General features: G+C 64.7%; 42 protein-coding genes. 29 read left to right on the top strand and 13 right to left on the bottom strand.

Annotated elements, in window-relative coordinates; genetic code table 11:
- Both VIQ49_RS13900 and VIQ49_RS13895 read left to right on the top strand, forming a co-directional pair.
- Positions 1-277, top strand: a 277-nt coding sequence (locus tag VIQ49_RS13900) for a M20/M25/M40 family metallo-hydrolase (RefSeq protein ID WP_331885520.1), incomplete at its 5' end; no start/stop codon positions are given.
- A 127-nt stretch (positions 278-404) separates the two neighbouring features.
- Complete coding sequence (locus tag VIQ49_RS13895; RefSeq protein WP_331885518.1) at positions 405-935, top strand: YbhB/YbcL family Raf kinase inhibitor-like protein; 531 nt, start codon at positions 405-407, stop codon at positions 933-935.
- Between the two features lie 87 nt (positions 936-1,022).
- Here VIQ49_RS13895 and VIQ49_RS13890 read toward each other — a convergent pair whose 3' ends face one another.
- The 3 genes from VIQ49_RS13890 to VIQ49_RS13880 are packed head-to-tail and all read right to left on the bottom strand — an operon-like array spanning position 1,023 to position 3,420.
- Positions 1,023-2,105: a quinone-dependent dihydroorotate dehydrogenase gene (locus VIQ49_RS13890; protein WP_331885524.1), complete on the bottom strand. Its 1,083-nt coding sequence runs from the start codon at positions 2,103-2,105 to the stop codon at positions 1,023-1,025.
- Between the two features lie 20 nt (positions 2,106-2,125).
- The gene (locus VIQ49_RS13885; RefSeq protein ID WP_331885516.1) at positions 2,126-2,341 is read right to left on the bottom strand and encodes a DUF5703 family protein; all 216 of its coding nucleotides are present in this window, start codon (positions 2,339-2,341) and stop codon (positions 2,126-2,128) included.
- A 56-nt stretch (positions 2,342-2,397) separates the two neighbouring features.
- Positions 2,398-3,420, bottom strand: coding sequence for a hypothetical protein (locus VIQ49_RS13880; protein WP_331885514.1), 1,023 nt, complete (start codon positions 3,418-3,420; stop codon positions 2,398-2,400).
- Between the two features lie 98 nt (positions 3,421-3,518).
- Here VIQ49_RS13880 and VIQ49_RS13875 point away from each other — a divergent pair, with 98 nt between their 5' ends.
- The 6 genes from VIQ49_RS13875 to VIQ49_RS13850 all read left to right on the top strand — a co-directional run bounded on the left by VIQ49_RS13875 (position 3,519) and on the right by VIQ49_RS13850 (position 8,400).
- Complete coding sequence (locus VIQ49_RS13875; protein ID WP_331885512.1) at positions 3,519-4,361, top strand: undecaprenyl-diphosphate phosphatase; 843 nt, start codon at positions 3,519-3,521, stop codon at positions 4,359-4,361.
- An 80-nt stretch (positions 4,362-4,441) separates the two neighbouring features.
- A complete protein-coding gene (locus VIQ49_RS13870; protein WP_331885510.1) occupies positions 4,442-5,161 on the top strand; it encodes an MSMEG_4193 family putative phosphomutase in 720 nt (239 codons plus the stop codon).
- A 94-nt stretch (positions 5,162-5,255) separates the two neighbouring features.
- The gene (locus VIQ49_RS13865) at positions 5,256-5,939 is read left to right on the top strand and encodes a DUF3090 domain-containing protein (RefSeq protein ID WP_331885508.1); all 684 of its coding nucleotides are present in this window, start codon (positions 5,256-5,258) and stop codon (positions 5,937-5,939) included.
- Complete coding sequence (locus VIQ49_RS13860; RefSeq protein ID WP_331885506.1) at positions 5,936-6,772, top strand: SCO1664 family protein; 837 nt, start codon at positions 5,936-5,938, stop codon at positions 6,770-6,772. Before VIQ49_RS13865 ends, VIQ49_RS13860 begins: the two co-directional genes overlap by 4 nt.
- A gap of 57 nt (positions 6,773-6,829) precedes the next feature.
- Complete coding sequence (mshC, locus tag VIQ49_RS13855; RefSeq protein WP_331885504.1) at positions 6,830-8,080, top strand: cysteine--1-D-myo-inosityl 2-amino-2-deoxy-alpha-D-glucopyranoside ligase; 1,251 nt, start codon at positions 6,830-6,832, stop codon at positions 8,078-8,080.
- An 11-nt stretch (positions 8,081-8,091) separates the two neighbouring features.
- On the top strand, positions 8,092-8,400 hold the full coding sequence (locus VIQ49_RS13850) for a hypothetical protein (RefSeq protein WP_331885502.1): 309 nt from the start codon (positions 8,092-8,094) through the stop codon (positions 8,398-8,400).
- A gap of 146 nt (positions 8,401-8,546) precedes the next feature.
- Here the strand turns inward: VIQ49_RS13850 and VIQ49_RS13845 are convergent, their stop codons facing one another.
- From VIQ49_RS13845 to VIQ49_RS13830, 4 genes are all read right to left on the bottom strand, one after another.
- A complete protein-coding gene (locus VIQ49_RS13845) occupies positions 8,547-8,876 on the bottom strand; it encodes a Rieske (2Fe-2S) protein (RefSeq protein WP_331885500.1) in 330 nt (109 codons plus the stop codon).
- Positions 8,873-11,365, bottom strand: coding sequence for a nitrite reductase large subunit NirB (gene nirB, locus VIQ49_RS13840; RefSeq protein WP_331885498.1), 2,493 nt, complete (start codon positions 11,363-11,365; stop codon positions 8,873-8,875). The genes VIQ49_RS13845 and nirB overlap by 4 nt, the downstream gene beginning before the upstream one ends.
- Positions 11,365-11,712 carry a molybdopterin oxidoreductase gene (locus tag VIQ49_RS13835; protein ID WP_331885496.1) on the bottom strand — a complete coding sequence of 116 codons (348 nt, stop codon included), beginning with the start codon at positions 11,710-11,712 and terminating at the stop codon, positions 11,365-11,367. The genes nirB and VIQ49_RS13835 overlap by 1 nt, the downstream gene beginning before the upstream one ends.
- A 139-nt stretch (positions 11,713-11,851) precedes the next feature.
- Positions 11,852-12,733, bottom strand: coding sequence for a PAC2 family protein (locus VIQ49_RS13830; RefSeq protein ID WP_331885494.1), 882 nt, complete (start codon positions 12,731-12,733; stop codon positions 11,852-11,854).
- Between the two features lie 51 nt (positions 12,734-12,784).
- On the opposite strand from VIQ49_RS13830, the gene metH reads away from it, so the two are divergent.
- The 4 genes from metH (at position 12,785) to VIQ49_RS13810 (ending at position 19,000) form a co-directional block, all read left to right on the top strand.
- Positions 12,785-16,363 carry a methionine synthase gene (gene metH, locus VIQ49_RS13825; RefSeq protein WP_331885492.1) on the top strand — a complete coding sequence of 1,193 codons (3,579 nt, stop codon included), beginning with the start codon at positions 12,785-12,787 and terminating at the stop codon, positions 16,361-16,363.
- Between the two features lie 217 nt (positions 16,364-16,580).
- Entirely contained in the window at positions 16,581-16,796 is a 216-nt protein-coding gene (locus tag VIQ49_RS13820) for a zinc-binding dehydrogenase (protein WP_331885490.1), read from the top strand.
- 110 nt (positions 16,797-16,906) lie between these two features.
- Complete coding sequence (locus VIQ49_RS13815) at positions 16,907-18,115, top strand: acyl-CoA dehydrogenase family protein (RefSeq protein ID WP_331885488.1); 1,209 nt, start codon at positions 16,907-16,909, stop codon at positions 18,113-18,115.
- 60 nt (positions 18,116-18,175) lie between these two features.
- Positions 18,176-19,000: a transglutaminase-like domain-containing protein gene (locus VIQ49_RS13810; protein WP_331885486.1), complete on the top strand. Its 825-nt coding sequence runs from the start codon at positions 18,176-18,178 to the stop codon at positions 18,998-19,000.
- A gap of 24 nt (positions 19,001-19,024) precedes the next feature.
- Here the strand turns inward: VIQ49_RS13810 and helR are convergent, their stop codons facing one another.
- The gene (gene helR / locus VIQ49_RS13805; RefSeq protein ID WP_331885485.1) at positions 19,025-21,298 is read right to left on the bottom strand and encodes an RNA polymerase recycling motor ATPase HelR; all 2,274 of its coding nucleotides are present in this window, start codon (positions 21,296-21,298) and stop codon (positions 19,025-19,027) included.
- A gap of 154 nt (positions 21,299-21,452) precedes the next feature.
- On the opposite strand from helR, the gene VIQ49_RS13800 reads away from it, so the two are divergent.
- The 3 genes from VIQ49_RS13800 (at position 21,453) to hisG (ending at position 23,272) form a co-directional block, all read left to right on the top strand.
- Positions 21,453-22,112 (top strand): HAD family hydrolase, encoded by a 660-nt coding sequence (locus VIQ49_RS13800; RefSeq protein ID WP_414731635.1) that lies wholly within the window; start codon positions 21,453-21,455, stop codon positions 22,110-22,112.
- Complete coding sequence (locus VIQ49_RS13795; protein WP_020108979.1) at positions 22,096-22,359, top strand: phosphoribosyl-ATP diphosphatase; 264 nt, start codon at positions 22,096-22,098, stop codon at positions 22,357-22,359. The genes VIQ49_RS13800 and VIQ49_RS13795 overlap by 17 nt, the downstream gene beginning before the upstream one ends.
- A 67-nt stretch (positions 22,360-22,426) precedes the next feature.
- Positions 22,427-23,272, top strand: a complete 846-nt coding sequence (hisG, locus tag VIQ49_RS13790; protein WP_331885479.1) for an ATP phosphoribosyltransferase — start codon at positions 22,427-22,429, stop codon at positions 23,270-23,272.
- A gap of 28 nt (positions 23,273-23,300) precedes the next feature.
- Here the strand turns inward: hisG and VIQ49_RS13785 are convergent, their stop codons facing one another.
- Both VIQ49_RS13785 and VIQ49_RS13780 read right to left on the bottom strand, forming a co-directional pair.
- The gene (locus VIQ49_RS13785; protein ID WP_331885477.1) at positions 23,301-24,134 is read right to left on the bottom strand and encodes a thioesterase family protein; all 834 of its coding nucleotides are present in this window, start codon (positions 24,132-24,134) and stop codon (positions 23,301-23,303) included.
- Positions 24,135-24,167: 33 nt separating this feature from the next.
- Positions 24,168-25,115, bottom strand: coding sequence for a RecB family exonuclease (locus VIQ49_RS13780; protein ID WP_414731634.1), 948 nt, complete (start codon positions 25,113-25,115; stop codon positions 24,168-24,170).
- A gap of 85 nt (positions 25,116-25,200) precedes the next feature.
- Between VIQ49_RS13780 and VIQ49_RS13775 the strand changes: the two genes are divergently transcribed.
- Together VIQ49_RS13775 and arc are read left to right on the top strand one after the other, a co-directional pair.
- The gene (locus VIQ49_RS13775) at positions 25,201-26,046 is read left to right on the top strand and encodes a tRNA (adenine-N1)-methyltransferase (protein WP_331885473.1); all 846 of its coding nucleotides are present in this window, start codon (positions 25,201-25,203) and stop codon (positions 26,044-26,046) included.
- Between the two features lie 176 nt (positions 26,047-26,222).
- Positions 26,223-28,007 (top strand): proteasome ATPase, encoded by a 1,785-nt coding sequence (gene arc / locus VIQ49_RS13770; protein ID WP_331885471.1) that lies wholly within the window; start codon positions 26,223-26,225, stop codon positions 28,005-28,007.
- Between the two features lie 102 nt (positions 28,008-28,109).
- Here arc and glgP read toward each other — a convergent pair whose 3' ends face one another.
- Entirely contained in the window at positions 28,110-30,692 is a 2,583-nt protein-coding gene (gene glgP, locus VIQ49_RS13765; protein WP_331885469.1) for an alpha-glucan family phosphorylase, read from the bottom strand.
- A gap of 68 nt (positions 30,693-30,760) precedes the next feature.
- Between glgP and dop the strand changes: the two genes are divergently transcribed.
- The 11 genes from dop to VIQ49_RS13710 all read left to right on the top strand — a co-directional run bounded on the left by dop (position 30,761) and on the right by VIQ49_RS13710 (position 42,609).
- Positions 30,761-32,263, top strand: a complete 1,503-nt coding sequence (gene dop / locus VIQ49_RS13760; RefSeq protein WP_331885467.1) for a depupylase/deamidase Dop — start codon at positions 30,761-30,763, stop codon at positions 32,261-32,263.
- A gap of 121 nt (positions 32,264-32,384) precedes the next feature.
- The gene (locus tag VIQ49_RS13755) at positions 32,385-32,576 is read left to right on the top strand and encodes a ubiquitin-like protein Pup (RefSeq protein WP_331885465.1); all 192 of its coding nucleotides are present in this window, start codon (positions 32,385-32,387) and stop codon (positions 32,574-32,576) included.
- The gene (gene prcB / locus VIQ49_RS13750; RefSeq protein WP_331885463.1) at positions 32,573-33,421 is read left to right on the top strand and encodes a proteasome subunit beta; all 849 of its coding nucleotides are present in this window, start codon (positions 32,573-32,575) and stop codon (positions 33,419-33,421) included. The genes VIQ49_RS13755 and prcB overlap by 4 nt, the downstream gene beginning before the upstream one ends.
- Positions 33,418-34,164 carry a proteasome subunit alpha gene (prcA, locus tag VIQ49_RS13745; protein ID WP_331885461.1) on the top strand — a complete coding sequence of 249 codons (747 nt, stop codon included), beginning with the start codon at positions 33,418-33,420 and terminating at the stop codon, positions 34,162-34,164. Before prcB ends, prcA begins: the two co-directional genes overlap by 4 nt.
- 40 nt (positions 34,165-34,204) lie before the next feature.
- Positions 34,205-35,563, top strand: a complete 1,359-nt coding sequence (gene pafA / locus VIQ49_RS13740) for a Pup--protein ligase (protein WP_331885459.1) — start codon at positions 34,205-34,207, stop codon at positions 35,561-35,563.
- 24 nt (positions 35,564-35,587) lie between these two features.
- Positions 35,588-36,583, top strand: coding sequence for a helix-turn-helix transcriptional regulator (locus VIQ49_RS13735; RefSeq protein ID WP_331885457.1), 996 nt, complete (start codon positions 35,588-35,590; stop codon positions 36,581-36,583).
- Positions 36,580-37,572: a YafY family protein gene (locus VIQ49_RS13730; RefSeq protein WP_331885455.1), complete on the top strand. Its 993-nt coding sequence runs from the start codon at positions 36,580-36,582 to the stop codon at positions 37,570-37,572. The genes VIQ49_RS13735 and VIQ49_RS13730 overlap by 4 nt, the downstream gene beginning before the upstream one ends.
- Positions 37,573-37,663: 91 nt before the next feature.
- The gene (gene tatA / locus VIQ49_RS13725; RefSeq protein WP_331885453.1) at positions 37,664-37,924 is read left to right on the top strand and encodes a Sec-independent protein translocase subunit TatA; all 261 of its coding nucleotides are present in this window, start codon (positions 37,664-37,666) and stop codon (positions 37,922-37,924) included.
- A gap of 80 nt (positions 37,925-38,004) precedes the next feature.
- Positions 38,005-38,976, top strand: a complete 972-nt coding sequence (tatC, locus tag VIQ49_RS13720; protein ID WP_331885452.1) for a twin-arginine translocase subunit TatC — start codon at positions 38,005-38,007, stop codon at positions 38,974-38,976.
- On the top strand, positions 38,963-41,755 hold the full coding sequence (locus VIQ49_RS13715) for a DEAD/DEAH box helicase (protein ID WP_331885450.1): 2,793 nt from the start codon (positions 38,963-38,965) through the stop codon (positions 41,753-41,755). Before tatC ends, VIQ49_RS13715 begins: the two co-directional genes overlap by 14 nt.
- A 119-nt stretch (positions 41,756-41,874) precedes the next feature.
- A complete protein-coding gene (locus VIQ49_RS13710) occupies positions 41,875-42,609 on the top strand; it encodes a DUF4333 domain-containing protein (protein ID WP_331885448.1) in 735 nt (244 codons plus the stop codon).
- A gap of 27 nt (positions 42,610-42,636) precedes the next feature.
- On the opposite strand, the gene VIQ49_RS13705 is transcribed toward VIQ49_RS13710, so the two are convergent.
- Both VIQ49_RS13705 and VIQ49_RS13700 read right to left on the bottom strand, forming a co-directional pair.
- Entirely contained in the window at positions 42,637-43,569 is a 933-nt protein-coding gene (locus VIQ49_RS13705; RefSeq protein WP_331885522.1) for a 5'-3' exonuclease, read from the bottom strand.
- A gap of 59 nt (positions 43,570-43,628) precedes the next feature.
- Complete coding sequence (locus VIQ49_RS13700) at positions 43,629-44,654, bottom strand: alpha/beta hydrolase (RefSeq protein WP_331885446.1); 1,026 nt, start codon at positions 44,652-44,654, stop codon at positions 43,629-43,631.
- 190 nt (positions 44,655-44,844) lie between these two features.
- On the opposite strand from VIQ49_RS13700, the gene VIQ49_RS13695 reads away from it, so the two are divergent.
- Positions 44,845-45,963 carry a Xaa-Pro peptidase family protein gene (locus VIQ49_RS13695; protein ID WP_331885444.1) on the top strand — a complete coding sequence of 373 codons (1,119 nt, stop codon included), beginning with the start codon at positions 44,845-44,847 and terminating at the stop codon, positions 45,961-45,963.
- Positions 45,964-46,128 lie beyond the last annotated feature (165 nt).

The following is a 46,128-nucleotide window of genomic DNA, read 5'->3' as shown; positions in this document are numbered from 1 at the left end:
CTACGAGACCACGTTCGACGGTCATCTGGTCGATGCGATGAATGATGCGATCCTCGCGCACGACCCGCAGGGCCGGACCGTACCGTACATGCTGTCCGGTGGCACCGATGCAAAAGCGTTCGCCCGCTTGGGGATTCGCTGCTTCGGCTTCGCGCCGCTGAAGCTGCCCACCGAACTGGATTTCGCCGCACTGTTTCACGGTGTGGACGAACGGGTACCGGTTGATTCGCTGCTGTTCGGTACCGAGGTTCTCGAACACTTCTTGATGCACAGCTGAGCCCGATGCACAGCCGAGCCCGATGCACAGCCGAGCTCGCGGCGGCCGGCGATGCGCCTGTCGGCCACATCACCGACCCGCCTCACGCATGATGGTGGGGAACCCTACGGAAAGGACACGAACAACGATGTCGAGGTACAACCCGTACGACGCTCTGCCGAAACTCCCCGGCTTCACCCTGACCTCCGAGAGCATCACCGACGGCGCCGCCCTGGAGAACCCGCAGGTGTCCGGAATCATGGGAGCCGGTGGTGACGACGTTTCACCACAGCTGACGTGGTCCGGATTCCCGCCGGAGACAAAGAGCTTTGCCGTCACCGTCTACGACCCCGAAGCGCCCACAGCGTCCGGGTTCTGGCATTGGGCGGTCGCAGACATCCCGGTGTCGGTGACGTCGCTGGCCGCCGGTGTCGGAGACGGGGCCGAAGGTTCGTTGCCGTCCGGGGCTGTCGCCCTGAACAACGACGCATCCGTACCGCGGTTCATCGGTGCGGCACCGCCTCCCGGACACGGCACGCATTACTACTACACCGTGGTCCACGCCGTGGATGTGGAGAGCCTGGGTCTTCCCGACGGCGCGACCCCGGCGTATCTGGGGTTCAACCTCTTCTCGCATTCGATCGCCCGCGCGATCATCACCAACACCTACGAGCGGTAGCCGGCCCACCCCACGGCATCAAAACCACCGGTTCCAGTCACAACCACACGTTGCAACATGTGGACATGGCTGGAACCGGTGGTTTTGTCAGTGCTTCGGTGCCGAGGTTCCCACGGCGTCCGCGATCGAGCCATAGCCGGCAGCTCGGACGCGTTGCGCGAGACCCTGGTGAATCAGCTTGACCCACAACGGGCCACCATAGATGAATCCGGTGTAGGCCTGCACCAGAGAGGCCCCGGCGCAGATTCGTTCCCACGCCTGATCGACTGTTTCGATTCCACCGACGCTGATCAGCGTCAGCTGTCCACCGACGCGGCCGTACAGGCGCCGCAACACCTCGAGAGAACGATCGGCGAGCGGTGCACCGGACAGTCCGCCGGTCCCGATCGCCTCGACTTCCGCGGCCGGTGTGGCCAGACCTGCCCGACTGATCGTGGTGTTGGTGCAGACGATGCCCGCCAGCCCCAATTCGACCGCCAGGTCGGCGATCTGGTCGATGTCGTCGTCCGCCAGATCGGGTGCGATCTTCACCAGCACCGGGATGTCGACGGCGTCGGACACCGCGGAGAGCAACGGACGCAGCGCCGACACGGCCTGCAGGTCCCGAAGACCGGGGGTGTTGGGCGAACTGACGTTCACCACGAGGAAGTCGGCGAGGGGACCGAGCAGTCGAGCGCTGATGAGGTAGTCGTCGACGGCCGCCTCCGGTTCGACGATCTTCGTCTTGCCGATGTTGGCGCCGATCGGAACCATTGATGTGGTGGTCTTACGGTGGCGCAACTGATTTGCGGCGGCACCGGCGCCGTGGTTGTTGAAGCCCATCCGGTTGATCAGCGCGCGGTCGGCCGGTAGTCGGAACAGTCGGGGAGCGGGATTGCCGGGTTGTGCCTGTCCGGTGACCGTGCCGATCTCGGCGAAACCGAAGCCCAGAGCGCCCCAGGCGTCGATCGACTCACCGTTCTTGTCGAAGCCGGCCGCCAGACCGAGCGGCGCCGGGAAGTCGAGCCCGAAGACCCGGGACCGCAACACGGGATCGTCGGTGACCAGCACCCGCCGGGTCAGTGAACGCAGCGGCTTGATCCGGCCGGTCAACGAGATCGCCGTGGCCCCGATCTTGTGGATCCGCTCCGGCGGAACAAGGAACATCAGGGCGAGAAGCCATCGGTACAACTGGCGGTAGACGGTGGCGATCACGCGCTCATTCCGGTTTCGGGTTCATCGGTGGACGCCGATCGCGGTCGGCGACGACGTAGCAGCACTTTGCGGCTGCCATCGGTGTAGAGACGGACCCTCGACAGTTCCCAGCCACCGAACTCGGCCTGGATCGACAACCGCATGGACGCGGTCACCCTGGTCACATCAGGGGGCAGACGCAATGGGATGTACTCGTAGTCGTCTGTCGACATGTCCCATTCCCGCGGAAAGCCACGGTTGCGCTTGCCTGCCAAGTTTCTCCCTCACCTCACTGCTGATCGGGGTTGATGATCTGCAGTCCGCCGCCATCGGCAGACAGTAGGTACACCGTCCCCGTCTCGGGGTTGACCACCATCGAGTTGGCCTGCGACACGGTCTGGAACTGTTGCACCTGGACCGGGGTCCCGGTCGCCAGTTCGTATGCCGTGACCTGGTTGTTTCCGGTGGTCGCCACCCACGCCAGGTTGTGGGTGTCGTCGTAGTCTACGGCGTAGGGCCCAAAAGCCACGGGATGCCGGAACTTGTTGACGATCGGGTCGCCGTAGAACGCGAGGAACTCTCCGCCCAGGGTGTCGGTGGTCAGGAACCGGCCGTAGTGATCGACAGTGAGGTTCGTCGCACCGTCGCCGGAGCGCAGGGACACACCGAGATCACTGTCTTCGACGTCGACCTCGGTCACCGACGACTGCGCGCGGTCGAGCACGACGACCTGTCCCTCGTGTTCGGCGATGGCGTCGACTCGGACGAATCCGGTGATGGTGTCGCGGACCGTGCCCGCGGGATCGACCACCATCAGGCTGCCCTTGTCGTTGCCGACGAGGATGTCGCCACCGGACGTCAGCACCGCCGACAGCGGTGTACCGGGCAGGTCCACGCGCACGGTGTCACCGGTTGTCGAATCGATGATCAGCAGTGCACCCGGGATCAGGACCTCGAGCTTGCCCGAGCTGAACGTTCCGACGCCGGTTGCCTTGTCGCTCAACGCAACCGTGCGCACCGGAGCAGCTCCAGGGGCCAGTCCCGCGGTGTCGTAGAAGAGGACCGACCGACCGTCGTCGGACAGCATCGCCAACTGCTTCGTCATGGTGCAGTAGGCGAGTGCGGTGCCGGCGTTCGCGACCGGCACCACCACACCCGCCGGAGGCTTCGCCGGGTCGGCCGCGGGCGCGGCGATCGGCGTCTGCGGAGCGATGGTCGGAACATCCGGCGTATCATCCGAATCCGAGCATCCGGACAACACCAGCGCGGCGGCTGCCATCGCTACCAACAGACTTCTACCGCGCACATTCATGCCACCCATCTTGCTTGCTGCGCCGCGGTGCCATGCCACGGGGTCGGCGGTGTCGCAACTCGAAGGCCGGGGCCGGGTTTCCCGTAGCATCGGCCCCCGTGAGCGACACCATGACGTGGGCCCAGGCGATTGTCTTGGGGGCCGTACAGGGATTGACCGAGTTCCTGCCGATTTCTTCCTCCGGTCACCTGCGAATTGTTTCCGAGGTCTGGTTCGGCGACGACGCCGGTGCATCGTTCACCGCGGTGACGCAGCTGGGGACGGAAGCCGCTGTGCTCGTCTTCTTCGCCAAGGACATCGTCCGCATCATCGCAGCATGGTTCCGCGGTTTGTTGAACAAAGAGGCACGCAATCTCGACTATCGCATGGGCTGGTACGTGATCATCGCCACCATTCCGATCGGTGCGCTCGGATTTCTCTTCAAGGACGAGATCCGTACCGGCGCCCGCAATCTCTGGCTCGTGGCGAGCATGCTCATCTTGTTCTCCGCCGTGATCGCGATCGCTGAAAAGATGGGCCGCAAAGAACGTCCCATCGAGAAGCTCACCACCCGCGACGGTGTCATCATGGGCCTGGCTCAGTGCCTGGCACTGATCCCTGGCGTGTCGCGTTCCGGCGCGACCGCGAGTGCAGGCCTGTTTCTCGGACTCAAACGTGAAGCTGCGGTGCGCTTTTCGTTCCTGCTGGCCATTCCGGCAGTGACCGCGTCGGGATTGTTCAGCCTGCCAGACGCATTCGAGCCCAGTGGCGACGGAATGGAGTCGTCGGGGATGCAGTTGCTGGTGGCCACGATCGTCGCTTTTGTGGTCGGCTATGCCGCCATCGCCTGGCTCCTGAAGTTCGTCGCCAACCATTCGCTGTACTGGTTTGTCGGTTATCGGGTGCTGCTGGGCCTACTCGTCATGGGACTGCTCGCGGGTGGCGTGATCAGCGCGACATGATCCGCTCCCGCAACTCTGTGACATGCGACGACGACGTCGCGACGAGTCCGGTCCCCGGCCCGGCGCATAAGGTGTGACACGTGACGGTCATATTGCTTCGACACGGACGATCCACGGCAAACACGTCGGGTGTGCTCGCCGGCCGCTCGGCGGCCGTAGGTCTCGACGATCACGGGCGAGCCCAGTCCGTCGCCCTCATCGAGCGGCTCGGCGACCTGCAGAAGCCGGTGGCGGTCGTGCGGTCTCCGCTGTTGCGCTGCGAGCAGACGGTGGCACCGCTCGTCGACCACTTCGACTGTCCCGAGATCATCGACGAACGCCTGGTCGAGGTCGACTACGGTCAGTGGACCGGACGCCCGATCAAGGAATTGCTCTCCGAACCGCTCTGGCGGGTGGTGCAGCAGCAGCCTTCGGCGGCGATCTTCCCCGACGGGGAGGGACTGGCCCAGGTCCAGTCCAGGACGGTGGCAGCGGTCCGGGAACTCGACGCCCGGTTCTCCGGCGAGGACGGCTCCGGGATCTGGATCGCCTGTACACACGGCGACGTCATCAAGGCGATTCTCGCCGACGCGATGGGGATGCACCTCGACTCGTTCCAGCGGATCGTCGTGGAACCGGCGTCCGCCAGCGTCGTCCGGTACAGCCTGGCGCGACCGTATGTGCACGCGGTGAACTGCACCTCCACGCTCCCGTCGGTCCCGGCACAGCCCAAACAATCCGAGAAGACCGAGAAGTCGGAGGGCAGCCCCGGCCACGCCCACGCCGATGATGCCGTGGTCGGCGGTTCCGCCGGCACCTGAGACCCGGTCCTCGGTCACCGCGACACCGACCACCAACGCCTTGGGCGAACCCGCCCCGAATGGGGATAATCGAATTCAGAAGAACGGAGGTGCCATGGCCAGAGCGATACACGTCTTCCGCAGCCCGGACCGTTTCGTTGCCGGAACGGTCGGCCAACCCGGTGACCGGACCTTCTATCTGCAAGCCATCCACGAGACGCGCGTCATCAGCGTCATGCTCGAAAAACAGCAGGTCCAGATCCTCGCCGACCGGATCGGCGCCCTGCTCGAAGAGGTCCACCGCAGGTTCGGGACACCTCTGCCCGCCGAACTGTCCCGCGTCGAAGACCTGAGCCCGCTGTTGATGCCCGTCGACGCCGAGTTCCGGGTCGGCACCATGGGCCTGGGATGGGATTCCGAATCCGAAGCGGTTGTCGTCGAGCTGCTCGCCATCACCGAGGGCGAGTTCGACGAGAGTGTGGTCCTCGACGACACCGAAGAAGGGCCCGACGCGGTCCGTGTGTTCCTGAGCACCGGCGCCGCCCGCGAGTTCGCGGCGCGTTCGAGCCGGGTCATCTCCGCCGGTCGCGAGCCCTGCCCGCTGTGCGGGGACCCCCTCGATTCGACGGGCCACATCTGCGTCCGCACCAACGGTTACCGCCGCGAGGCCACCTTCGGTCCATCACTCGAGTTCATCGACCCCGACCTGTTCAACGATCCGAACCTCCTCGACCCGGATGACTCCGACGATCCCGACGAACAGTCTGGTCCGGACGTCGGTGACGAGCCCGGCCGGTGACGGCCACCACGCCCACCGGTGAACCGGTCGACACGGCGCAAGTCCTGGCCACCGGCGAACTCGAACTCATCGGGCAGATCCGCAATGCCAGCAATGCCACGCTCGTCTGCGATGCCGTGCTCGGTGACCATCAGGTTCGTTGCGTCTACAAGCCGGTCCGCGGGGAGCAGCCGCTGTGGGACTTCCCGGACGGCACCCTCGCCGGACGCGAGGTGGCGTCTTATCTGGTGTCCGATGCGCTCGGCTGGTCGGTGGTCCCGATGACCCTGCTGCGTGACGGACCGTTCGGTCCGGGCATGGTGCAGCGCTGGATCGACACACCGGAACCGGCCGACGGATTGCCGACCAGGCTCGATCTGGTCGACCTGTGTTCACCCGACCTGGTGCCCGACGGCTGGAAGCTGATCCTGTCCGCGGTCGACTCGCGCGGCGAAGATGTGGTGCTCGTCCACGCGGACGATCCACGACTACAGCGGATGGCCGTCCTCGACATCCTCATCAACAACGCGGATCGCAAGGGCGGACACGTGCTGGAGGGCCTCGACGGTCAGGTCTACGGCGTCGACCACGGGATCTGCCTGCACACCGAGGACAAACTGCGGACCGTCCTGTGGGGCTGGGCCGCCGAATCCATCCCCGTGCACCTCCTCGACGACGTCGAGGTCCTGCTCGAAGGCTTGCGCAGCGAGGATTCGCCGCTGCGGGACCGGCTCGCCCAGTTGATCACCCCTGCGGAGGTCGCGGCCCTCATCGACCGGACGGCGGCGATCGTCGAAACGCCGGTGATGCCCGTCGCCGACAGGTCGCGGCCCATCCCGTGGCCGGCGTTCTGAGCAGTTCTGGTCGGCCCCGAGAGCGCGGGTCGGTAGTGCGCCCATAAGGTGGTCACCATGCAGTCGTGGTCTGAAACCGTCGTTCCCGTCGTGCCCGGTCAGGGACCGGCATTGAGGCTCTTTGACACATCGGACCGTCAGGTCCGCCCAGTGGTGCCCGGCAAGGTCGCAACCATGTATGTGTGCGGCATCACTCCTTACGACGCAACGCATCTCGGGCACGCCGCGACGTACCTGACGTTCGATCTGGTCAACCGTGTCTTGCGCGATCTCGGACACGAGGTGCACTACGTCCAGAACATCACCGATGTCGACGATCCACTGTTCGAGCGGGCAGACCGCGACGGGATCGACTGGCGCGATCTGGGTACCCGCGAGATCAACCTGTTCCGCGAGGACATGGCTGCGCTGCGCGTGCTGCCGCCCCGCGACTACATCGGTGCCGTCGAGTCGATCGATGAGGTCGTCGAGGTGGTCGGCAAGCTCCTGGCCTCCGGTGCGGCCTACGTGGTCGATGACGAACAGTATCCGGACGTGTACTTCCGCACCGATGCCACCGAGCAGTTCGGATACGAGTCGGGCTACGACCTCGAGACCATGCAGAAGTTCTTCGCCGAACGCGGCGGGGATCCCGACCGCCCCGGTAAGCGCAATCAACTCGACGCGCTCGTCTGGCGGGCCGCGCGTGAGGGCGAACCGTCGTGGGACTCACCTCACGGACCGGGCCGGCCCGGCTGGCACATCGAGTGCGCGGCAATCGCTTTGAACCGGATCGGAACCGGGTTCGATGTGCAGGGTGGGGGCAGCGACCTGATCTTCCCGCACCACGAGTTCTCGGCCGCCCACGGCGAGGCGCTGACCGGTGCCCGCCGGTTCGCGAAGCACTACGTACACACCGGGATGATCGGACTCGACGGCGAGAAGATGTCGAAGTCGAAGGGCAACCTCGTTTTCGTGTCCAAGCTCCGGGCCGCCGATGTCGACCCCGGCGCCATCCGTCTGGGTCTGCTCTCCGGGCACTACCGCACCGATCGGGCCTGGACCGACGAGGTGCTCGCCGACGCCGTCACCCGCCTGGAATTGTGGCGCAAGGCCGCGGCCTGCGAGTCCGGTCCCGATGCCGGCCCGACCATCGAGCGACTGCGCCTGCACCTCAGCGACGATCTCGACACCCCGAAAGCACTTGTCGCGATTGACGCCTGGGCACACGACACACTGGGCGGACTCGGTTCGGATCTCAGCGCGCCCGCGGACGTCGCCAACGCGGTCGATGCGCTCCTCGGCATCAACATCGCCCCGCTTGGGTAAGGTTCGACATCGTGGCCAAAGCTCAAGAGATCGATCCCGATACAGCTGACGGTGTGTGGACGGTGACGACGCGTACGTCGACCTATCTGTTGGACTTTGGCGAGATGACCCTGCTCCGCGCACCCGGCGTCGGCAGCAGCGGCGACGAGGCGTGGGCGGTGAGCCAGCTCCGCCGCGATTCTGAAGACATCCCACTGCTCGGCGTGAAGTCGTGCCGGGTGGGGGAGTCGGCACAGTTCTGGGTGCGTGCCGCCGAGGATCCCGATGTCCGGACCTGGCGGATCACCACCCCCGTCGTGTCGATCGAGCGGATCTCCTGACCGCCGAGCGTGCCCACATCGCCGCCGAGCGTGCCCACAACACCGCCGAGCGTGCTCAAGTTACCGTCGACCGTGCCGACGTTGTCGAACGGCGTGCAGTATCGGCCCGCTCGACGGTTGGGTCGGCCCGGTCGACGGAGGTCGGGTCAGGTCCAGATGTGGATCTGGCCTTCGTGGACTTCTGCCTGATAGACCGGTAGCGCGTCGATGTCGGTCCCGTTGGTGCACCTGCCGTCGTCGAACGAGAAGGTGTATTGGTGCAGCGGACACATCACCTTGGTCGCGTCGGTCTGACCGTCGGCGATCGGACCTCCCTTGTGCGGGCAGCGGGCTCCCAGGGCGCGTACGGATCCGTCGGACAGCAGGAACACCGCAACCTGTTGTCCGTCAACGACATAGGTACGGCCCTCACCGACCGTCAGATCGGTGACCGGGCCGACCAGTGTGCTGCTGTCGCTGCGTGCCGTGACGGTCATCGGACCGGCACCAATGGCAGCTTGATGAGCGGCAGCGACGGCTGGAACTGTGCGGGCGACTTCGGTTCCAGCCGTTCCTTCCAGGGATCGCTGTAGGCGGCCGCCGACGCGGAGATCCGTTCGGACAGTCCGTCGACCAATCCATCCCGGTCGTCGATGAGTATGGCCCGCAGTTCTTCGATACCCACCCGCGGAACCCACGCGTAGGTGCGTTCGAGCCACTTCGCCTGTTCGCGGTAGTACTGGATGAACACACCACAGATCCGGAGCACCTCGTCGGCCCCGACCGCCGTGGTCAGCAGATCGCCCTTGCGGATGTGGGCTCCCGCCGCGCCGCCGACGTAGATCTCCCAGCGGCCGTCGCCGACCGCGACCACCCCGAAGTCCTTACACAGCGCCTCGGCACAGTTACGGGGACACCCGGTGACGGCGAGTTTGAGTTTCGCGGGCGCTTCGAGGCCCTGATAGCGCTCCTCGATGGCGATGCCGAGCGCGGTCGAGTCATCCAGTCCGAAGCGGCAGAACTCCAGGCCCACACATGTTTTGACGGTCCGGAAGCTCTTGCCGTAGGCGTACCCGGAGGGCATGTCGAGATCGGCCCACACCTTGGGCAGATCTTCTTTGCGGATGCCGAGCAGGTCGATCCGCTGACCGCCGGTGACCTTGACCATCGGGATGTCGTACTTGTCGGCGACGTCGGCGATCCGGCGCAGTTGTGCCGGATTGGTCACCCCACCCTTCATCTGCGGGACCACCGAGAAGGTGCCGTCGCGCTGGATGTTGGCGTGGACACGGTCGTTGATGAACAGCGCGCCGCGTTCGTCCTCCCAGTCGGCGCCCCAGATGATCCGGAGCAACGACGCGAGCGGCATCTTGGCGGTCACGTCGTCACCGTTCGGCGACAGGGCGCCGACCACCGCCGACACCGACCGCAGATCGAGTTCCCGGATCCGGCTCATCAGTTCGGGTTTGGTCAGTGGGATCGACGGGACGTACCACTCCGCCGACGGGTCCACGGCCAGTTCGCCGCCGGCTGCACAGGCCACGATGTCGCCGACGAGTCCCTTGCAGGAGCCGCAGCCCTTACCCGCGCGGGTCTTCGCGACGACGTCGGCGACCGTGGTGGCGCCGGCGTGGACACATGCGACGATGTCGCCCTTGGTGACTCCGTTGCAGTTACAGACCTGCACGTCGTCGGAGAGTTCGGCAGCGCCGGTCTGGGCACTCGGGGTACCCATGTCGAAGAGCATGCTGATGCGCTCGTCGGGCAACGCCACCTTGTCGTCGAACGCCTGTGTCAGGAAGCTCACCTTGCTGATGTCGCCCAGCAGCATCGCGCCGATCAGTTTGTTGTCCCGGACGACCACAGACTTGTATGTGCCGCTGCGTGGTTCGTAGAACTGGACGAACTCGTCGGTGTCGCGTTCGGGCCCTTTGACTCCCATCGCCGCGACGTCCACTCCGGCGACCTTGAGTTTCGTGGTGAGTCTCGAGCCGTGATAGGCCGCATCGGGGTTGGTGCCCGTCAGCACATCGGCGAGGACCCCGGCCTGCTCCCAGAGCGGCGCCACGAGCCCGTAGACCTCTCCGCGGTGCTGGCAGCATTCGCCGACCGCGTAGACGGCACCCTCGTCTTCGCAGCGCATCTGGTCGTCGACGACGATCCCGCGTTCGATGACCAGACCGGCGCCGCGGGCGAGTTCGACGTTGGGCCGGATGCCGGCCGTCACCACGATCATGTCCGCGGGCAGGCTCGTGTTGTCGTTGAAGCCGACCCCGGCGACCGCGCCGTTGTCGGCGCGCAGTACCGCGGTGGTCCGTTTGGAGGTGTACACACCCACGCCGAGCTCTTCGATCTTGTTGCGCAGCACCCGACCACCGCGTTCATCGAGTTGCTGGTTCATCAGGTGTCCGGGGGAGTGCACCACGTCCACGTCTATGCCCTGGGTCCGCAGCCCGTATGCGGCCTCGAGTCCGAGCAGGCCGCCGCCGATGACCACAGCGCGGATCCCGTCACCCGACAACGCCATCTGCAACATGCCGTTGGTGTCCTCGATGGTCCGGAAACCGAAGACCCCGCGGGCGAGCCGCCCGTCGGACTCACGCAGGCCGTCCATGTTGGGGAAGAAGGTGTTGCTGCCGGTGGCGATCACCAGCACGTCGTAGCCGATGGTCCGGCCGCTTTCACTGGTGACGATCTTGGCGAAGCGGTCGACGGCGACGGCACGGTCGCCGGCGTAGAGCTGTATGTCGTTCTCGCGGTACCAGGCCATCGGGTTGAGCATGAGGTCGTCGTCGTCGATCGAGCTCTCACCGGCCAGCACGTGGGAGAGCATGATCCGGTTGTAGTTGCCGTAGGGCTCGTCGCCGATCATCGTGATCTCGAACTGCGATCCGCCGCCGCGCTGCAGGATCTCCTCGACGGTGCGGGCGCCGGCCATGCCGTTCCCGACCACGACGAGACGTTGCAGTTCCTGTGCTCCCGGCATCAGAACTCCACGAACCCGAAGTCGACGACCAGTTCGCCGGTGCAGCCCTCGGGCGCCGCGAACACCAACTCCAGCACGCTGTCGGGGTCGACGTCCTCGACCACCCGCAGCGGTACGTTCACCGACGACTTCGCCCCCATCGGAAACCACCGCATCGGCTGCTGATCACGCATCAGGGTCACGTAGACGAGTTCGTCGGTGCTGTTACCGCCGCGGAAGTACAGCGGTTGGACGGTGAGGCCGGCCGGCACCTGGTAGGTCAGTGACGGATCCAAGGGGGCGGCCTTGGTCAGGCCACTACCGGTGAAGGAAAAGACACCCTGCAGGAACTTCGGTGTGCTGGACATGCCCCTACTGAACGTGAGCTCGATGAACCAACACTTTCCGCGGGGTTACGAGTCCATTGTCAGGACCTCACCGCGTTCACAACGGGTCGGTGATCATGCCTTCGCGGAGCGAGAACTCATGCCTTCGTCGAGCGAACCCTCATGCACCGAAGCTTCCACCCGGACCACGTCTGCGCAGGTAACGCTCGAACTCCGCGGCCAGTGCGTCGCCGTCGATCTTCGAGAGTGTTTCGTCGACGCTGACCTCGGCATCACCGCGTTCCTCGAGTCCGCGCACGTAGTCCGAGATCTCGTCGTCGTCCTCCGTCATCTCGGAGACCGCGCGTTCCCACTCCTCGGCCTGCTCCGGCAGTTCACCGAGCGGGACCTCGACGTCGAGGACCTCCTCGAGCTGACTCAGCAGTGCCGCGGAGGCCTTCGGGTTGGGCGGTGTCGACACGTAGTGGGGGACCGCGGCCCAGAAGGAGATGGCCGGGATACCGGCCGCCACGCAGGCATCCTGCAGGATCCCGGTGATGCCGGTGGGCCCCTCGTATCGGCTCTCCTCGAGTTTGAACTGTTTGGCCGATTCGCTGCTGTATGCGGCGCCGGTCACCGGGACCGGACGGGTGTGTGGGGTGTCGGCCAGAAGTGCGGCCAGGATCACCACCGTTTCGACCTCGAGTTCCCGTGCGATATCCAGGATCTCGGCACAGAATCCGCGCCACCGCATGTTGGGTTCGATTCCGCGGAGCAGCACGATATCTCGGTCGGAACCCGGCGGCGTACAGTACGAGATCGAGGTGGTCGGCCAATCGATCCTTCGGGTGACCCCATCGATCTGTTTGATCGAGGGTCGGTTCACCTGAAAGTCGTAGTAGTCGTCCGAATCGATCTCGGCGAGCGGTACTGCGTCCCAGACCAGTTCCAGATGCTCCACGGCTCCACTGGCCGCATCGCCGGCGTCGTTCCAACCCTCGAAGGCAGCAACCAGCGTGGGGCGGCGCAACTGTGGCAGGCTTGCGCTTTGCTCGGCGTTCACTGATCCAGCCTACGACCGAACCCCGATTGAGAGCGAACTACCCTGATAACCATGTCCTCAGCCACATCGCCGTCCTTCGATACGGAATTGCTCACCGCGATGAGCAAACGCGTCTTGATCGGCGACGGTGCCATGGGAACCATGTTGCAGGCCGCGGATCTGACGTTGGACGATTTCCTCGGCCTCGAAGGCTGCAACGAGATCCTCAACGACACCCGGCCCGATGTCCTCCGCGAGATCCACCGCGCCTACTTCGAGGCCGGAGCCGACGCGGTCGAGACCAACACCTTCGGCTGCAACCTGTCGAACCTCGGCGACTACGACATCGGTGACCGGATCCGGGAGCTCGCGTTCAAGGGAACGCAGTTGGCCCGTGAGGTCGCCGACGAGGTCGGTCCCAGTGCCGACGGCACCCCGCGGTTCGTGCTGGGTTCGATCGGGCCCGGAACCAAACTGCCGACCCTGGGTCACACCACGTTCGCCTCGATCCGCGACGCCTATTACGAATGTGCCGCGGGCATGCTCGACGGCGGCGCCGACGCCATCCTCATCGAGACGTCGCAGGACCTGCTCCAGGTGAAGGCCGCGATCCTCGGATCCCAGCAGGCGATGGCCGATCTCGAACGCCGGATCCCGATCATCGCGCACGTGACTGTCGAGACCACCGGCACGATGCTCCTCGGTTCGGAGATCGGTGCTGCGCTGGCCGCACTCGAGCCACTGGGCATCGACATGATCGGGCTCAACTGCGCCACCGGCCCCGCCGAGATGAGCGAGCACCTGCGGTACCTCAGCAAGCACGCACAAGTGCCTGTCTCGGTCATGCCCAACGCGGGCCTGCCGCAGCTCGGTCCCAACGGCGCCGAGTACCCGCTCACACCCGAAGAACTCGCAGAGGCCCTCAGCGGATTCGTCCGCGAGTTCGGACTCGCGTTTGTCGGTGGTTGCTGCGGCACCACACCCGAACACATCCGGCAGGTGGCGGAGGCCGTCGCCGGTGTGACCAAGGCGCAACGGACACCGGAGCACGAAGCCGAGATCTCGTCGCTCTACAGCGCGGTCCCGTTCAACCAGGACGCGTCCATCCTGATGATCGGTGAGCGCACGAACTCGAACGGTTCCAAGGCGTTCCGCGATGCCATGCTCGCCGAGGACTATCAGAAGTGCCTCGACATCGCGAAGGATCAGACCCGCGACGGCGCGCACATGCTCGACCTGAACATCGACTATGTCGGCCGCGACGGTGCCGCCGACATGTCGGCGCTCGCGAGCCGGCTCGCCACGTCGTCGACGCTGCCGATCATGCTCGACTCGACCGAGCCCGAGGTGATCGAAGCCGGACTCGAGCATCTCGGTGGTCGTTGTGCGGTCAACTCGGTGAACTACGAGGACGGCGACGGCCCCGATTCGCGCTTCACCAAGATCATGAAGCTGGTGAAGAAGCACGGCGCCGCAGTCGTGGCGCTGACGATCGACGAGGAGGGCCAGGCCCGGACCGCCGAGTGGAAGGTGCGGGTCGCCGAGCGGCTCATCACCGACATCACCGAGAACTGGGGCCTGAAGGAAGAGGACATCATCATCGATGCCCTCACGTTCCCGATCTCGACCGGTCAGGAAGAGGTCCGCAAGGACGGCATCGAGACGATCGAGGCCATCCGGCAGCTCAAGGCCTCGCACCCCGAGGTGCATTTCACCCTCGGTATCTCGAACGTCTCGTTCGGCCTGAACCCGGCTGCCCGCCAGGTCCTCAACTCGGTGTTCCTGCACGAGTGTGTCCAGGCCGGCCTCGACACCGCGATCGTCCACGCGTCGAAGATTCTTCCGATGACAAAGATCCCGGACGAGCATCGTGAGGTTGCCCTCGACCTGGTCTACGACCGTCGCCGCGAGGGCTACGACCCGCTGCAGAAGCTGATGGCCCTGTTCGAGGGTGTCTCGGCGGCCTCGGCCCGGGAGAGCCGTGCGCAGGAGCTGGGCAGGCTCCCGTTGTTCGAGCGGCTCGAACGTCGCATCGTCGACGGTGAACGTGCCGGCCTCGAAAATGACCTCGATGAGGCCATGAAGGAGAAGCCGCCGCTCGAGATCATCAACGTGACGCTCTTGGCCGGCATGAAAACCGTCGGCGAGTTGTTCGGTTCGGGTCAGATGCAGCTGCCGTTCGTGTTGCAGTCCGCCGAGGTCATGAAAACCGCTGTGGCTCACCTCGAACCGCACATGGAGGCCACCGGGGAAGACGGCAAGGGGCGGATCGTCCTCGCGACGGTCAAGGGCGATGTCCACGACATCGGCAAGAACCTCGTCGACATCATCCTGTCGAACAACGGCTACGAAGTGGTCAACATCGGTATCAAGCAACCGATCTCGACCATCGTCGAGGTCGCGCAGGACAAGAACGCCGATGTCATCGGGATGTCCGGACTGCTGGTGAAATCCACGGTTGTCATGAAAGACAACCTCAAGGAACTCAACAGCCGGGGCCTGGCCGAGAAGTATCCGGTCCTGCTCGGCGGCGCCGCACTGACCCGGTCGTACGTCGAGAACGATCTGAGCGAAACGTACGACGGCCACGTGCACTATGCCCGTGACGCGTTCGAAGGTCTGCGGTTGATGGACGACATCATGCTGGTCAAGCGCGGTGGCGGCCTCGATCCGAACAGTCCGGAGGCGATCGCGGCCGCGGAGAAGACGGCCGAGCGCAAGGCACGCCACGAGCGGTCCAAGCGCATCGCCGAAAAGCGGAAGGCCGAGGCAGCACCCGTGGTGGTGCCGGAACGTTCCGATGTCGCGGCCGGGCTCCCGGTGCCGACGCCGCCGTTCTGGGGCTCACGCATCGTCAAGGGCATTCCCGTCGCCGAGTACCTCACTCTGCTTGACGAACGCGCTTTGTTCTTGGGGCAGTGGGGACTTCGCGGTGCCCGTGCCGGGGAAGGACCGAGCTATGAAGATCTTGTCGAATCCGATGGCAAACCGCGCCTGCGGTATTGGATCGACCGACTGGCCACGGAGAACATCCTGCAGCATGCCGCGGTCGTCTATGGGTATTACCCGGCGGTCAGTGAGGGCGACACGGTGCATGTGCTCACCGAGCCACGTCCCGATGCGCCCATCCGGCACAGCTTCGAGTTCCCGCGCCAGCAGCGCTCGCGCTTCCTGTGCATCGCCGACTTCATCCGTCCGCGATCCGAGGCCCTCGAGACCGGAGAGGTCGACGTCCTGCCGTTCCAGCTGGTGACGATGGGTCAGCCGATCGCGGACTTCGCAAACGAACTGTTCGCCGCGGACGCCTACCGGGATTACCTCGAGGTCCATGGCATCGGTGTGCAGTTGACCGAGGCGCTGGCCGAGTTCTGGCACCAGCGTGTTCGGGAGGAACTGCGCTTCGGTGATGTCAGTGTCGCCGCGGAAGACCCGGACAACACCCAGGACTTCTTCGACCTCAAGTACCGCGGGGCCCGCTTCTCGTTCGGATACGGTGCCTGCCCGTCGCTGGAGGATCGCGCCAAGATGATGGATCTGCTCGAACCGGGCCGCATCGGGGTCGAACTCTCCGAGGAGTTGCAACTCCATCCGGAACAGTCGACCGACGCCTTTGTGCTGCATCATCCGGAAGCGAAGTACTTCAACACGTAGTCTGTCTCAGAAGGCGCCCGGCAGCTGCGATCACGCAGCTGTCGGGCGCCTTCCTGTTGCGGCTCAATCGGATTCGTGCGCCTCCTGGAAATCTGCCACCGCTTCGCCGTGTTCGCGCGGTCATGGGCCCCGGCTTGTCCGACCTGGCGCAGACCGCCAGGCCGGGCGGCCCACTGGTCGCCGTCGGCTGGCTCGATCCACGGCCCCGTCGTTCCCGATGACCGGGCCGCTGACCATTCACCGGTACGTGGGTTTCGAATTGCTGGCGGATCCCGGCGCCGTCCGGCGCATCGCGGCCTTCCTTGCAGCCGGAGTACGAAGCGGCACAATGCAACCGAGGATCGATTCGGTGTTCACACTCGCTGACATCTCAGAAGCACACCGCCACCTCGACAAGGGTGACCAGATCGGCAAGATCGTGGTGACCGTGTAATCCACCAGGGGACCGAGTGGCGCGGATGTGCGCACGGCATCGACCTCTCCGTTTGATTCAGACCGATTTCAACTGGTGTGTGCATCCTCGATGTGTTCGACACTCGTGGCATGACGACTTCCACCGCACCCACCACTGGTGTTTCCGACGCCGAACTCGACGCTCGATTCGGTCCGATCTTCGCCCGGATCGCCGCCGGCGCCACCGAACGCGAAGTCGACCGCCGACTCGCTCACGACGAGGTGCACCTGCTGCGCGAGGCAGGGTTCGGCGCGCTGCGGGTCCCCGTCGAGTTCGGTGGTCTCGGCGCCACCGTGCGCCAGCAGTTCCGGCTGTTGATCGATCTGGCCGCCGCCGAATCGAATCTGCCCCAGGCTCTTCGGGTACATTTCAGTTTTGTCGAGGATCAGTTGCTGGCGCTGCAGAGTACCGAGCGTGACACTTGGTTGCGTGCCGTCGCCGGCGGGATCCTGGTCGGGAACGCCATCACCGAACCCGGTGTCGGAGCCGTCGACCGCTATCAGACCCGGCTGACCCAAAAGAACGGTCAGTGGTTGCTCAACGGGACGAAGTACTACAGCACCGGCTCGCTCTACTCGGACTACATCCTGGTGGCCGCCGACGACCAAGGCGAGAGGGTGTCGGTCCTGGTGGATGCCGATGCCACCGGTGTCACCCGGCACGACGACTGGGACGGTTTCGGGCAGCGCCTGACCGCCAGCGGGACAACCGAGTTCAACAACGTTGTCGTTGCACCCGAGCGAATCCTGGGCCCGGGATACGGCGGCGCCGGTAAGACCTACGGAACGTCCTATCTGCAGCTGGTGCATCTCGCCGGACTCGCCGGTATCGCCCAGCGCGCCACGTCGGACACCGCACAGTGGGTCCGCGACCGCACCCGCTCGTATACCCATGCGGCTGCGGACCTTCCACGTGAGGATCCACTGGTCCAGCAGGTGATCGGCAAGCTGTCCGCGGCGGCATTCGCCGCGCGCACCTCCGCGCTCGCCGTTGCCGACATCCTCGACGAGGTTCTGGCCGCCGGTAGCGACGCCGGCCCGGAACTGCTCGATCGCGCGGAACTCGCGGCGTCGCAGGCGCAGGTCACCTCCATCGACATCGTGCTCCGCGCGACCAACGAACTCTTCGAGGTCGGCGGTGCGTCGATCACCTCGGAGCAGCTACGGCTCGATCGGCATTGGCGTAATGCCCGGACCATCGCGGTCCACAACCCGACGATCTTCAAAACCCGTGCCATCGGCGACCACGTCCTCAACGGCACCGAACTGCCATACGCCTGGAGTGCCGGCAACCGCTGATCACCGACAATCCAAGCGTGATCGACATGAGATCGGATGTCTCTATTAGGCTTTGGCCTCATGGACGCGTCCATCGACTACACCGTGCCCGGACCCTTGACCGGCCTGGACGACGTGAATCCATGTGCGCTCGAGCCGCTCACCGCGGATCCCGCGGAGATCTGTCGGACAATCCCGCCTCTGGTCGTTCAGCCCGGTGACGCCCGCACGCTGAATCTGCCCGCCGGCCGGTTCGACGAGAACCAGATCCGACCGGCCGGCGTTCTGCTCAACCGGCTACTGGCTCTGGATCCGGCGCCGGTGACCACAGCCCGGGATCCGGGGAAGCGGGTGGTCGGGACCTGTCGGCACTTCGCGGTCCTGAGCTGTGCGCTGTTGCGTCATCGGGGAATTGCCGCCCGTGTTCGCTGTGGTTTCGCCACCTACTTTCAAACGGGGTACGGCCTCGACCACTGGATCACCGAATACCGGGTCGGTGCCAACGCGCGGTGGATCCGCATCGATTCCGAAATCCTCGGACAGAACGTCCTACCCCACGCGCACGACTTGCGGCCGGGTGACTTTCTGAGTGGGGGTGAGGCGTGGCTGGCTCATCGTCGAGGCGAGATCGACGCCTCCCGGTTCGGGGTTCACGGAACCCAGAACTGGGGGGCGTCAGAGATCCGCGGAAACGCGGTGAAGGATCTCGCCGCGATGAACAAGGTGGAAATGCTGCCCTGGGATGAGTGGTGTCGCATGACCGACGCGTACGACGGAAAGACCGGCGCCGACTACGACCTCCTGCTCGATGACATCGCGGAGGTGTGCGCCGCCGATGTCCCGGTGGCCGTGCGGTCGCTGTACGGTCACAACGACCTGCGGGTGCCGGATGGTCTCATTCGATGACGTTGCCGCGCAGCAGAGTTCGACTCAGTCCGGATCTGTGAGGATCACCAGTCGCTGGGTTGCCCGAGTCATCGCGACGTAGCGATCGACCGCTCCACTCACCGGATCGCCGTCACCGAAGTTGTCGGGTTCGACCAGGACCACCAGGTCGAACTCGAGGCCCTTGGACAGTTCCGGAGTCAGGGATCGAACCCGCGCAGTGCCCACGAACGTGGGATCGCCGATCACACAGGCGATCCCGTCTTGGTGGTCGGAGAGCCAGCCATCGATGACCGAACCCAGCTCCGCCGGGGATCGATGTTCGACAGGAATGTGGCTGCGCCGCACCGACGTCGGAACGTTCGCATCCGGTAGCACGGCGCGGATCACCGGTTCGGCCTCGGTCATCACCTCTTCGGGGGTCCGATAATTGATACTCAGCGACGCCATGGTGATTCGGCCCAGTCCGACCCGCCGCAGCCGCTGCGCCCACGTCTCGATGCCCTGGTCCGCACCAGGTGCGGTGAACCCCGTCCTGGCCTGGGCCCGGTCACCGACGATGGTGAAACTGCGGGACGGACACCGCGAGATCAGCATCTGCCATTGCGCGTCCGTCAATTCCTGCGCCTCATCCACCACGATGTGGGCGAACGGTCCGGTCAGTAGGTCGGCGGTGACTTCCTCCCGGGCGCCGCCGGGCTCGTCGCCGATCAGGGCGTTCCGCAGATCTTGTCCGCGCAGCATCGACATCACCATCAGATCGGAGTCGTCGGCGGCGATGAGATGGTCGACCACCGCTGACCGCTGCTCTTGCTCCGCAGCGACGACGGCAGCCCGCCGCCGCCGGCGTTCCGACGCACCCGGATCTCCGAGCCGCTGACGGGCGGCGTCGAGCAGGGGCAGGTCAGCCACCGTCCATGCCTGCGCGTTGTCCCGTTGCAGGGCGGCCACCTCGCCCGCATCGAGCCAGGGCGCGCACTTTCGCAGATAGGCCGGCACCGACCACAGATCCGCCACCAGATCGGTGGCGTTGATCATCGGCCACTCGCGGTTCAGGGTTGACCGGAGTTGATCATTCTCCGACAACGCCATCCGGAGTTGCCCGGGTGTGATGTCGCTGTCATGACCGTCGATCAGGATGGCGAGCAGTTCCTCCCAGATGATCTCGCGCGCCTCGTTGTGCGGCGTCCCGGCGTCGGGTGCGTCAAAGGCCGCTGCCCAATCCGCAGCGCTGACATAGAGATCCACCCACGGCGTTTCGACGGTCATTCCCTGTACGGGCGGTTGTTCGTAGAACTTCACCGCCGCCTCGATCGCCTTCACCAGAGCGGCGGATGACTTCAGCCGGGCCACCTCCGGATCGGCTTCGATCCCGGCGGAGGCACCTTCCGTCACCAGGTCGCGCACAGTGCACGTCGCCACCCCCTCCTCACCCAGGCTGGGCAGGACGTCGGCGACATACGCCAGGTAGGGCTCGTGCGGCCCCACGAACAACACCCCGCCGCGATGATGACCGAGCCGCGGATCCGAGTAGAGCAGGTATGCGGAGCGATGTAGGGCCACAACGGTTTTGCCGGTACCCGGACCACCATCGACAACCAGCGCTCCCCGGGACCCGGCGCGGATGATCGCATCTTGGTCAGATGCGATGGTGCCGAGCACATCTCGCATCTTCGCGGACCGGTTCTGTCCCAGGCTGGCGATGAATGCCGACTGGTCGTCGAGGGTGGCCGCGGACGTCGTTCCCGCTGGACCGACCCCATCTGGGCCGAGCACGTCTTCGTCCGGGCTGAACACCTCGTCCCAGTAGTCAGTGATCTGTCCTCGGGTCCAGCGGTATCTCCGACGGCTCACCAGACCCATCGGGTTCGCGTGGGTGGCTCCGAAGAACGGTTCGGCGGCGGGGGAGCGCCAGTCGATCAGCAGGGTCTGACCGGTGCCGTCGGTGAGTCCGAGGCGGCCGATGTAGATGGGCACGGGGTTGCCCGCGACCACCATGCGGCCCAGGCACAGGTCCAATCCGAAGCGGCTCAGCGCCCGCAGTCGCGCACCGAGACGATGAACTTCCATGTCGCGGTCCATCGCGTCCCGGCCAGTACTGCTGTACGCGGCCTGTTCGGCATCCCGGCGGGTGGCGATGTCCGCGATCGTCCGGGACAGGTTCTCGGCGATATCGGCGAGGTGCTGCGCATCGGACGCGATGAGCCCGGCGTCGGCTTTGTGGGAGATGCGCTCAGGAAGGTTGAACACGCTGTTGGCCACGGTATTCGTATCGGCTCCGATCGCAGTTGTGACAGTGGTCCAGCGATTCTGCGGCATCCCCGGGGTCTTGCCGCAAGCCCCCGGGTGCGCTATATCTTGAAAGGGGCGGGGAGTGATTCCCACCATCTGCGCGTTCTGCGATTTCTGATCACCCACCGGGTTCCGCCATGATGTGGCGGTGAGTGATCTTCCGAAAGCAATCCTGTGGGACATGGACGGCACCCTTCTCGACTCCGAAAAGCTGTGGGATATCGCCATCGCCGATCTGGCCGCCGACCTGGGTTTCGTGTTGACCCACGAGCTTCGGGAGGCGACGCTGGGCAATTCGATGACCGACGCGTTGACCAAGGTGTTCGACGCCGCGGGTCTGCCCGACTCCGAGCGCGATCTTCCCGGCCGGGCCGCATGGTTGCGATCTCGCGTGAGCGCACTGTTCAAAGACGGCATCCCATGGATGCCGGGTGCGCGTGAGACGCTCGATCTGATTGCAGCACAAGGCATTGCGATGGCTTTGGTGACAAACACCGAACGCGAACTGGCCGATGAGGCCCTCGCCACACTCGGCCCCGACCGGTTCACGGTCACCGTCTGCGGCGATGAGGTGGAACAGGGTAAGCCGGCACCGGATCCGTATCTGCGCGCAGCCACGCTCCTCGGAATCGACCCCGCAGACTGCTTGGCAGTCGAGGACTCGCCGACCGGCACACAGGCCGCCCGTGCTGCGGGGTGTCCGGTTCTGGTCGTACCCTCGGCGACACCGGTACTCGGCGGTGTGGGCCGGACGCAACGACAGAACCTGGTCGGGGTGACCCTCGACGAGGTGGCCGCGGCATTCAATGGGACAATCGAGCACCGTGAAGACCTTCGATGAGCTGTTTGCTGAACTGACCGACAAGGCCACCACCCGGCCGGAGGGCAGCGGCACCGTCGCAGCGCTCGACAAGGGTGTGCATACGCTCGGAAAAAAGATCATCGAAGAGGCCGGCGAAGTGTGGCTCGCCGCCGAGCACGAGTCGCCGGAAGCGCTGTCCGAGGAAATATCTCAGTTGCTCTACTGGCTGCAGGTGATGATGATCAATCGTGGACTGACGCTCGACGACGTCTACAAGCATCTGTGAACTAGATCCATCCCGCGAGCACCAGCCGAACTCCTGCCCGACCACGTTCCGATAGGACCCCACTCACATGCTGCGCGTTGCCGTTCCCAACAAGGGGGCGCTGTCCGAATCCGCCGCCGAAATCCTCAGCGAGGCGGGCTACCGTCGCCGCTCCGATTCCAAAGACCTCACCGTGCTCGATCCGGCCAATGAGGTGGAGTTCTACTTCCTTCGCCCGACCGACATCGCGATCTATGTGGGATCGGGCGAACTCGACCTCGGACTGACCGGCCGCGACCTCGCGCTGGACTCCGGCGCCGACGTGGAAGAGTGCCTGGGACTCGGCTTCGGCGCCTCCACCTTCCGTTACGCCGCACCGAGTGACTCGAACTGGACGATTGCCGACCTCGCCGGCAAGCGGATCGCCACGTCGTACCCGAATCTCGTGCGCGCCGACCTGGCTGCCCGCGGAATCGAGGCGACAATCATCCGACTCGACGGCGCGGTCGAGATCTCGATCCAGCTCGGTGTCGCAGATGCGATCGCAGATGTCGTGGGTTCCGGCCGCACCCTGCGGCAGCACCAGCTGAGTGCCTTCGGTGAGTCACTCTGTGATTCCGAAGGCGTCTTGCTGCAGCGCAAAGGTGCCGAGCGGAGCAAGGCTGCGGAACGTTTCATCGCCCGCGTGCAGGGTGTGGTGTTCGGCCAGCGCTATGTGATGCTCGACTACGACTGCCCCCGAGGCATCCTCGACCAGGCGATGGCCCTGACACCCGGACTCGAATCTCCGACGATCGCACCGATGGCCGACGAGAACTGGGTTGCCGTCCGGTCACTCGTACCGCGCAAGCAGCACCAGAACCTGATGGACGAGCTGTCGGAAATCGGCGCGAAGGCCATCCTGGCCTCCGATATCCGGTCCTGCCGCTTCTGAGGCCCTGCCGATCAGCCCACGCCGGCCCTCAGCCCAGGGAACGGATGAGGACGGTCTGGGCGGATCGTCCGACCGCACCCGCGCCGTCGTACAGCTCAGCGCCGGTCAGGCCGTACCCCTGCGGTCCCACTGCCATCTCGGCGTGGATGCCGGTCCACTCCCCGACCGGCTGCCGGTAGAGGTGCACAGTTGTGTCGGTGTTCATGAAGGTCCATTCGCAGAACGCGAGTGGTGAACCCACGCCGTTGGCAACGTCGAGGACAGTGAAGAATTTCTCGATATCGGTGGTCGTCTCACCGGCCACCAGCGGCAGTGTCGGGCGCACCCACACCTGACGGCCGCCTTCGGGATCGGCCGACGCGATGCGGCAATCGAGGGTTCCCGCGAACCCTTTGGTCGCCCAGTCGCCGACCAGTGGTCCGATGCCGGTCATGCCGGGCGCCCCTTCGATCTCGTGCGGCGAGGGTGTCATCGGTGGCACCGGAACGAATCCGATCTCTGACGTCTGCGCCGTTGCCATGCGCCACCCCTGGGCCCGCGCGGCCGTTCGGTACGTGCCGTCCTCCTGGCGTACCGAGAGTTCGGATTGCAGCAGGCTGATCTGCTTGCCCGGGCGCAAGACCGTGGTGTGAATTCTGTTCTCCGCCATGCCGATTGCGCCGAGGATGTCGACCGTGACACGGGTGAACTCCTGCGCGGGGTCAGGCAGATGCCGCAGCAGCGATCGGGCCAGCAGGCCGATGGGCGGTCCGCCGTGCTGCAGTTCATCGCCCCACACGCTGACCGTGTGCTCGGTGGGCATGAAGTGTTCGTGGTCGCCGTCTCGACCGAGGGGCAGGTAGTAGGCCGGGAGTTCAGTCACAGACGTCGATCCTGCCATCTGTCGATAGCAACGCTAACCGCCGGTTACCTCAGCGGTGCCCGTGTCCGATGGAACGCTCGGCCATCCGGGGTACGGCAGGACGGTGCCACCGAACTCCGGGCAATGCGCCTTGTGATCGCACCACTGACACATCCGGCTCTTCTTCGGCTGGAAATCCCCGGTCTCCCCGGCCGTCAGGATCGCTTTCCAGATCGCCTTCAAGGTCTTGGCGAAGCGCTCGAGTTCGGCTTCATCGGGTGTGTAGACCAGCGACTGCCCGTCGGCGAGGTAGAGCAGTTGGAGCCTGGCCGGCACGATGCCTCGCAGACGGAGGATGGCCAGGGCATAGAACTTCATCTGGAACAAGGCTCTGGACTCGAAGCTCTCACCGGGGGACCGACCGGTCTTGTAGTCGACCACCCGGACCCGGCCGTCGGGAGCCACGTCGATCCGGTCGACGAAGCCGCGCAGGAGGACACCGTTGTCGTCACCCTCGCCGGCCAGGTCGACCTCGACCCGCAGTTCGCAGGATTCTGGTGTGAACGCCGTCGGATTCTCGAGGGTGTAGTAAGTGGTGATGAGCTTGTGGGCGTCGGACAGGAATTTCTCGACCTGGTCGTCGGGGACGAGATCGTGCAGCTCCGGCGTCTGTTCGCACAGCGCCGCCCACGCTCCGTCGACCAGGAGTTCGGCCGACTCCGGAATCCGCAGACCGGCCGGCATGTCGAACAGATTCTCCAGCGCCGCGTGCACAACCGTCCCGCGCACCTGGGCCTGTGTCGGGGTCTCGGGGAGCCGATCGATGGCGCGATAGCGATAGAGCAGCGGACACTGCTTGAAATCCCCGGCCCGGCTGGGAGACAACGCCGGGACCCTGATGGGGTGACCACCCGGGCCGTTCTCGTCAAAACTGTCAGGGCGGGATTCGGTACTGACACTCACACCTGGCAGGGTAGGCCTGACCAACGACAATCTGATCATTTACGCGAGGTCGGCACGAACAGTGCCGGCGCGACGCGCGGATCCGGGTTGTTTCCGCAGTTCACCAGGAAGGCACGCCCCCGCAATGTCCACCACAGGTCCGTTTGCAGTCGGGGATCGTGTCCAGTTGACCGATGCCAAGGGCCGCAAATTCACGGTGCGCCTCGAGGCCGGCAAGAGTTTCCACACCCACAAGGGTGGCATCGCTCACGACGACCTGATCGGTGCCGACGAGGGCATCGTCGTGACGTCCACGTCCAACACCCCGTATCTCGCCTTGCGGCCACTTCTGATCGACTACGTGCTGTCGATGCCGCGGGGTGCTCAGGTCATCTACCCCAAGGACGCCGCGCAGATCGTCATGGAGGCCGACATCCATCCCGGGTGCACCGTGCTCGAAGCGGGCGCCGGATCCGGAGCACTGACGTGCTCGCTGCTCCGGGCGGTGGGCGAACGCGGCACCGTGCGGTCGTACGAGGTCCGGGAAGACCACGCCGAGCACGCGGTGCGCAACGTCGAAGAGTTCTTCGGCGGTCCGCCGCCCAATTGGGATCTGACCATCGCCGACCTCTCCGACTACCCGGGCACCGCTGACGTCGACCGGGTGGTCCTGGACATGCTCGCCCCGTGGGAAACACTCGAGACCATCAAACGAGCGTTAAAACCTGGTGGAGTTCTAGCTGTTTATGTGGCAACCACCACTCAGTTGTCGCGTGTCGTCGAAGCCATCCGCGAGCAGCAGTGCTGGACCGAACCACGCGCCTGGGAATCACTGGTCCGAGACTGGCACGTCGTCGGTCTTGCGGTCCGCCCGAGCCATAAAATGCAAGGTCACACCGCATTTCTGGTGACCGCCCGCCGCCTTGCGGAGGGTACCGTCGCGCCACGCCCACACCGGCGTCCGAGTAAGAACCAGCCGATCCCGGACTGATCCGGAGTAAAGTTGGAAAACCTTGCGGCGACGCACAATTAACACATCCACAACATCACGGTCCGCGAGGTGCAGGGCATACCGGACGTTTCGCCGGTAGCCTCGGGTAACAGGATCGACCGCACGCTCACCGGGTGATGGTGGCGCCGAGTCGACTCGCCGGAGAGGAGTCAGAAATGACGGAATCAGGCAGCAACGAGCCCCAGTCGGGCGGCGGTCTCAACGCGGACGGCACGCCGGACGGAGAGTGGGGTGCGGCATCGCCGCGGCCTTCGAATGCACCGCGATCGGACCCCAGCCCCTTCGGTCGAGCGGCGGCCGACAGTGATCTGCAGGCCCGTGTCGAAACGCTGACCACGCGCAACGCAAAGCTCCTCGACACCCTCAAAGAAGCCCGCCAGCAGTTGATCGCACTCCGCGAAGAGGTGGATCGTCTCGGTCAGCCGCCGAGCGGCTACGGCGTTCTGCTCGGCATCTTCGAGGACTCGACGGTCGACGTGTTCACCTCCGGTCGCAAGATGCGACTCACCTGCTCGCCGAACATCGACGTCGAGACACTCAAACGGGGGCAGACCGTCCGGCTCAACGAGGCCCTCACCATCGTGGAGGCGGGCGCATTCGACTCCATCGGCGAGATCAGCACGCTGCGTGAGGTTCTCGACGACGGTCAGCGCGCGCTCGTCGTCGGGCACGCCGATGAGGAACGGGTGGTGTGGCTCGCCGAACCTCTCAGCGAAGCCGTGCTGGCCGCGGAGGAAGGCAACCGCAAGCTCCGCCCCGGTGACTCACTGCTGATCGACACGAAGGCGGGGTTCGCCTTCGAGCGCGTTCCCAAGGCCGAGGTCGAGGACCTGGTCCTCGAAGAAGTGCCCGACGTCGGGTATGAGGACATCGGTGGTCTCGGGCGGCAGATCGAGCAGATCCGCGATGCGGTCGAACTGCCGTTCCTGCACAAAGACCTGTTCCGGGAGTACGACCTGCGGCCGCCGAAGGGCGTGCTGCTGTACGGCCCTCCTGGTTGCGGCAAGACGCTCATCGCGAAGGCGGTCGCGAACTCGCTCGCCAAGAAGATCGCCGAGGTCCGCGGCGACGATGCCCGCGAGGCCAAGTCGTTCTTCCTCAACATCAAGGGTCCAGAGCTTCTCAACAAGTTCGTCGGCGAGACAGAACGTCACATCCGGCTGATCTTCCAGCGCGCCCGCGAGAAGGCGTCCGAGGGCACGCCCGTGATCGTGTTCTTCGACGAGATGGACTCGATCTTCCGTACCCGTGGTTCGGGCGTCTCATCGGATGTGGAAACAACCGTCGTGCCTCAGCTGCTCAGCGAGATCGACGGTGTCGAGGGCCTCGAGAACGTGATCGTCATCGGTGCCTCGAACCGTGAGGACATGATCGATCCCGCGATCCTGCGTCCGGGTCGTCTGGACGTCAAGATCAAGATCGAGCGTCCCGATGCCGAATCGGCGATGGACATCTTCTCCAAGTACCTCGTTCCCACACTGCCGGTCCACCCGGACGACATCAACGAGTTCGGTGGTGACCGGACAGCGTGCGTGAAGGCGATGATCGAGCGGGTTGTCGAGCGGATGTACGACGAGAGTGACGACAACCGGTTCCTGGAGGTCACGTACGCCAACGGTGACAAGGAAGTCATGTACTTCAAGGACTTCAACTCCGGCGCGATGATCCAGAACGTGGTGGACCGCTCGAAGAAGTACGCCATCAAGTCTCAGTTGGAGACCGGTCAGTCGGGTCTGCGGATCCAGCATCTCTTCGATTCGATCCTCGACGAGTTCGCCGAGAACGAGGATCTGCCGAACACGACGAACCCGGACGACTGGGCTCGTATCTCGGGCAAGAAGGGCGAGCGGATCGTGTACATCCGCACGTTGGTCACCGGCAAGAGCTCGGGCGCCAGCCGGGCCATCGACACCGAGACCAACACCGGCCAGTACCTGTAGTCGGTACCTCGAGTTCAAGCGAATCAACGCTCCGCGTCTTCGGACGCGGAGCGTTGATCCATTTTCGGACTTCCATCGGGCGCACCGGGCAACCCGGTTGGTTCAGGCTACGACGACAACCCCGAGTTCAGCTGTCCCGGTGAGCAACCGGTGATACGGCATGACCTGCACCGTGTAGCCGACGGGACCGGTCATCGGTAGCGCGACCGACACCTCGAAGATCGCCTCACCGGTTGGACCGCCGTGCTCGGAGACCAGGGTCATCGTCGGCGTTGCGACGTGCGTCAGGTTCTCCGCGTCGTCCACACGTCCGATGACGGCCTGTACCACCACCTGATCAGGATGTAGTCCGGCCAACTCCACGTGCGCGGTCAGTGTCATCGTCGAACCGAGCAACGGTGTGTCGTCCAACCCGGCGCTGTCCACGTCGAGCACCCGCACCAACGGCCACGACCGGTCGACCTGGGCCCGGAAACGGGCCAGATCCTTGGCACCCTCGAAGTCGTTCTCGGTGGTCGCGTGTCCGGAGATCGCGGCCGGCGCGTAGTACTGCTCCGTGTAGTCGCGGACCATCCGGGACGCCAGCACCTGGGGTCCGAGAGTGTGCAGCGTGTGCCGCACCATCTCCACCCATCGTGCCGGGACACCGTTCGAACCGGCGTCGTAGAACTTCGGGACCACCACGTTCTCGAGCAATTCGTACAGCGCTGCCGCCTCGAGGTCGTCGCGCCGTTCGTCATCGCTGACGCCGTCCGCGGTGGGAATCGCCCAACCGTTGGCGTGGTCGGACATCTCGTCCCACCAGCCGTCCATGATCGACAGGTTGAGGCCGCCGTTGAGCGCGGACTTCATTCCCGAGGTGCCACAGGCCTCCATGGGGCGCAGTGGATTGTTCAGCCACACATCGCATCCGCCGTACAGATAGCGTGCCATCGCCATGTCGTAGTCGGGCAGGAACACGATCCGGTGCCGCACATCGTTGGCGTCGGCGAACCGGACGATCTGTTGGATGAGCGCCTTGCCGCCGTCGTCCGCGGGATGCGCCTTGCCGGCCACCACCAGTTGGACCGGACGATCCTTGTCGAGGAGGAGCGACTTGAGTCGGTCGGTGTCGCGCAACATCAATGTCAGACGCTTATAGGTGGCCGCACGCCGCGCGAACCCGATGGTCAGCACCCGCGACGAGAAAACGCCTGCGGTCCAACCCAATTCGGCAGCCGAGAAACCGCGCTCGAGGCCGGACCGGCGCAGGCGGCGCCGAACCTCGGCGATCAATTCGGTACGCAGAGTGCTGCGGGTGTCCCAGAGTTCTTGTGAGGAAACATTTTTCATCGCCGCAAGGGTGGCGGACTCGTCTGGCACATCGTCTGCGCCGTCGGCCGCGAGTTCGGTCCATCGGGGTGAACACCAGGTGGGGGCGTGAACACCGTTGGTGACCGAGCCGATCGGGACCTGCGGGGCATCGAAGCCGGGCCACAGTTCGCCGAACATCTCCCGGCTGACCGCGCCGTGGAGTTTCGACACACCGTTGGTCCGTTGCCCCAGTCGCAGGCCCATGTGAGCCATGTTGAAGACGCCGGGGTCGTTTTCGCTTCCGAGAGAGAGGATTCGGGCCAGCTCGAGACCCGGCAGCAGGGTCGACTCGCCGTGGTCGTTGCCGAAGTATCGCCGCACCATGTCGATGGGGAAGCGGTCGATACCGGCCGGAACCGGGGTGTGGGTGGTAAAGACCGTCGATGCGCGGACCGCGGCGAGTGCCGAATCGAAGTCCAGTCCGGCGCCGTGCGGCGACACCAGTTCGCGGATGCGTTCGGCACCCAGGAATCCGGCGTGACCCTCGTTCATGTGGAAGACGTCCGGATCGCCGAGGCCCTGGATGCGCGTGTACTCGCGCACAGCACGGACGCCGCCCACACCGGCCAGGATCTCCTGCTTGATGCGGTGCTCCTGGTCGCCGCCGTATAGCCGGTCGGTGACGGCACGCAGATCGGTGTCGTTGTCGGGGATGTCGGAGTCCAGCAGCAGCAGCGGGATCCGGCCGACGTCGGCGATCCAGAGCCTGGCCCGCAAGACGCGATTGTCGGGCATCGGTACCCGGATGGTCACCGGGTTGCCGTCCTGATCGTTGACCGTCCGGACGGGCAGCCCTTGTGGATCGAGGTTCGGGTACCGCTCCTTCTGCCAGCCGTCTGCGGTCAGTGACTGCCGGAAGTACCCGCTTCGGTACAGCAGCCCGACACCGATCAGCGGCAGGCCGAGATCCGACGCCGACTTCAGGTGGTCGCCGGCCAGGATCCCCAGACCGCCGGAGTAGATCGGCAGGACTTCGGAGATCCCGAACTCCATCGAGAAGTAGGCGATGCCGTTCGGGAAACGGTTACCGGAGGCGACCTGCTCTTGGAACCACCGCGGCGCGCTCAGATAGTCGTCGAGGTCGTCCGACAGCGCATTGAGCCGCGCGAGGAAGTCATCATCCTCGGACAGCTGCGTCAGTCGATCGGGGCCGATGTCACCGAGCAGTCTCAGTGGATCTCGTAGACCCGACCACAGTGCCGGATCCATCGAGGCGAAGAGTTCCTGGGTGGCCGGATGCCAGGACCAGCGGAGGTTGGTCGACAACTTCGCCAGGCTTTGGAGGGACGTGGGCAGGTGGGCGCGGACGGTGAAGCGGCGCAGTGCTTTCACGGCGCAAACAGTACCCATCTGTGCGCTCGTCCGCGACCGCTGGATCGCGCACAGCTACGCTCGACCCCATGCAGCGCATAATCGGAACCGAAGTCGAATACGGAATCTCGGCTCCGAACGATCCAGGTGCCAATCCGATCATGACTTCGACGCAGGCCGTGCTCGCGTACGCGGCTGCCGCCGGTGTCCCACGCGCGAAGCGCACCCGATGGGACTACGAGCCGGAGTCACCATTGCGCGACGCGCGTGGATTCGATCTCGGGCGTGGGTCGGGGCCTGCCCCGATCATCGACGCCGACGAGGTCGGTGCCGCCAACATGATCCTCACCAACGGCGCCCGCCTCTACGTCGACCACGCCCATCCGGAGTATTCGGCGCCCGAGGTGACCGATCCACTCGACGCGGTGATCTGGGACAAGGCTGGGGAACGGGTCATGGAGGCCGCGGCCCGCCACGTGGCGAGTGTGCCGGGCGCCCCGAGACTCCAGTTGTACAAGAACAACATCGATGGCAAGGGCGCGTCCTACGGCACGCACGAGAACTATTTGATGGCCCGGTCGACACCGTTCAACGCGGTCATCACCGGACTCACCCCGTTCTTCGCGTCGCGTCAGGTCTTCACCGGCTCGGGGCGCGTCGGGATCGGGCAGTCCGGCGACGAATCCGGCTTTCAGCTCAGCCAGCGTGCCGACTACATCGAGGTCGAGGTCGGCCTCGAGACCACCCTCAAGCGCGGGATCATCAACACGCGCGACGAGCCGCATGCCGATCCGGAGCGATACCGGCGGTTGCACGTGATCATTGGCGACGCCAACCTCGCCGAGACCGCGACGTATCTCAAGGTCGGAACGACCTCCCTTGTTCTGGACCTGATCGAGGCCGGCATCGACCTGCGGGATCTGGAACTGGCCCGCCCGGTCCACGCCGTGCACGTCATCAGCCACGACCCGACGCTGCAGGTCACGGTGGCGCTCTCTGATGGTCGCGAGATGACCGCCCTTGCGCTGCAACGGATCTACCACGAGCGCTGCGCGGCGTTCCACGAGGCGAACCACAGCGACGACCTCCGCGCCAAGGATGTCCTGGACACCTGGGCCGACGTTCTCGACAAACTCGAACGCGACCCGATGGAATGCGCCAACCTGCTCGACTGGCCCGCCAAGCTCCGCCTGCTCGAAGGGTTCCGTCAGCGTGAGAACCTCGCCTGGTCGGCACCGCGACTGCAACTCGTCGACCTGCAATATTCGGATGTGCGGTTGGACAAAGGGCTCTACAACCGGCTGGTCGCTCGCGGGTCGATGAAACGACTCACCACGGAGCAGCAGGTCATGGACGCGATCGGCAACCCGCCGGAGAACACCCGCGCCTATTTCCGCGGCGAGTGCCTGCGTCGTTTCGGAGCCGATATCGCGGCGGCGAGTTGGGATTCGGTGATCTTCGATCTCGGCGGCGAGTCACTGGTCAGGATCCCGACGCTCGAACCTCTGCGGGGGAGCCGGGCGCACGTCGGCGAACTGCTCGATTCGGTTGACTCCGCTGCGGAATTGGTCAATCAGCTGACCACCCCTTGATGATTCGCCCGACAGCGAAAACGCCGCCTCCACACATGCATATCCGTCGCCAGATCACGTTCGCCCGGTAGGGTGATAGAACGTACGGTCCCGGCGGGACCGTGGTCTGAAGGAGGCAGCGATGGCGCAGGAACAAACCAAGCGCACGGGCGGTAACGACGACGACGGCGCCGGTGCGGATTCGGGTGCAGGTCAAGAACGCCGCGAGAAGCTGGCCGACGACACCGACGATCTTCTCGACGAGATCGATGACGTGCTCGAGGAGAACGCCGAGGACTTCGTCCGTGCCTATGTTCAGAAGGGCGGCCAGTGACCGATCGGATCCGGTCCCTCGGCCAGGACATTTCCTCGTTTTCCGACTACTTGCGTAAGAACGCACCAGATCTGTTGCCCACGAACAGGGTTACACCCGATATGGCTGCAAACATCCCGCACGGCACCACCATCGTCGCGGTCACGTACCCGGGCGGTGTGGTGCTCGCGGGTGATCGCCGTGCCACGTCCGGCAACCTGATCGCCAGCCGCGACATGCGCAAGGTGTTCATCACCGACGACTACTCGGCTGCCGGCATCGCCGGTACCGCCGGTGTGGCGATCGAGATGATCCGCCTGTTCGCCGTCGAGCTCGAACACTACGAAAAGATCGAAGGGGTGTCGCTGACCCTTGACGGCAAGGTCAATCGCCTGGCGTCGATGGTCCGGTCGAACCTCGAGGCGGCGATGGCCGGACTGGCAGCGATCCCGTTGCTCGTCGGCTACGACCCCGACGGCATCGATCCGCAGCGTCCCGGCCGGATCTTCTCGTTCGACGTCGCCGGTGACCGCCACGAGGAGCACGGCGGTTACCAGGCGATCGGCTCGGGCTCGGTATTCGCGAAGTCTGCCATCAAGAAGCTGTACCGCGATGACCTGACCGCAGACGAGGCATTGTCCGTGGCCATCGAATCGCTGTACGACGCAGCGGACGACGATTCGGCAACCGGTGGTCCCGACATGGTCCGTGGTCTCTATCCCACCGCGGCAACCGTGACGGCCGACGGCGCTGCCGAGGTCCCCGCGACCACGATCGAGCAATCCGCGCGTGCGGTCATCACACGGCGTTCGGCCGCGCACAACGGGCCTGCAGCCGGCGACATCAAGAACGGTGGTGACGCATGACCTTCCCGTATTACGCCAGTGCCGAACAGATCATGCGCGATCGCTCGGAACTGGCCCGAAAGGGTATTGCTCGGGGCCGCAGCGTCGTGGCGCTGACGTACGCCGACGGTGTCTTGTTGGTGGCGGAGAACCCGTCGAACACGTTGCGGAAGGTCAGTGAGATCTACGACCGCATCGGGTTCGCCGCGGTCGGCAAGTACAACGAGTTCGAGAGTCTCCGCAAGGCCGGAATCCAACACGCCGATATGCGGGGATACAACTACGACCGCGCCGACGTCAGCGGGTTGTCGCTGGCCAATGCGTATGCCAGCACCCTCGGGTCCGTCTTCACCGAGCAACCTAAGCCGTACGAAGTCGAACTGTGTGTGGCCGAGGTGAGTCGTCCGGGCAAGCCGGGACCGTCGCAGCTCTACCGCATCACCTACGACGGATCGATCGTCGACGAGACCCGTTTCCTCGTGATGGGCGGCTCCACGGAGTCGATCACCGCTTCGATGAAGGATTCCTACGATTCCGAGGCAGATCTGAAGTCTGCGTTGGGTTCGGCGATCACGGCCCTTCAAACCCCACCGGCCACCAATGGGTCCTCGTCGAGCGGCACCTCGACGCCTGAACCCCGCACATTGCAGCCGAGTGACCTCGAGGTGGCAATCCTCGACCACGGTCGCCCGCGCCGCGCGTTCCGTCGCCTGACGGGCTCGACTCTGGTCGACCTCCTTCCGGTACGCGAAAACGACAACTGAAGAAGTACTTCCAGGGTCCCACGGCAGTAGGGTTGTAATTGTGCAGCGACGAATCATGGGTATCGAAACCGAGTTCGGTGTCACGTGTACTTTCCACGGACATCGGCGGCTCAGTCCTGACGAAGTCGCGCGGTATCTGTTCCGCCGGGTCGTGTCGTGGGGCCGGTCGTCCAATGTGTTCCTGCAGAACGGGGCACGTCTTTACCTCGACGTGGGTTCGCATCCCGAATACGCGACCGCAGAATGCGACAACCTGCAGCAGCTGATCGAACACGACCGCGCCGGCGAGTTGGTGCTCGAAGATCTGCTGATCGACGCCGAACGGCGGCTGGCCGATGAGGGTATCGGCGGCGACATCTATCTGTTCAAGAACAACACCGATTCCGCGGGTAACTCGTACGGATGCCACGAGAACTATCTCGTGGTCCGGGCGGGGGAGTTCTCGCGGATCTCCGACGTGCTGCTGCCGTTCCTCGTCACGCGCCAGTTGATCTGTGGTGCCGGCAAGGTTCTGCAAACCCCCAAGGCGGCGACGTTCTGTCTGTCGCAGCGGGCCGAGCACATCTGGGAAGGTGTCTCGTCGGCGACCACACGTAGCCGCCCGATCATCAACACGCGCGACGAGCCGCATGCCGACGCCGAGAAGTACCGGCGCCTGCACGTGATCGTCGGGGATTCGAACATGGCCGAGACCACCACAATGCTCAAGGTCGGTTCGGCGGCGCTGGTGCTGGAGATGATCGAGGCCGGTGTCGCATTCCGCGACTTCGCCCTCGACAACCCCATCCGGGCCATCCGCGAGGTCTCGCACGACCTCACCGGAAGTCGACCCGTCCGGCTGGCCGGCGGCCGCCAGGCCAGCGCACTCGACATCCAGCGCGAATACCATTCGCGAGCCGTCGAGCACCTGAAGACCCGTAAGCCGGATCAGCAGATGACCCAGGTCGTCGATCTCTGGGGCCGCATGCTCGACGCCGTCGAGCAGCAGGACTTCGCGAAGGTCGACACCGAGGTCGATTGGGTGATCAAGCGCAAGCTCTTCCAGCGCTACCAGGACCGCTACTCCATGGATCTGTCCGATCCGAAGATCTCGCAACTCGATCTGGCGTACCACGACATCAAGCGTGGTCGTGGTGTCTTCGATCTGCTGCAGCGCAAGGGACTTGCCGCGCGGGTCACCACCGACGAGGCCATCCAGGCCGCTGTCGACACTCCGCCACAGACCACCCGGGCCAAGCTCCGCGGCGACTTCATCGCCGCCGCGCAGAAGGCCGGTCGTGACTTCACCGTCGACTGGGTGCACCTGAAGCTGAACGATCAGGCCCAACGCACCGTGCTGTGCAAGGATCCGTTCCGCAATGTCGATGAGCGCGTCGAACGCCTGATCGCATCCATGTGAATCTCCGTGTCCTAGTCTGGTCCGGTGGCGACCAACAAGGTTGAACGGCTGATGAACCTGGTGATCTGCTTGCTGTCCACCAGTCAGTACCTCTCGGCCGATCAAATCCGTAGCAATGTGATCGGATATCAGGATTCGAAGTCCACCGAGGCCTTCAATCGGATGTTCGAGCGCGACAAGAACGAACTCCGCGATCTCGGGATACCGGTCGAGACCGGCCGGACGTCCGGGTTCTCGGCCGTCGACGGCTATCGGATCAACAGGTCCGAGTACGAGCTCCCGGACATCTCGCTCGATCCCGACGAGGCCGCCGCAGTGGCATTGGCCGCGGCGTTGTGGGATTCGCCGGAACTCGCGGCCTCCAGTCACAGCGCGCTGATGAAGCTGCGTGCGGCCGGAGTGCAGATGGATCCGGGGTCGGCGTTCGACGAGAACTCCACCGCCATACATTCCAGTGCCCCGCAGGGGATCGGCTCACCTGCGGTGCTCGGGTCGTTGCTGGCCGCGCTCGACGAGAACCGTCCCGTTCGATTCGAGCATCGCCCCGGCCCGACGTCACCCCATGTGACACGGACTGTCGAACCGTGGGGTGTGGTGACCCACCTGGGCCGCTGGTATCTCGTCGGACACGACCGCGACCGCGGTCAAACGCGCACCTTCCGGCTCACGCGCATCCTGTCGGTGACCCCGTTCGGCAAGGTCGGTGAACTCACCCGACCCAGCAACGTCGATCTGCGTCAGATCGTGGCCGACGCCGTCGACCGATCAGGGCCGGTGGTCACCGCCCGGGTCTGGGTCGCCGAGAAACGCGCCGCCGGTCTGCGCCGTATCGCGACGTCGACCGAACCGGGGGAGCACGCCGGTCGTGCCGGCAGCATCCTCAACATCGCGATGCGGTCCACCGACGGGCTCACCCGCCAGGTCCTCGGCGCCGGTGCCGATGCTCTGGTCCTCGATCCGCCCGAGCTCCGCGACAATGTGATCAGCGAACTCCGGACTCTGAGGGGGGCGGGCCGATGAGCACCGGTACCGATCGGCTCAATCGACTGCTCGTGATGGTCCCGTACTTCCTGGCCAATCCCGGGGTCAATGCCGCGAAGGCGGCAGTCGACCTGGGGACCACACCCAAGCAGGTACTCGAGGATCTACAGCAGCTGTGGATGTGTGGATTGCCGGGATATACGCCGGGCGACCTGATCGATCTGGCGTTCACCCCCGACAGTGTCGAGGACGGCGTCGCGGTGACGTTCTCTGCCGGCATCGACCGACCGTTGAAACTGACCGGCTCCGAGGCCGCGCCGCTGCTGGTGGCGTTGCGTTCGCTGATCGACGCCTCCGGAGTGGTCGACCCGGCCGCGGCACGTCGGGCAATCGCGAAGATCGAGAATGCGATGGGGTCGCGTCTGGGTGAAGCCGTCACCGAGACCCCGGCCGACCTGTCGCAGTCCAGTGACTCCGAAGCGGTGACAGCCGTTCGTGAGGCTGTTCGTGACCATCGGGCGGTACGGCTGCGGTACTACTCGGCCACGCGGGATGTGGTCGGTGAACGCGTGGTCGACCCGATTCGCATCCAGGCCATTCAGAGCCACGGGTACCTCGAAGGCTGGTGCCGCGACAGCGAGGGCATCAGGCTGTTCCGGTTCGACCGGATCGAGGCGGCGACGGTGCTCGATGAGCCGAGTACCCCGCCTCCGTCCACGGGCGGTAGCGCCTTGGCCCTGTTCGAAAGTGATTCCGCACTGCCCGAAGCAGTGGTGGAAATCGATCAGGACGTGGTCTGGGTGCTCGACTACTACCTGATCGAACCCCTGGATCCCGACAATCTCGCCGGTTCTCAGGGGCCGGTGGTGGCGACCATGAGATACGGATCGGCCGACTGGCTCATCCGGTTCCTGCTCGGATTCGGTGGCAAGATCAGGGTCAGGAACGAGGAGTTGTCGCGCGAGGTCCGGTCGAGGGCCGCGGCCACGCTCACGATGTACGGCGCGGATTCGCTGTCCACGGCCTGACAGGTAGCTGTGAGACGGCTGTTCGAAGGGTTACGGTTGCAACTGGTCCGGTAGCATTGCGGACGAACTCAATGGGAGAGGTAGCTGCACAATGAATGCATTACAGCCATGGCACATCATCCTCGTGGTGGTCGTGTTCCTGGTCCTTTTCGGCTCCAAGAAGTTGCCGGACGCCGCACGTGGACTGGGTCGTTCGATGCGCATCTTCAAGAGCGAGGTCAAGGAGATGCAGAACGAGAACAATTCCGACACGCCCGCACCGGCACCGACCCCCCAGTCGCCGCCGCAGATCACCACGGGCGTTGACGGAACACCGACGAATTCGACCGAATCCGAACGTCGTTCTGCCTGATTTCCACCCTCGCCGCTTGGTAGGCGGGTCATTGCTTTCCGGTTGACCCGTCTACAACTGACCCCTGAGTAGTCGACCACGTGCGCATACCTTTTGACCCTCGGCGCCGCAAGCGCAAGGTGAATCCTGACGGCACCATGTCGTTGGTCGATCACCTTCGTGAACTGCGAAACCGGCTGCTGATCTCTGTCCTAGCGATCGCCCTCACGACCATCCTCGGATTCGTCTGGTATTCGTACGGGTTCCTCGGCATACCGTCGCTGGGCGACCTGCTGCGTCAGCCCTACTGTGACCTGCCGGCATCCTCACGCGCCAACCTCACCGGTGACGACACCTGTCGGCTCCTCGCGACCGGGCCCTTCGACCAGTTCATGCTGCGCCTCAAGGTGGCACTGTCCGCCGGAATCGTGATGGCGTGCCCGGTGTGGTTCTACCAACTGTGGCAGTTCATCACGCCCGGCATGGTCCAGAAGGAACGCAAGTACGCGGTCACCTTCGTCGCCTTTGCTGCCGTGCTGTTCCTGGCCGGTACCTTTCTCGCCTACCTGGTGATGGCCAAGGCGTTCGAGGTCTTGCTGACCATCGGCGACAACGTGCAGATCACCGCCCTGGCCGGTGACCAGTACTTCAACTTCCTCATTCACCTGCTGATCATCTTCGGCCTCAGTTTCGAACTTCCGTTGCTGATCGTGGCGCTGAACATGGTTGGTGTCCTGAGCTACGCGAAGTTGAAGTCCTGGCGTCGCGGACTGATCTTCGGCATGTTCGTTTTCGCTGCTTTCTTCACGCCGGGTTCCGATCCGTTCACCATGCTGGCACTCGCCGGCGCCCTGACGATCTTGTTGGAAATTTCCATCCAGGTCGCTCACCTGCACGATTACCGCAAAGCGAAGCGTGAGGCCCAGGAATGGGGCAACGTGAGCGACGACGAAGCCGCTCCGATCGGTGAGGCGAGCTCGGTCGGGCATGTACCCGGCCCGGTATCGCCACCAGAACCGGTATCGGCTTCGTCCAGAAGCAGTGGAGCCGATCTCTACGATGACACTCTCTGATACGCGAACCGAACTCGAGAAGTTCGCCGGGCGCCAATCATTTGCCCTCGATCCCTTTCAGCGCGACGCATGCATCGCCCTGGAAGACGGTCACGGGGTTCTGGTCTGTGCACCGACGGGCGCAGGCAAGACCATCGTCGGCGAGTTCGCCGTGCACCTGGCGCTCGCCGGCGGGTCGAAGTGCTTCTACACCACCCCCATCAAGGCGCTGAGCAACCAGAAATACTCGGATCTGGTTCGAGCACACGGGGCCGAATCGATCGGTCTGCTGACCGGCGATTCGTCGATCAACTCCCATGCGCCCGTCGTTGTCATGACAACCGAAGTCCTCCGCAACATGATCTATGCGAATTCACCTGCCCTGCAGTCCTTGTCGCATGTGGTGATGGACGAGGTCCATTTTCTCGCCGACCGGTTCCGCGGCGCCGTCTGGGAAGAGGTCATCTTGCACCTCGAACCATCGGTGCGGGTGGTGAGCCTGTCGGCGACGGTCAGTAACGCCGAGGAGTTCGGATCCTGGATCCAGACGGTGCGGGGTGACACCACCGTCATCGTCGACGAGCATCGCCCGATCCCGCTGAACCAGCACATGCTGGTCGGCAACAGGCTCTTTGACCTGTTTGATCATCGGGACCACAAGGCTCCCGACAAGAAGCCGTCGGTGAACCCGGAGCTGACCCGATACATCCGCCAGCGTGAGCTCGCGGCCCGGCGGGACGACGACTTCTCCGCCCGTGGACCACGGGGACGGGGGCAGCGCAGTGATCACCGCCGGAGCGGGGTGCGTCCGGTGTCCCGGCCCGACCTCATCGCGCGTCTTGATCGCGACGGCCTGCTGCCCGCGATCAGTTTCATCTTCTCCAGGGCCGGATGCGAAGGCGCGCTGAGTCAGTGCCTCCGGTCCGGTCTCCGCCTGCTCGAAGCACATCAGGTCGAGCAGGTGAACATGATCGTCGACAAGTACGTTGCCGAGCTGACCGCCTCCGACCAGGATGTGCTGGGAGTGCACAGCTGGCGCGAGGGTCTGACCCGAGGTTTTGCAGCGCACCACGCGGGACTTCTCCCCGCATTTCGGCATGCGGTGGAAGAGCTCTTTGTCAAAGGTCTGGTCAAGGTCGTATTTGCCACCGAGACACTGGCTTTGGGTATCAACATGCCGGCCCGCTCGGTAGTACTCGAGCGATTGATCAAGTACAACGGCGAATCACACAACGACCTCACACCGGGGGAGTACACCCAGCTGACCGGCCGCGCCGGACGGCGCGGCATCGACGTCGAAGGCCATGCCGTGGTGGTCTGGACCGAGGACCTCGATCCCGGACGTGTGGCCGGACTGGCGGGGGCACGAACCTTTCCGCTGCGTAGTTCCTTTGCCCCGGAATACAACATGGCCGTCAACCTGATCGGCCGTCTGGGACTCGCGGGTTCGCGAAACCTGCTGGACCGTTCGTTCGCACAGTTCCAGGCCGACCGCTCGGTGGTCGGCCAGGCGCGCCAGATCGACACCGCACGCCGCCAGCTCCGCAAGATCGAGGTGGAGCTCGAAGGTCGGTCCGAGGGACGCGGACTCGACTCGGGCATCGACGGTTTCCTGGGGTACACCCGGCTCCGTGAGGAGATCCGGTCACGCGAACGCAATCTGAAGTTCGAGAACCGGATGGCGTTGCAGCAGAGCACCGTTGAGGACCTCGCTGCTCTGAAGAGAGGTCAGGTCATCGGGCTCGCCGGAGGCCGCCATCGCGGCCTGGCCGTCGTGCTGGAAGCGGCCACCGACCTACGTGACCCGAAACCTCTGGTGCTGTGTGAGGATGCGTGGGCCGGCCGCGTCGGCCAGCGAGATTTCCTCAATCCACCTCAGGTGCTCGGTCATATGCGTTTGGCGAAGCAGATCGACCGGCGAACCGGGCGGGGCCGTCGTGACCTCGCCTCGGCGCTGCGGTCGACCGGCATCGACATCCCGCGCGGCAAACAGACCCGACGCACGCGAGCCGCCGACGATCCGGAACTCGCCCGGCTCCGTACCGAATTGCGGGAGCACCCGGCACACCAGATCCCGGCGCACGACGAGTTGTTCCGACTCGCCGAACGCCGCAACCGCGTGGCCAGGGAGATCTCGGCACTCGAAGAGTCTGTGTCGGCTCGGACGTCGACGCTGGCGGTCAATTTCGATCGGGTGGTGGCGGTTCTCATCGACCTCGGCTATCTCGAACAGGTCGAGCACAAATCGAACGGCGACATGACCGTCACGCCGGCAGGAGACGTTCTCAGCCGGGTCTACAGCGAAAGCGACCTGCTGATCTGCGAGTGCATCCGCACCGGTCTGTGGGATCACCTCGGGGCCGCTGAACTCGCAGCGGTTGCGTCGTCGGTGGTCTATCAATCGCGCCGTGATTCGTATGGCGGCGCGGAACTGGTCACCGGAGTCGCCACGGTCCGGGAAGCCTTGAGCCGCACTCATGCCGCCTGGAAAGACCTGGCACGCGTCGAGATGAGCCGCATGGTGGAACCGACACGCGAACCCGATGCCGGTTTCGCGACAGCGATCCATCTGTGGGCGTCTGGCCGCGGGCTGACCGAGGTGCTGGCCGCCGCCGGCGAGCGGGGCACTTCTCTTCCGGCCGGCGACTTCGTTCGCTGGAGCAGGCAGGTCATCGATCTCTTGGAACAGATGCGGGTCGCAGCCGGACTCGGAGGATCAGATCGTTCGAAACTGGCGCGCTCGGCGTCGGCCGCGATCGCGGCCATCAGGCGTGGTGTTGTCGCTGTCGAACTAGGCTGACACCGTGCACGTTTTCGCCGAGGACGTGCCTGATCAGCTTTTGGATGTGCGGTATGTTCGGGGTTCGGAAATCCTGGACTCGCGATCGGTGCGACGCGGACATGTGGAGGGGAAAGAACATGAGCGGGCCCAACGACCCGAACAACCAGGGTGGCGGTTCGACACCCGGCCAGTGGCAACCAGGACAGGGGCAACCGGGGCAGGGACAACCGGGGCAGGGGCCTGACCCGTGGAGCCAGCAGACGTACGGCTACCCGGGTGGCGGTCAGCCACCGCAGGGTCAACCGCCGCAACAGGGTTGGGGCCAGTCACAGCAACCACCACAACAGCCGGGCCAGTACGGTCAGCCCGGCGTGCCGCAGTACGGTCAGCAACCCCAGTACGGCCAACCCCAGTACGGTCAGCAACCGCAATACGGTGCACCGCAGGGGCAACAGGGTCAGTTCGATCCGTCCGGGCAGTACGGTCAACCGGGCCAGTACGGTCAGCCGGGCGGCGATCAGTTCGCGGGCATGACCCCGCCGAAGAACTCGAAAAAGCTGCCGTTGATCATCGGCGCCGCGATTGTCGGTGTCATCGCGGTCATCCTGGCGGTGACCGCGTTCTGGCTGCCCGGCTTCGCGGTGACAAAGGTGCTGAGTCAGGACGCCGCCCAGAAGGGTGTGACGTCGGTCCTGGAGAACGACTACCAGGCCACGGATGTCGAAAACGTCGAGTGCCCCAAGGATCAGGAAATCAAGAAGGGCAACACCTTCACCTGCACCGCCACCGTTGCCGGCGCGAACCAGCAGGTCAAGATCACCTTCCTCGACGATGACGGCAAGTACGAGGTCGGTCAGCCGACCGCTCAGTAGGAGTTGGTGTCCGGTGGCAGGTGGGTCTCAACCCACCTGCCAGCCGAGCGCTTTTCCGAGTCGGCCGATCGATGATCCGACGCCGAGTTCCTCGATCAGGTCTGCCAGCGCGGCCGGGTCGGCAGGTGCTGCCGGGAGTCGGTCGTCCTTGTCTCCGGTGATCTCCGCGTCCGTCTTCACAAAAACCACCGTTCGCGCGGCGCGCAGGTAGTCCGCGCCTTCGGCGAGGGCCTTGCGTTGGCGCGGTGAGATGCGTTTGTCCGACGTGGTCGATGCCACGCGTTCGAGCTCGTCGAGGTCGCCGAACTCGTGGAGCAGTTTCGATGCGGTCTTTTCTCCGATGCCCGTGACTCCCGGCAGGCCGTCCGATGGATCGCCGCGCAGGATCGCCATTTCGGCGTAGGCCGAACCCGGGTTCTCCGTTGGTACGTCGTACTTCTCGGCCAGTTCAGCCGGGCCGAACATCTCTGCCTTGGCCAGCCCGCGGCCGACGTACAGGACGCGCACCGGAACGGGGTCATCCGCGACGACCTGCAGCAGGTCCCGGTCGCCGCTGACCACGATCACCGGATCCGTGGCCTCGGAATCCGCGAGTGTCCCGATCACGTCGTCGGCCTCACAGCCCTGGGCGCCGGCTGTCGCGATTCCGGAGGCAGCCAACAACTTCAAGATCATGTCGACCTGTGGAGACAGGGTGTCGGGTACCTCTTCGGATCCGTCTGCGACTCCTTCGGCCACGCGATGGGCCTTGTACGACGGGATGAGGTCGGTCCGGAATGCCGGGCGCCAGTCGAGATCGAGACATACGACCAAGCGCTGCGGGTGTTCTCGGGTGACCAATGAGGCGATCATGTCGAAGAATCCGCGGACGGCATTGACCGGTCGCCCGTCGGGTGCAGTCATCTTCTCGGGCAGAGCGTGGAAGGCCCGAAACCAGAGGCTGGCGCCGTCGAGCAACATCAGTGGAGCTGTCATGCCTAAACCATGCCAGATCTGAGTCGACCGGCCGGTATCTGCGGTCAGGTGGCGCTGCGTTCGTCGGAGCCCAGCACGTCGAGCACGGCCATCTGGGCCTCGGCGTCGCCGGTCAGCGGTTGACTCGACGGTCCTTGCCGCAAGGCGACTTTGACGTCGGCGCGGCTGATGTTCGCCGATACTGTGGACGCCACGAAGGACAGCAGCAGGTCGACGAATCGATCGGGATCATCGCGGAACGGGAAGTGGCCGGACTTGTCGAAGATGACCAGCTGCGAGCCCGGCATGGCGCTGTGGAGCATGTGGGCGTGCTGTACCGGGATCACCTGGTCATCCGAACCCCAGATGATGAGCGTCGGGATCCCCGCGCTCAGGTAACAGCGGTCGAGCATCGTGACGACCTGGCCCCGCCAATCGACGGCGGATCGCAGGGTCCGGGCGAAGACTTCCGCCGAGCCCTTCTCCGGCATTCGCTCGAGAACGCGAATGATCTCGTTGTTGTCGCGGAACAGCGCACCAGGAAGATGCTGGTGCAGCATGCGCGAGGCTGCCGAAAACGTCGAGAAGACCCACGGAAGCGATACGACGCCCAGTGCGTACTCCGAGAACGGGAGCGACAGCGCTCTGAGCGCCGGATTCACGTCCTTGGTGACACCGCCGGTCCCCACCAGCACCAAGCGTTCCACCATCTCGGGGTACTGATACGCGAACTGCCCGGCCACGCCACCTCCCAGTGAGTGGCCGACGATGGTCACGCGTTCGACATCGAGGTAGGTCAGCAGGTCGCGCATGCCGTTGGCAAAAGCCGGCACCGAGTAGTCGGCGCGCGGGCGGTCCGAGAACCCGTGCCCGAGAAAGTCCGGTGCGATCACCGTGTACTTCTCGCTGAGCTGGTTGAATACCGGTTCCCAGGCCAGGGAATTGTCGCCGATCCCGTGCAACAGCAGGAGCGCGGGGCCCGAACCTGCCATCCGGTAGGCGCGCTTATAGCCGTGCAGATTTGCGAACTGAACCTGAGCATCGTCGGTAGGAACAGCCCGCAGCCGACGTCGTGCGCCTTCTCGGTCCACGGTGACCCCCTGGGGTTTTTCAGAACTTGTGCTCCCTGTGCGTATATCTTCCGTGCCATACGCGGTTTCTGCCGAGTGAGTGACCACTAATTGTGGGCTGGCTCTGATTCTGGCCCCCGTCCCGAACTTCACCGTGCGAGGTCCGACGGTCGACCGCGCCGCGGTTCAGGGGACCGCTAGCCTGGAAACCATGGTGGATCAGCGATTCTCGGCAGCGGTGTACAAGTCACGTCTCGAGCGGGCACAGGAACTGACGGCCGAGGCCGGCCTGGCAGCCCTGTTCATCACCCCCGGACCAGACCTGCGCTATCTCACGGGGTCGCGGGCAAGCACCTTCGAACGACTCACTGCGCTGGTGATCAGTCCGGGCCGAGCACCCGAGGTTGTGGTACCCCGGCTGGAATTGGCAGCACTACGCGAATCGGCGGTCGGTGAGTTGGGCCTGACTGTCCACGACTGGGTCGACGGGCAAGATGCCTACACACTTGCCGTGCACGCATCTGGGGGAGCCGGGAATCGATACGCCGTTTCCGACGCGACGCCGGCCCTGCATACCGTCCCCTTGGCAGAGCGCTGGGGCAGCGCGCCAGAACTTGCCACCGAGGTGCTGCGTGAACTGCGAATGATCAAGGACGACGCGGAGATCGAGGCGCTGCGGAGGGCCGGTGCCGCGATCGATCGAGTGCACGCACGAGTGTGGGAGTGGCTCAAAGTCGGTCGTACCGAACGTGAGGTCGCGGCCGACATCGATGCAGCGATCCTCGCGGAAGGACACACCCGCGCCGAGTTCATCATCGTGGGCTCCGGCCCCAACGGGGCCGACCCCCACCACGAGGTCTCAGATCGCGTGATCGAGGACGGCGACATGGTCGTGGTCGACATCGGCGGACCGGTACAACCGGGCTACAACTCCGACTGCACCCGAACATATTGTGTCGGAACAGCTTCCGACACGATTGCGCGACAGTACGAATGGCTGCAACAAGCGCAGCGGGCCGCCGTTGCCGCCGTCCGCCCCGGTGTCACCGCGGAGCAGATCGACGCCGCCGCCCGGGACGTGTTGGCTGCCGCCGGGCTGGCCGACAAGTTTGTTCACCGCACCGGCCACGGCATCGGCCTGTCTGTTCATGAAGAGCCGTATATCGTTGCGGGAAACGATATTCCACTCCGAGCAGGCATGGTATTCAGCATCGAACCCGGCATCTACTTCGACGGTAGCTGGGGCGCTCGGATCGAAGACATCGTGGTTGTCACCGACGATGGCTGCGAGGCCTTCAACTCCCAACCACACGAACTGAAGTCGGTCTGAGTCGGTTCTTCGCCGATCACATCGGTTCGAATTCTTGTTCGACAGACCGCTGGTATTGGCGTAGACTGGTCGAAAGTATTCGTTCAGATGTGCTGGGGGGCACCGTGACTGACGATCATTCTGTTGATTCTGGTTTGTCTGTTGATGCTGTGTCGGTTCCGGTGT

It is taken from the genome of Williamsia sp. (assembly GCF_036566845.1).
In the GTDB taxonomy this organism is placed as follows: Bacteria; Actinomycetota; Actinomycetes; order Mycobacteriales; family Mycobacteriaceae; genus Williamsia.
This window is presented reverse-complemented; position numbering and strand designations above follow the sequence as displayed.

What these genes read in the sequence shown, in the direction of transcription:
- VIQ49_RS13780 (WP_414731634.1), bottom strand. Translation starts at nt 25,115, where the DNA reads ATGATCAGATTGTCGTTGGTCAGGCCTACCCTGCCAGGTGTGAGTGTC.
- VIQ49_RS13775 (WP_331885473.1), top strand. Translation starts at nt 25,201, where the DNA reads ATGTCCACCACAGGTCCGTTTGCAGTCGGGGATCGTGTCCAGTTGACC.
- mshC (WP_331885504.1), top strand. Translation starts at nt 6,830, where the DNA reads ATGCAGTCGTGGTCTGAAACCGTCGTTCCCGTCGTGCCCGGTCAGGGA.
- VIQ49_RS13715 (WP_331885450.1), top strand. Translation starts at nt 38,963, where the DNA reads ATGACACTCTCTGATACGCGAACCGAACTCGAGAAGTTCGCCGGGCGC.
- VIQ49_RS13815 (WP_331885488.1), top strand. Translation starts at nt 16,907, where the DNA reads ATGACGACTTCCACCGCACCCACCACTGGTGTTTCCGACGCCGAACTC.
- VIQ49_RS13880 (WP_331885514.1), bottom strand. Translation starts at nt 3,420, where the DNA reads ATGAATGTGCGCGGTAGAAGTCTGTTGGTAGCGATGGCAGCCGCCGCG.
- tatA (WP_331885453.1), top strand. Translation starts at nt 37,664, where the DNA reads ATGAATGCATTACAGCCATGGCACATCATCCTCGTGGTGGTCGTGTTC.
- prcA (WP_331885461.1), top strand. Translation starts at nt 33,418, where the DNA reads ATGACCTTCCCGTATTACGCCAGTGCCGAACAGATCATGCGCGATCGC.
- VIQ49_RS13755 (WP_331885465.1), top strand. Translation starts at nt 32,385, where the DNA reads ATGGCGCAGGAACAAACCAAGCGCACGGGCGGTAACGACGACGACGGC.
- VIQ49_RS13695 (WP_331885444.1), top strand. Translation starts at nt 44,845, where the DNA reads ATGGTGGATCAGCGATTCTCGGCAGCGGTGTACAAGTCACGTCTCGAG.
- VIQ49_RS13710 (WP_331885448.1), top strand. Translation starts at nt 41,875, where the DNA reads ATGAGCGGGCCCAACGACCCGAACAACCAGGGTGGCGGTTCGACACCC.
- VIQ49_RS13705 (WP_331885522.1), bottom strand. Translation starts at nt 43,569, where the DNA reads ATGTTGCTCGACGGCGCCAGCCTCTGGTTTCGGGCCTTCCACGCTCTG.
- metH (WP_331885492.1), top strand. Translation starts at nt 12,785, where the DNA reads ATGTCCTCAGCCACATCGCCGTCCTTCGATACGGAATTGCTCACCGCG.
- VIQ49_RS13820 (WP_331885490.1), top strand. Translation starts at nt 16,581, where the DNA reads ATGACCGGGCCGCTGACCATTCACCGGTACGTGGGTTTCGAATTGCTG.
- VIQ49_RS13845 (WP_331885500.1), bottom strand. Translation starts at nt 8,876, where the DNA reads ATGACCGTCACGGCACGCAGCGACAGCAGCACACTGGTCGGCCCGGTC.
- VIQ49_RS13730 (WP_331885455.1), top strand. Translation starts at nt 36,580, where the DNA reads ATGAGCACCGGTACCGATCGGCTCAATCGACTGCTCGTGATGGTCCCG.
- arc (WP_331885471.1), top strand. Translation starts at nt 26,223, where the DNA reads ATGACGGAATCAGGCAGCAACGAGCCCCAGTCGGGCGGCGGTCTCAAC.
- VIQ49_RS13865 (WP_331885508.1), top strand. Translation starts at nt 5,256, where the DNA reads ATGGCCAGAGCGATACACGTCTTCCGCAGCCCGGACCGTTTCGTTGCC.
- VIQ49_RS13835 (WP_331885496.1), bottom strand. Translation starts at nt 11,712, where the DNA reads ATGTCCAGCACACCGAAGTTCCTGCAGGGTGTCTTTTCCTTCACCGGT.
- VIQ49_RS13800 (WP_414731635.1), top strand. Translation starts at nt 21,453, where the DNA reads ATGGACGGCACCCTTCTCGACTCCGAAAAGCTGTGGGATATCGCCATC.
- VIQ49_RS13810 (WP_331885486.1), top strand. Translation starts at nt 18,176, where the DNA reads ATGGACGCGTCCATCGACTACACCGTGCCCGGACCCTTGACCGGCCTG.
- nirB (WP_331885498.1), bottom strand. Translation starts at nt 11,365, where the DNA reads ATGCCGGGAGCACAGGAACTGCAACGTCTCGTCGTGGTCGGGAACGGC.
- VIQ49_RS13885 (WP_331885516.1), bottom strand. Translation starts at nt 2,341, where the DNA reads ATGTCGACAGACGACTACGAGTACATCCCATTGCGTCTGCCCCCTGAT.
- VIQ49_RS13895 (WP_331885518.1), top strand. Translation starts at nt 405, where the DNA reads ATGTCGAGGTACAACCCGTACGACGCTCTGCCGAAACTCCCCGGCTTC.
- helR (WP_331885485.1), bottom strand. Translation starts at nt 21,298, where the DNA reads ATGCCGCAGAATCGCTGGACCACTGTCACAACTGCGATCGGAGCCGAT.
- dop (WP_331885467.1), top strand. Translation starts at nt 30,761, where the DNA reads ATGCAGCGCATAATCGGAACCGAAGTCGAATACGGAATCTCGGCTCCG.
- hisG (WP_331885479.1), top strand. Translation starts at nt 22,427, where the DNA reads ATGCTGCGCGTTGCCGTTCCCAACAAGGGGGCGCTGTCCGAATCCGCC.